Genomic DNA, 57,671 nt, shown 5'->3' with positions numbered 1-57,671 from the left:
GATCGGCCCATAACTTATGCTGGAGCATGCCATGACGTTGCGTATCAATCAGACCGCCCCCGACTTCACCGCAGATACCACTCAAGGGTCGATCAGCTTCCACGAGTGGATTGGGNATAGCTGGGCCGTTCTGTTTTCACACCCCAAGAATTTTACGCCGGTCTGCACCACGGAACTTGGCGCAATGGCGGGCCTCGACGGCGAGTTTAAAAAGCGCAATGTGAAGGTCATCGGCATTTCGGTAGACCCGGTGGAAAGTCACCCCAAATGGAAGCAGGACATTCAGACGGCCACCGGCTTCGAGGTTGCCTACCCGCTGATCGGCGACAGGGACCTCAAGGTCGCAAAGCTCTATGACATGCTGCCCGATGATGCCGGTGAAAGCTCCGAAGGACGTACGCCAGCAGACAACGCCACCGTGCGCTCGGTCTATGTCATCGGCCCCGACAAAANGATCAAGCTGATCCTGACCTACCCGATGACGACGGGCCGCAACTTCGATGAAATCCTGCGCACCATCGACTCGATCCAGCTGACGGCCAAGCACCAGGTGGCCACGCCTGCCAACTGGAAGCAGGAGGATGATGTGATCATCACGGCTGCGGTTTCCAATGAGGATGCGATCACGCGGTTTGGTTCGTTCGATACTGTCTTACCGTATTTGCGCAAGACAAAACAGCCACAGGGTTAAGGGTCGCGGCTGACACATTTGTTTGGTGGATGGGCGTCCTCAAGCGCTCGTCTGCCGGTTAGCAACTTTGCGTATTTTATCCATCCTTNCAAAAATCCCTACCTTGCCTCATAGACGGGCTTCGCCGTTCACGCGGCAGCATCTGCCCGTGGCTTGATCTCTTCTCAGTGCCCATCGCCGGTTTCGGCCATGGTATTCGGACGGGGCGCTGCAAGCTGCCTCGTTGGGTAGTGTAAGAATGGCACCTTTCAGCGCCCCGTTCGGCGGTTGTTACCCACCAGCGATCCCTTTGCCACGGCTGGCATGGTCCCGGATGGCGAAGGGCGAGCCTTGCCGGAAANCCGGTCGGACGTGTTCAAGGTCCGACCCTTCCCATCCGGGCGGCAACATTGCGTTTCCGCACCATTGCCTGCCAGTTCGGCCACATCCGTCCGCGTCGTCTCCGACGCGGACGGATGCAACGTGTTCCTGTGTACCGCCTGACTTTCGCTTCAATCCCTTATGGTCGCGTTCGACCAGAGGACGATGAGCTGTCGGTACACCCGGGGCTGGCGAAACGGAGCGGCAGCACCTTAAGTCTCGAAACCGGTTAAGGTATTCGAGGCAGGCACGCCGATCCGGTCCGAACATCGGGAGAGCAAGACCAGCCGGTCCGAAACCGATGCTGCTCCCCACCCGTTGCCCCGGGGGGATTCGCTGCCGGACCCCGGCGATGAAGGTTTGCGTATCCCTTCACCACCAGCGCCGGTCCCGCCTCGCCGCAACGCCTTGCGGTGTATCCGAGGGCGGAACGGGGTGATTGTGCGGGTGATTCGCGAGGTGTGGAGAAAACTGCGGGAGGATTTTTTGATGTTTTTGCGGGTTTTCGTTAAGGTATTGATTTGATTGGGGAGTATTTTNGTGGAGAGGTCAGAATATGCCGCTCACCCCCCTCTGTCCTGCCGGACATCTCCCCNTCAGGTGGGNAGATCTGCAAGACGCGCTGCCGCCACTTTATTCTCGACCGCTAAGAATGCCAAAAGGTCGCCACGAGTCGATCTCCCCCCTTGAGGGGGAGATGCCTGGCAAGGCAGAGGGGGGGNAGCCGCTTGCCCAACACTTACCCATTATCCCGCTTGAATATCCAGTCGTGATCCGGGTGGTTCTGGAAGCGCCATTTGCGCATCGGGCCAGCCATGACGTTCAGATAATACATCTCGTAGCCGTATGGCGCACCGCAGGGGTGATGGCCCTTGGGCACCAGAACCACGTCGCCATCAGAAACCGCCATGGTTTCATCCAGCGAGCCATCCTCGGTGAAAACGCGCTGGAAGCCGAAGCCTTGGGCCGGGTTGAGGCGGTGGTAGTAGGTTTCTTCCAGATAGGTCATGTCGGGGAAATTGTCCTCGTCATGCCGGTGCGGCGGATAGGACGACCAGTGGCCAGATGGGGTAAAGACCTCCGTGACCAAAAGGCTATCGGCCACATCCCGATCTTCCATGGCAATGGGGAAAATGTAGCGGGTGTTGGCACCCTTGCCGCGCTCGCTGAGCGAAATGCCTGACGGGCCGATGACCTGCGCATCCCTGCCCGGCTTGGCCGGTGCCGTGCAGACGCCGATGGTGCAATCGCTCGTGGCTTTGACCGACCATGAGGAACCGGCGGGAATATAGACGCAATGCGGTGGCTTGCGCTCGAACACATTCATGCGGTCGCCGAGTTCGCCGAAGTTCTTGGCTTCGGATGAAACTTCCGCCTTGCCCTCCACCAGCACCAGAATGACTTCCGTGTCCCCGGTTTCCTCGCTCGCGGTTTCACCCGGTTTCAGCCGATATAGACCGAAACCGACATAGCCCCAGTCCGCACTTTCGGGCGTGATATCGTGGACCTTGCCGGTTTTCCCGGTGGGCTTGCGCAGCAGATTGGCCATCGTCGTCTCCTTTAATCAGGCTTTATCAAGCCCGGCTTGCCTGGCGAAATCCCGCAGGGACTTCAGGCCGAGGCTTTGATATTCGAAGGGATTGCGCACATCAGGGTCTTGCTCGGCCTCGATGACCAGCCAGCCGCTGTAGCCATGTCCGGCCGCGACTTTCAGCACGGATGGAAAATCGACGCCGCCGTCCATATCGCCGGGAACGGTGAACACACCGCGACGCACGCCTTCGAGAAAGGAAAGATTTTCGTTGCGCACCTGGCTGGCAATATCGGGTCGAACGTTCTTCGCATGAATATGTCCGACGCGGGCCATGTGCTTGCGGGCAAGACGTGCGGGATCCCCACCGCCAAACAGCGTATGGCCGGTGTCTAGTAGCAGCTTGGTGTGCGGCCCGGTGTTTTCCATCAGGCGGTCGATTTCGTCTTCGCTTTCGATGATGGTGCCCATGTGGTGATGGTAGACGAGTGCCACGCCTTGATCGGCAGCGAATTTCGCGAGCGCTTCCACGCCTGCACCGAATGATGTCCAGTCGGCATCGGCAAGCTTAGGGCGGTCGTTGACCGGTTTTGCGTCATCGCCGTGAATGGCGTTTGATGTTTCGCAAACGATAATGACCTTTGAACCCATGGCTTTCAGAAGATCGAGGGAGGGCTGCATGGCGGCCTTCTCGTCTTCGATGGAGTTGGTCAGCAGGTTGAGCGAGTGCCAGCCGGACACGTAACGAAGATTGCGGGGGGCAAGCACCGCTTTCAGGGCATCCGGTTCCTGCGGGAACTTGTGGCCCTTTTCGATGCCGTCGAAACCGATTTTCGAGGTTTCATCCAAGCACTGGTCGAGGCTGATATGGGCGCCCAGCGTGCGGTCGTCATCATTGCTCCAGGCAATGGGGTTGGTGCCGTAAAGGATCATCTTACTGTCTTTCCTTCAACGCGGCTTCGTAAGCGGCGCGTGCATTGTTGACTTCTGTGCGCTGCGACACTTCCGGCACGGCGACATCCCACCAGTAACCACCGGCATCCGGTGTTGGGTACGGGTCGGTGTCGATGACGATAACGGTCGTGACCGTTGCTTCACGCGCGGCATTCAGCGCCATCTCGAGCTCCGCAATCGAGGATACCTTGTGAGCATCCGCGCCCATGCTGGCCGCGTGGGCGGTAAAATCGATGGCGATGGGGTTTGTGTGATTGGTGTGGGCGTAGAGGTTGTTGAACTCTGCGCNGCCGGTGCCCATTTGCAGCCGGTTGATGCAGCCGTAACCCCTGTTATCGGTGATGACGAGGGTGATCTTGACGCCCATGGCGACCGCGGTGGCAAGCTCCGAATTCATCATCATGTAGGAGCCATCGCCGACCATGACGATAACGTCACGGTCAGGCTGCGCCATTTTTATGCCGAGGCCACCGGCGATTTCGTAACCCATGCAGGAGAAGCCGTATTCCATGTGGTAGGAAAGCGGCAGCTTGGCTTTCCACAGCTGATGCAACTCACCCGGCATGGTGCCAGCCGCGCACATAACGACGGTGTTGTCGCGCGAGGCCCGCTGTACCGCACCGATGACCTGCATGTCGGTGGGCAGGCTGTTGGCTTCCGTTGGTGCTGCGGTTACGGCATCGGCTTTCGCAAACCATTGCTGCTTTAACGCACCTTCGGGTGTCGCAAAACGGTGGCTGCCCAAAGCGGCAGACAGCTTTTCCAAACCGACCTTGGCATCCGCCGTCAGGCTGATGGCATTGTGCTTGGCACTGTCATAGGGCTGGACGTTGAGGGCCAGAAGCTTGCGATCAGGGTTCTTGAACAGCGCCCATGAGCCGGTGGTGAAATCCTGAAAGCGGGTGCCGATGCCGAAGACGAGATCGGCCTTTTCGGCGATGGCATTGGCGCTGTCTGCACCTGTTACGCCGACCGGGCCGAAGTTCAGATCATGATCCCAGGCGAGCGCGGACTTGCCCGCCTGCGTTTCGATGACCGGAATTGAGTGCGTCTCGGCAAAGTTTTTGAGCGTTTCCGTCGCGCCGGAGAAGTGCACACCACCACCGGCGACGATGACGGGATTTTTGGCCACCTTGAGGGCCGCAACGGCTTCTTCGAACTCTGCGATATCGGGTTCCGGACGGCGCTGGCGCCAGACTTTTTTCTCGAAGAAACTGGCCGGATAATCGTAGGCTTCCGCCTGCACATCTTGGCAGAAGGCGAGCGTGACCGGGCCGCAATCTGCAGGGTCCGTCATGGTGCGCATGGCGCGCGGCAAAGCGGTCAGAAGCTGTTCGGGGCGCATGATGCGGTCGAAATAGCGGCTGACGGGTTTGAAGCAATCATTGGCGGAAACGGTGCCATCACCGAAATCCTCGATCTGCTGCAACACCGGATCGGGGCCGCGATTGGCGAAGACATCGCCGGGAATGAGCAGAACGGGTAAGCGGTTGACATGAGCGAGTGCCGCTGCCGTGACCATATTCGTCGCACCGGGNCCGATGGAGGACGTGACCGCCATGGCACGTCGGCGGCCGAGTTGTTTGGCATAGGCAATGGCCGCATGTGCCATGGATTGTTCGTTCTGGCCGCGATAGGTCTTCAGCTCATCACGGATGCCGTAGAGCGCTTCACCGATACCGGCGACATTGCCGTGGCCGAAAATGGCCCAGACACCGGCGATATAGGTTTCGCCATCCTCGTTCATCTGCGCGGCCAGATAGCGCATCATCGCCTGCGCTGCCGTCAAACGTATTGTCGTCACGCTGCTTCTCCCTTGTTTCCTGCGGCGCGCGCCTCATCCCAGATGCGGCAAAGCGCGCTGTAGCGCTCCGCCATCTGGCCGACGGCCTCCTCGTCGCTCATCTTGCCGGACAGCCATGCCCGGCCAGCATCCGCAAAANTCGTACGACCCACGGCAAAACCTTTGACCAGATCGAAGCCCGCCGCAAGACGGAAGCTTTCTTCCAGTTCCGCCTGCGGGGCATCCAGACCCAGCACGACGATACCGCGCACATATGGGTCGTTGCGCTTCACCGCATCGGTCGCGTTTTNCCACGCAGCCTCGCTTTTCATCGGCTCCAGCTTCCACCAGTCGGGGTATACGCCGATTTCATAGAAACGGTCGATGATCTTGGCCGTTGTCGTGTCATCCACCGGACCGACTTTGGAGGGAATGACTTCCAGCAGCAGTTCCAGCCGGTTGCGCCGTGCGGCCTGAAACAGCCGTAGCACCGTGTCTTCCTGCTCCTTGCGCAGCTCGGCCGCATCATCGGGGTGATAGAAGCACAGAACCTTGACGACATTGTTTGCGGGCCACTCATTGAGTCCGCCGAAATCGAGGCCGAGTTCCGGCTCCAGCGTCAGCGGGCGAGAGCCCGGCCATTCCACGGGCCTGCCGATCCAAAGATTGGTGCCGCTGGCTTCGTAAAGCGCGTCGCGGCCCAAGCGGCTGTCGCAGAGAATGCCGTAACCGGCTTGCCCGCCGGACACCTGAAGGGCTGCTTTCAGGCAAAGCTTCTTGAAGTCGCCAATCTTGCCGTGATCGACACCGGCCTCATCCGCCATGGCTTCCAACTGCATGCGGTGATCGAAGGCGAAGACGCGCATGGTGTTCCAGTCACCCTTGCGGTTGGTGGCCCAGTGCACCTGTTCCAGCGCTTCATCCTTGCGCAAAGCCTTGTTCTTGATGCCGGTGCGGAAGAAATATTGCAGCTCTTCCCAGCTGGGGTAAGCGGGGGTGCAGCCGTGGCGCGACACTGCAAAGGCACCGCAGGCATTGGCGTATTTCAGCGTCGTCGGCCAATCCTCACCCCGCAGCCAGCCGCGGAACAGGCCCGCCATGAAGCCGTCGCCTGCGCCCAGCACGTTGAAGACCTCGATGGGGAAACCCTCGCCGGATTCACCATCATCGAGATTTGCCGGAATGTCGCCGGGGAAGACGGAAGCGCCCATGGGGCCACGCTTGCACACCAATGTCGCCTTGGAAACCTTGCGGACGGCTTTCAGCGCTTCCAGCGTATCGGTGGACCCGCCAGCAATGTGGAATTCCTCTTCCGTTCCGACGATGAGGTCGAAGAAATGCAGCGTGGATTGCAGCTTTGCCGTCACCTTTTCAGATTCCACGAAGCGGCTTTCGCCATCGCCATGGCCTGCGACACCCCAGAGGTTTGGACGGTAGTCGATATCGAGTGCTGTCTTTGCGCCGTTTTCCCGCGCCAGCCGCAGCGCCTTCAGGACGGCGGCTTCGGTCTTGGGGTTGGACAGATGCGTGCCGGTGGCGCAGACGCAGCCAGCGTCGGCGATGAAGGCGGGATCGATATCGTCTTCGCACAGCGCCATGTCGGCGCAGTTTTCGCGGTAGAAGATCAGAGGAAATTGCGACTGGTCGCGAATGCCGAGCAGCACCAGCGCTGTCAGGCGTTCCGGGTCGGTCTTCACGCCTCTGATATCAACGCCTTCGCGCACCAGCTGTTCACGAATGAAGCGACCCATATGCTCGTCACCCACACGGGTAATGACGGCGGTCTTCAGGCCTAACCGCACGCCACCGGCGGCGATATTGGTCGGAGAGCCGCCGATATATTTGTTGAAGGAGGACATATCCTCCAGCCGCCCGCCAACCTGCGCGCCGTAAAGATCGACCGACGAGCGGCCAATGGTAATGAGATCGAGCTTTTTCACGACCGTCCTCCCTCGCTGTGACGAGAATCCTGCATCTGGAATGACACTCCACCATCATTCCATTTCAGGCTATTTTTGGACTATAAATTCCATTTTTTCTATTTNCAACATAAATATTCAATTTTGACGGTGCGTGCCGACCCCAACAGCGAGCGTGATTGCAACACACAACGTGGCTGAAAGCGAGCGAAAGGCGCCGAAGTCGACCTCAGAAACGGCCAGAATCGTCGCCCCCAGTTTGCGCATCGGGCTGACCGCCGTATCCGTTATCGCGACAACAGGAACGCGCCGCGCAAGGCTTGAGGATACGAGGTCCATCGTTTCTGCCGAGTAGGGCGAAAACGTGATGGCAAGCACCACATCGCCGGAGCGTATGGCGCTTTCATTGTGCAATTGGCCGACCGATGCGTGCAGCATGGCTGGAACGCCCATTTTTNCGAAGGCATAGGCCAGATAGCTGGCGACGGCAAAGGAACGGCGAAGACCGATGATATGAATGGTACTGGCTTGCGACAGCACACGAATAGCCGTCTCGAATTCCTGAGGATCGACGGTTTTCAGCACGTTTTCAAGCGAGGCGCGGCCTGCATCCACGAATTCGGCCAGAAGCAGCGCGCCGCCGTCTTCGCCACTGTCGCGCAGATTGCTGAGCCGCGTCGTATAATCCGGCCAGCCGCCGGTATAATGTTCGCGAAACAGGCGCTGCATTTCGGAAAANCCGGAAANGCCCATGATCTGGCTGAAACGCATCATGGCCGATGGTTGGACGCCAGCACTTTCCGCCAGTTCGGCAACGGTGGAAACCGCGATGCGATCCGCGTGGGCAGCGACGTAGTCGGCGCATTGGCGCAGGCGCTTCGGCAGACTGTCGGTCACCTCCAGCAATCGCTCCCGAAAAGCTTCGACCGTGGCCGGTACCGCATTTGTCATCATGACCTCTCCCCTCATTTTCTATCCCGCTCGTAATATGGAATATCCATTCCAAATTATTTCACAAGGTTTCCACGACGATTCATCGGGTGACAGGCCCGGTCCGACATGGCATAGGGACGCCAAACCTCCAGCTTATCGGTTACGTCTCATGATCCGCATCGAAAACATCAGCAAATCCGCCAGCCACCGCATCCTCTTCATCGAGGCGTCCGCCGCGCTCAACCGCGGAGAAAAGGTCGGGCTGGTCGGTCCAAACGGTGCGGGCAAGACGACGCTGTTTCGGATGATTACCGGTCAGGAGCAGCCGGATGAAGGCCAGGTTGCCGCCGACAAGCACGTCTCCATCGGCTACTTCAATCAGGATGTCGGCGAAATGGCAGGGCGCAGCGCAGTTGCCGAAGCCATGGAAGGCGCAGGGCCGGTCAGCGCGGTTGCGACCGAACTTCGCGAACTGGAAGCGCGCATGGTCGATCCTGACCAGCTCGACCAGATGGACGAAATCATCGAGCGCTACGGCGAAGTGCAGGCACGTTACGAGGAGCTTGACGGTTATTCTCTCGAAGGCCGCGCCCGCGAGGTCTTGGCGGGCCTCAGCTTCAGCCAGGACATGATGGACGGCGATGTCGGCAAGCTCTCGGGCGGCTGGAAGATGCGCGTGGCGCTGGCCCGCATTCTTCTGATGCGGCCCGATGTGATGCTGCTGGACGAACCAAGCAACCATCTGGATATCGAAAGCCTCATCTGGCTCGAAACCTTCCTGAAANCCTATGACGGCGCGCTTTTGATGACATCGCATGACCGCGAATTCATGAACCGCATTGTCAACAAGATCATTGAAATCGATGCGGGCTCGTTGACGAGCTATACTGGCGACTACGGATTTTACGAACAGCAGCGCGCCCAGAACGAAAAGCAGCAGCAGGCGCAGTTCGAGCGACAGCAGGCGATGCTTGCCAAGGAAATCAAGTTCATCGAGCGCTTCAAGGCTCGTGCTTCCCACGCCTCGCAGGTGCAGAGCCGCGTCAAGAAGCTGGAAAAGATTGACCGCGTCGAGCCGCCGAAGCGCAGGCAGACGGTGGCCTTCGATTTTCAGGCGCCACCACGTTCCGGCGAAGATGTCGTATCCTTGAAGCAGGTGCATAAGGCTTACGGCCAGCGCACCATCTATGAAGGTCTCGACTTCATGATCCGCCGCAAGGAGCGTTGGTGCATCATGGGCGTCAACGGCGCTGGCAAATCCACCCTTCTCAAGCTGATCGCAGGAACAGCCAAACCGGATGTCGGCAGCGTGAATGTCGGTGCCAGCGTCAAGCTTGGTTATTTCGCGCAGCACTCCATGGACCTGCTGGATGGCGATGCGACCATTCTGCAATGGCTGGAGCAGCGTTTTCCGAAGGCAGGACAAGCGCCATTGCGAGCCCTTTCCGGCTGCTTCGGCTTTTCCGGCGATGATGTCGAGAAGAAATGCCGGGTTCTATCGGGTGGTGAAAAAGCGCGTCTCGTGATGGCGGCGATGCTGTTCGACCCGCCAAACTTCCTCGTTCTGGACGAGCCGACCAACCACCTGGACCTTGACACCAAGGAAATGCTGATCAAGGCGCTCGGCGAATATGAAGGCACCATGCTGTTCGTTTCGCACGATCGCCATTTTCTCGCGGCCCTGTCCAATCGCGTTCTGGAATTGACGCCTGAGGGCATCCACCAATATGGCGGCGGCTATGTCGAATATGTCGAACGCACGGGTGCAGAGGCTCCGGGACTGATGAAGGCATAAAAANTGCGGCCTCCAGGGCCGCATTTTGAGTTTGGTAAAGCGCTGGCACTCTAGTTGAGTGTTTCCCAGTTGCTCCGCACATCTGATGCCGATCTGCTGAGATGCACATGGGCATCTACATGGTCGACCCATTCCAACGGGATCAAATGGTGTTTGCCATCGTCGGAATCGGTTCTGGTCAACTTGATCCTGCTTTGGCCTTCCATATGATCGACAGTGCCTACATGGCTACCATCGGCGGAACGCACTTCCATGTGCTCGCGAATTTTGTCTTCAGAAATCATTTCTGTTTCCTCCGTTGTTTCTTCGATATGCAAGGAGGAAATGAGAATGAGCCGATTTCGTTCCCGTTTTTGACGAGAACGCAGCTTGAGGCTTTTCTGCTTCCTAAAAANGGGCATCCGCGAAAAGATCATCGTCCTCAGACGCAGCTGGTTGGCTCATCACATTTGTGACGTTACCCGACGTGGAGGTGCTGGAGGGCAGAAACCGAACGTGAATGTCTCGCTCCTGGAACATGGTGTAAAGTTTGTAGACCTGCGCACTGAAAGGGCTGATCTTGTCGACAAACCCTGACACATCGGCCTGGAAACCCTGTGGCAACTGAGCGGCAATCTGGCAGCATTCGTTGAATGTGTTGCCAAGCTCGCTCTGGAAATCAAGCGTCACCACAGCCGAACTGATGCGGCTGAACACGGCCTGACCTTCCTCCGCAAGCGCATCGATACCGGAAGACATCTGCATTTTTGTGTTTCGAACGGTTTCCAGCGCTTCATTCAAGGGTGCCGCGAGATCAGCGGAAAGCCCGCTTCCGTGTTGCGCCAGCTGCTGGGTGGTTGTCTCGACCCGGTGCAGCTCCTCAACGATAGCGTCGGCAGGCGTTTCCAACTTGCCTGCGAATAAGCGCATTTCACCGCTGACGACGTTGACGGATCTTCCGGCGTCGCCAAGTTTCGAGCACCGAAGATTGGAGTTCAAAGCCATGTAATGGATGTCGATTTTGATGGACCGCAAANTTTCGATACCGCGCGACAGTTCCTGCGCGCTGGTCGTGACGGAAGACACGACGTCGTCGGCTTCAGCACTGCTTTCCTGAACGCGAGTGACGAGATCGCAGGCCTCGACAATGCCCTGCTCCATCAGCGCCAATACGTTGCGCTCTCCATTCGACGTTCTGTCGACCAATTCATCGCGCAGCGAAAGAATACGAGCTGCATCATCTGCAAAGCTGGAAATGCTGGTGAATATCTTGCCGCAGTCGCGGTGGAAATCCGCAGCTGTTTCATCCATCTGGGCGCTCGCCAATTGCAGCACAGCTTCCTTCAGCACGTCATATTCGGAATTGCTGAGCGCCTTGCCTTCAGGAGACGACCCAAAGTCGTCCATCAACTGAAGCATGCTTTGAATGTGTTCGATACGCTGGCGCGTGATATCACCGATCTGGAGCGACGACAGGACGGACCCGATCTTACCCTGAATGGTCTGGGCAATCTTCTTCACCTGTGCAGCGATATCCTTCATCTCCTGGTGCTGCTGGGAGATGCGGGCCGAGTTTTCGTTCAGCCCCGTGATGATCTGCGGAATGGTGCAATCGAAATCCGCCTTCGTGGCAGAAGAAAACGAAAGGGCTGTAATCAGTTGCTTGCGCATGACGTCGAGGTTCTTCGCAAACCGCCCGACCTCGTCGGCACCGGACTGGATGCGTTCTCGTATTTCGTCGGCAAAGCCTGCAAATTCGGCAAGGCCAGCACCGGTTATCTTGACCGTGATTGCGAAGGTCTTGAGATAACGAATGGTCTCATGGATATCGTCAATATGCTCGCCAGTGGATGCGCACATGTCCGCAAGCGATTTGAAGCCGGCCTGACGGCGCTCCTCTGTCTTTGGTAACTGGGCGAGATCATCGATTGTCTTGCGCAAGCCGTCGATGTTGTTTTTCGCGGTTTTACCATCCAGCGTACCGGTCATCCCATCAAGAATGCCCGTCAGATTGCCGAGAATGTCCATAACCGATACGAGAACGGCACCGCCTTCGAGAAATTTCTTCTCGATCTTTGCATGAGCAGCCATCAACTTGGCACTGAATTCAGCCTGCTGATCAAGTTTGTAGGTCACATTGGACTTATGCAAAGGATTCATCGTCGTTTTCCGATCTTGCGTTATGGGTGAACGCTAAGCGGATTTAGAAAACGATAGGTGAATCAAAGCGGTCGCCGGTCACCAAATGCCAATTACAGTTAATAGTTGGCTACACCGACGGTTGACGAAACCGGGCATGATACGGCAAGGCCGAAGACGCGCATGAGGCGGCAGGTTTCGGGCACTCTATAGCGCCGCATGTCTGAATGTCAGATTGAACCGTGCGCGCCNTGCGGCATCATGCGTTCCCTCCTTCAAGGGCATGATGCCATGATAGAACAGGCGCGACGGGCCACCCCAAACGACGACGTCCCCGTGGCTGAGTGGATATTTGCGCACCGGATCACCGCGATTGATGCCTCCGAACTGGAATGTCGCAGGCAGTCCCAGTGACACAGACACGATGGGATTGGTGAAATCCCTCTCATCCTTATCCTGATGGAGCGACATTTTCGCGCCAGGCTCATAACGATTGATCAGGCAGGCATTCGGCACGAAATCCGCGTATCCGGCATCCTTCGCGGCATCGATGGCAAGAGACAGGAAGGTCTCCGGCATGGCTGGCCAGGGCTGACCGCTTTCGGGATCGGTCTTCTGGTACCGGTAGCCCTTTCGATCCGTCACCCAGCCGAAGGGTCCGCAATTCGTCATGCCCACGGACATGGAAANCCCGCCGGGTGTAACCATGTGCCGGAAAGGTGCTGTCGCGGAGATACCTTCTATCTGCGCCAGCAGATCACCGGCATTGTCGAAAGCATACCGACGCAGCAACCATGCGCCTTCGGCCATTTCCTCTTCGGCTTTATCAAGGCCCGAGAACAGATCATCCATCATGCCGGGACACTTTCAGTCATCGCTGTTATGGACGGGTGAAGCAACGGGCGATATCCCGCTTTCAGCGTGCGCAACGTCGAAGGTGGCGTCAGCAAGCCATCCACGAAGGGCAAGGTGTGGGCGCGCTCGTAACCTTGCGCACTCCAGCGATACTGCTTTCCTTTCATGGTCAGATAGGCGTTGCCACCTGCGGCAATCATCGCACCATCCGGCAGTTCGTCCAGAGGTGAAAGCAGCATGTTGACGCGCTTGCGCCGTGACTGAAGTCTCTCCTTGTGGAGGATGATATCGATATCTCCAGCACTCGGCAGGGGTTTGGCGTTCCCTTCGGCCCATGAAGCCCTGAACATATCCGCATCCTGCCTGCGGCACTGGAAGCAGGGACGATGACCTGCGGCAAGGGCCGTTGCCTCATCGAAAAAGAAAAGCTCGGTCCAGCTCCGCGTCGCCATGACATCCCGGCGCGTGTTCTTATAATCGCAACTGCAGACGAGCCACGCCTTGGATGTCCAGCGCTTCGTCGTCAATGTTCTGGTTTCGGGATCATGAATGATACCGCGATTGCCGGTGAAGAGACCGCGCATGGGCAGATCGACGATATCACCAAACGGATCGACGCGATTTTGTAGCGGCATGTTCTTCCCCTGACGACCCTCAGCACCTGATACAAATCACATGGAAAANGAGACCATTTNAGGGAGATAGCGAGCGATGATCGCGGCGTAAATGCGGCGTTAAGCACAATGGTCCATACCGTGTCAGAGATTTCGTGGCCATGCCGTCACCGCTTGAGAAGGTTTGCCCCCAATGCCCGCTCCCGAGATGCGCCGGAAGTTATTCTCCCATGAAAGACCCGACATCATATACGCCATCGGCGATGTTCATGGCTGCTTTGACCTGTTGCAATCCCTGCAGGAGAAAATCCTGACCGATGCAGCGCAGCAGCACGGTTCCAAATGGATCGTGATGCTGGGCGACTACATCGACCGGGGTCCGAAGTCCTCCTACGTCATCCATGAATTGATGCAGCCGATGTCTGATGACATCGAGCGCTTTTGCCTTGCTGGAAACCACGAGGCGACCATGCTGGATTTTCTGCAAGACCCGCGCAAAGATCATCTCTGGCTGCAATTCGGTGGCGTGGAGACGCTGCGCTCCTACGGCATCAATGACCTGCCGCAGGATAAGACGAGCTTCAAAACGCTGTTGCAGGACAACATTCCCCAGAGCCACATCGACTTCATGTCGTCTCTGCCATCGCTGCTTGCGGTGCCGGGACTTTGCTTCGTGCATGCGGGTATCGTCAACGGTGTGCCTCTGCAACGGCAAGAGGACAAACATCTGTTGTGGATTCGCCCCAAGGATCAGACCGTCCCGGGCGCCGACAACCTCTTCATGACCGTGCATGGTCATACGCCGGTGCGCAATGTCTCGCTTTCCGACAACCGGTTGAATGTCGATACCGGTGCCTTCATGACCGGACGTCTCTCCGCCGTGAAAATCCTTCGGGATGGCACAGTGACTGCGATGCACGCCGAGTAGGATTGCCGAGGGATAGAAACGAAAAACACCGGCTTAACACAGCCGGTGTTTTTTATTTTAGAGCGACCTTAGTGGTTGTCGCGCGGCACGCCCTTTGTCTGGGCGATGCGCTGATACTTGACGGCATTTTCCAGAACCGCGCCGGTTTCCATCTGGCCGACGAGGCCGCGCTGGATTTCCTGCCATGGAGTCTGGTGGTCTGGGAACTTGTAACCGCCTTCAGCAGCCAGAGCTTCATAACGCTTGGCCAGTTCTTCGGCAGAAAGCAGGATATCGGCCTTGCCCTTGCCGACATCGACGCGAACCCGGTCGCCGGTCTGAAGGATCGCAAGACCGCCGCCTGCGGCAGCTTCCGGCGATGCGTTCAGAATGGACGGGCTACCGGATGTACCGGACTGACGGCCATCACCGATGCAGGGAAGCGAGGTGATGCCCTGCTTGAGCAGGTAGTCCGGCGCACGCATGTTGACGACTTCGGCCGCACCCGGATAACCGATAGGACCGGCACCACGCATGAAGAGAACCGTGTTGGCATCGATGCCGAGCGACGGATCATCGATTCGGTGGTGGTAGTCTTCCGGACCATCGAACACAACCGCCTTGCCTTCGAACGCTTCGGGATCGTCGGGGTTGGACAGGTAACGTTCGCGGAATTCTGGTGAAATCACGCTGGTCTTCATGATGGCGGACGAGAACAGGTTGCCGCGCAGGACGCGGAAACCGGCGCGCTCCTTCAGCGGCTGATCGAATGGACGAATGACCTTTTCGTCTTCGATGATGGCGCCACGGCAGTTGTCGCCAATGGTCTTGCCATTGACCGTCATCGCGTCTTCCTTGATGAGACCCTGTGTCATCAACTGGTTGACGACAGCGGGAACGCCGCCCGCGTGGTAATAGTCTTCGCCGAGATATTCACCGGCAGGCTGAAGGTTGACCAGCAACGGCACTTCTTCACCATAGGTCTGCCAGTCGTCGACGGTCAGCTCGACGTCGAGGTGACGGGCCAGGCCGTTCAAGTGGATCGGTGCGTTGGTGGAGCCGCCGATGGCCGAGTTGACGCGGATGGCGTTGATGAAGGCGTCCTTCGTCATGATATCGGAAGGCTTCAGGTCTTCGCGGACCATTTCAACGATGCGCAGACCGGTGAGGTAGGAAATTTCCTGACGGTCGCGGTATGGTGCCGGAATTGCGGCGGAGCCAGGCAGTTGCATGCCGAGGGCTTCAGCGAGCGAATTCATGGTCGTGGCCGTACCCATGGTATTGCAATAGCCGGTGGACGGCGCCGAGGAAGCAACGAGCTTGACGAAACCGGCATAGTCGATCTCGCCCTTCGCCAGAAGTTCGCGGGCCTTCCAGACGATTGTGCCGGAACCGGTGCGTTCACCCCGGAACCAGCCGTTCAGCATGGGGCCGACGGACAGAGCGATGGCAGGAATGTTGACGGTGGCCGCCGCCATAAGACAGGCAGGCGTGGTCTTGTCGCAGCCGATGGTCAGCACGACGCCGTCAAGCGGATAGCCATAAAGCACTTCCACGAGGCCGAGATAGGCAAGGTTGCGGTCGAGGCCAGCTGTTGGGCGCTTGCCGGTTTCCTGAATAGGGTGAACCGGGAATTCGATGGCGATGCCGCCTGCTTCGCGAATACCTTCGCGCAGACGGTTCGCGAGCTCAAGATGGTGGCGATTGCACGGCGACAGATCAGAACCCGTCTGCGCGATACCGATGATCGGACGATCGGACTGCAATTCCGCCTGGCTGAGGCCGAAGTTCATGTAGCGCTCAAGATACAGCGCCGTCATGTCGGCGTTATCAGGATTATCGAACCATGCGCGAGAACGCAGCTTACCGCCCTTTGCCTGCGTTGCGGGTAGGTTGGTCAGGTCTTTCATAACTTTGATCTCCAGCCGGAAATGGCAAATGGGTACGACAACAGGATTGCGACGACCTTATGATGAGGAAAAGAGAAAAAGACCTCGGCAATATCTAGCGCGAGGCAGGTCCAGCTGAGGACAGCACCGGATTTTTTCGACCTTTTGAAGACAGTCGATGACGATCGTCACGAAATTTCCGCCCTGAATTCTTCTTTTGCCTGCTCTCATCTGCGACAATTGACTTGCTCCGTCAATCACCGCGATCAGCATTCGGTATTCGTATTACTAATTTGCGAGAGCGTTTGTTGTCAAGGCGACTTCCAGCGTCGCCTGACAGCATCCAGAAANTTATTTTTGACCGATTTTCTATTGTAAAANCAGGAAAAATTCTCGTGTTCTCAGTTTCATAGACGGTCTTAACATCAGAAAACGCTCAGAAGCCACTTTTCAAAGGTAATACTATATGCTCATATCGGCCTGTCTTAGGCGAATTCATCTCTGGGAGGATTACAGATGAAAAANGCACTCGCGGCGGTTACCGTCGCCATTTCCGCATGTCTGGCATCAGGCGTATCAGCACAATCTCTCACCGTCGGCTTTTCGCAGATCGGCTCCGAATCCGGTTGGCGTGCCGCTGAAACGACAGTGACCAAGCAGCAGGCCGAAAAGCGTGGCGTGACGCTGAAATTCGCTGACGCACAGCAAAAGCAGGAAAACCAGATCAAGGCCGTTCGTGGCTTTATCGCGCAGGGCGTCGATGCGATCTTCATCGCACCTGTCGTCGCAACCGGCTGGGATGCCGTGTTGAAGGAAGCCAAGGAAGAGAATATCCCCGTGATCCTTCTCGACCGCCAGATCGAGGCTCCAGATAGCCTTTACCTGACAGCCGTAACATCCGATCAGGTCCACGAGGGCAAGGTCGCCGGCGAATGGTTGGCCAAGGACGTCGGCTCCAAGGACTGCAAAGTCGTAGAGTTGCAGGGCACCACCGGTTCTTCTCCTGCCATCAACCGCAAGAAGGGCTTTGAAGAAGGCATTGCATCGCATGCCAACATCAAGATCGTTCGTTCGCAGACCGGTGACTTTACCCGCACCAAGGGCAAGGAAGTCATGGAAAGCTTCATCAAGGCTGAAGGCGGCGGCAAGGATATCTGCGCAGTCTACGCCCACAATGACGACATGGCCGTCGGCGCAATCCAGGCCATCAAGGAAGCTGGCCTGAAGCCAGGCACGGATATCAAGGTCGTGTCCATCGATGCTGTCCCCGATATCTTCAAGGCAATGGCTGCCGGTGAAGCCAATGCGACGGTGGAACTGACACCAAACATGGCTGGTCCTGCTTTCGATGCGCTCGAAGCGTATCTGAAGGACAAGAAAGAGCCAGCAAAGTGGATCCAGACGGAATCCAAACTCTACACGGCGTCTGATGACCCGATGAAGGTATACGAGGAGAAGAAGGGACTGGGCTACTAAACCAGTTTCAACTTCGGGAGCGGCGCGCCAAGCGCCGTTCCCACCCACATTCCGTGCAGGACTTGACCATGCCCGATACCAGCCCTCTTCTGGAAGCGCGCGCCATAGGGAAATCTTTCCTCGGCATCGCGGCTCTCGATAATGTCGACATATCGCTCAACCGCGGCGAAGTTCATGCTTTGCTGGGTGAGAACGGTGCGGGTAAATCGACACTCATCAAAATTCTGACCGGCGTCTACCACCGCGACCGGGGCACCATCCGTCTTGATGGCGCTGAGATTTCGCCGACCACTGTAGCGGAAGCGCAAAATCTCGGCATCGGCACCGTCTATCAGGAAGTTAACCTTCTCGAAAATCTTACCGTTGCCGAAAACCTGTTTCTGGGCAGGCAGCCCCGACGTTTCGGCCTGATCGACCGGCGCGAAATGCGCGCAAGGGCCGAAAAACTTCTGACCCGCTACGGGCTTTCGATCAATGTCGATGCCCTGCTGTCCAGCTATTCTGTAGCGATCCGCCAGATCATCGCCATCGCGCGCGCCGTTGATCTCTCCGGCAAGGTGCTGGTGCTGGACGAGCCGACCGCCAGCCTCGACAGCCATGAAGTCGAGATGCTGTTTACCGTGCTGCGCCAGTTGCGCGCCGAAGGGCTTGGCATTGTCATCATTACCCATTTTCTCAATCAGGTTTACGACATCGCCGACCGCGTGACGGTGCTGCGCAACGGCAAGCTTGTCGGCACCCGCCAGATTTCCGAATTGCCACGCGGTGATCTCATCTCGATGATGCTAGGACGTGAGTTGCTGAGCGTCACTCATGACCGGCAGGCACCCGAAGATACCGTGGTTGAAGGCGAAGCTCCGATCCGTTTTGAGGGCTATGGCAAACGCGGCAGCGTCGAACCTTTCGATCTCGATGTCCGCCCCGGCGAAGTCGTTGGCATTGCTGGCCTTCTTGGGTCCGGCCGCACCGAAACGGCGTTTCTCCTGTTCGGCATCGACAAGCCGGATGGTGGCCAGGCCAGCATCGATGGCAAGGCGGTTGCGATCACGTCGCCAGAAGTGGCAATCGACAACGGTTTCGGTTTTTGCCCGGAAGAGCGCAAGACGGACGGTATTATCGGCGATTTTTCAGTGGCTGATAATATCGCTCTCGCTCTGCAAGCGCGGCAGGGATGGATGCGGCCACTGTCTCATAAACAGAAGGCCGCATTGGCCGATGGCTTCATTAAGTCGCTCGATATCCGCCCGGCGGATCGGGAGCGACCAATCAAGTTTCTATCCGGCGGCAACCAGCAAAAAGCGATTCTGGCGCGATGGTTGGCGACCGAGCCTCGCCTTCTCATTCTCGATGAACCCACACGCGGCATCGACATCGGCGCGCATGCGGAAATTCTCAAAATGATCGAGCGTCTCTGTTCGCAGGGCATGTCGCTCGTCGTCATATCCTCGGAACTGGAAGAACTGACCGCTGTCGCGCACCGCGTGATCGTGCTGTCGGACCGTCGACATGTTGCTGAACTCAAGGGAGGCGACGTGACCGCCGACAACATCATGCAAGCCATTGCCAGTGCCGCCAGAACGGAGGCCGCATGATGAAGAGCATCACTGCCCGCCTGAAGCGGTTGGCTCCCCAGCTTGCCGCACTCATCATCATCCTCGGCGCTATCGCTGTGATTTCGCCTGGCTTCCTCAATGTCTCGTTCCAGAATGGCCGCCTCTATGGCAGCGTCATCGACATTCTCGTTCGCGCAGCACCGGTTGCGCTGCTGACGATTGGCATGACACTGGTCATCGCCACAAAGGGCATCGACCTCTCCATCGGCGCCGTCATCGCAATCTGTGGCGCGGTTGCGGCAATGCTGATCACTAACGGTCACTCCATTCCGGTCGTCATTGTCGTATCCTTGGCCGTTGGTATCGCCTGCGGCATCTGGAATGGTATTCTCGTTGCCATTCTGGACATTCAGCCCATCATCGCAACGCTGATCCTGATGGTAGCAGGACGTGGCATCGCGCAGCTCATCACCGAAGGCGTCATTCTGACGTTCAACGATGACAGCTTTTCCGCCATTGGCACCGGTGTGTTTGCCGGCATCCCCATGCCTGTCATCATCTGGGTGCTGACAGCTTTGCTGGTGGGCATTCTCGTGCGCAAAACGGCACTCGGTTTCCTCATCGAAGCAACCGGCATCAACCGCCGAGCTGCCGCCCTTGCCGGTGTGCGCGCCCGTTTTCTGCTGTTCTTCGTCTATGCCGTATCGGGTCTGTGCGCAGCCGTCGCAGGCATGATCGTCACTGCCGACATCAGAGGTGCAGATGCGAACAATGCCGGTCTGTGGCTGGAGCTTGACGCCATTCTGGCCGTCGTGATCGGTGGCACGTCTTTGAACGGTGGGCGCTTTTCCATAACGGCATCATTGATCGGCGCCTTGATTATCCAGACCATCAACACCGGCATTCTTGTCTCTGGCTTCCCGCCGGAATTCAACCTCATCATCAAGGCCGGCATCATCATCGTTGTCCTGACGCTGCAGTCCCCAGCCATCGGAACGCTGATCGGCTTTGCCAAATCACGCAAGGCACCGGATCCAGCCACGCCGCCCCACACTGTCAACCATGAGGGAGCGGCGCGATGATCCACACCCGCAATCTTCCGTTTCTGACGACGCTGGCGGTTTTCATCGTCGCCTATGTCCTGTGCGTCATTCAGTATCCTGCGATGTTCTCGACACGGGTGGTTGGCAATCTGTTGACGGATAATGCGTTTCTCGGCATTGCCGCAGTCGGCATGACCTTCGTCATCCTCTCGGGCGGCATTGACCTGTCGATCGGCTCGGTCATTGCTTTCGCCAGCGTGTTCGTGGCCGTGCTGGTTGGAACATATAACGTCCATCCGCTGGTGGCTTTCGCAGCTGTGCTCGTCATCTCCACTATTTNCGGCTGCCTGATGGGGGCGATGATCCGCTTCCTGTCGATCCCGCCCTTTGTGGTAACGCTGGCCGGTATGTTTCTGGCGCGTGGTGCAGCCTATCTCATCTCGACGCAATCCGTGCCGATCTCGCATCCTGTTATCGACGCTATCCAGGGCTTCTACTTCCGTGTGCCCGGCGGCGGACGTTTGACGGCGCTCGCCATCGTGATGCTGATCGTCTTTGTCGTGGGCGGCATCGTTGCCAGCCGGACGCGGTTTGGCGCCAACATCTACGCGCTGGGCGGCAATCAGCAATCGGCAGAATTGATGGGTGTTCCCATCGGCAAGACGATCATCGGTATTTATGCGCTGTCGGGCTTTCTTTCCGGCCTCGCCGGTATCGTCTACACGCTCTATACATCGTCCGGTTATTCGCTGGCGACGGTTGGCATGGAGCTTGATGCAATCGCAGCCGTTGTCATCGGCGGCACCTTGCTGACGGGCGGCACCGGCCTTGTGGCTGGAACCTTCGTCGGTCTTTTGATACAGGGGCTGATCCAGACCTACATCGTTTTNGATGGTACCTTGTCATCCTGGTGGACGAAAATCGTCATCGGCATACTGCTGTTCATATTCATCGTGTTGCAACGCACAATCATCTGGTATTCAGACAGAAGGCTGGCTGGAGCGCACCCGGCATAACGATAACGACGGAGCAATTTATTGGGGCTGCTGGAAACGACGATTACCGGACGAAAGCGGCGCAGCAGCCACGCGCATGTCGTGGCTGAACTCGGCAGCGCCATCGTATCGGGACGCATCCCTGAAAATTCTCTTCTGCCGAATGATGCCGAGCTTTCCTTGCGTTTCGGTGTCTCGCGCACTGTGCTGCGTGAGACCATGAAANCGCTGGCAGCCAAACGCCTGGTGGAGCCCAAAGCCAAGGTCGGCACCCGCGTTCTGGAAAAATCCAGCTGGAATTTCTTCGATCCTGACGTTCTGGGCTGGCGGTGCGATGCTGGTTTGGACCCCGAATTCATCAACCATCTTGCCGACATCCGGCTGGCGCTGGAACCGGCGGCGGCAGCAGCAGCGGCACGGCACGCCTCCAGCGAAGACATCGTCTCCCTTTACGCCATCGCCGCCCGGTTCGACAATGTGAACCACACGCCCGAGACCATCGCCAAGGTCGATCTGGAATTCCACCTGGCCGTCGCCCGCATTTCCGGCAACCCTTTCATGCGTTCCGCCAGTGGACTGATCGAAGCGGCACTGGCTATTTCCTTCCAGCTCTCCTCGCCCGCATCGTCGCCTGAGACGATTTCGGAAATTGCATCCAATCATCTGCGCATTGTCCACGCCATTGCCGCACGCGATGAAAATGCTGCCATAAAGGCGATGCGACAGGTCATCCTGGTGGGCAAGGACCGGATCAAGAACGCAATCGCCGAGTGATATCGACAAGCCTCAATGAAAATTGCGGCCTTTGACGGTTATATGGTCACCTCCATCTTCCAGCACGTCCGACCTTTTGGGCAGGCGGCGGCGGTCTTCGGGCGGAATACCGTGGTGAAACTCATCGCCCCGACCATGCGGCAACGGAAACGGCCCTTCTCTCTCGCCTACGCTTTTCAGCACATCCGAGAGATCGGTGACACGATGGGCCACCAGATGCACGACCTCGCCTTCACGCTGGATTTNCCCGTAAATCCCGACCATTCCCGCCGATAGAATGACGCGGCGATATTTTNCGAAGGTTTTGACCCAGACGACGGCATTGGCAATACCCGTCTCGTCTTCCAGTGTCATGAAGATGACGCCCTTGGCAGAACCCGGCCGCTGTCGGATCAACACCAACCCTGCCACCTCCAGCCAGCGTCCATCCCTCGCAGCCACGGCCTGAGCACAAGTGGTGATGCGCCGCCGGGAAAGATCGTCACGCAGAAACGCCATGGGGTGCTGGCGCAAGGTCAAGCCGACATGGCCGTAATCCTGCACCACCTCGCCGCCTGCCGTCATGGGCCGCAGGGCAACGTCGGGCTCGTCCAACTCAGCGATGACGCTGTTCTGGCGCGTGGCAGCCGAGGCAAACAAGGGAAGCGGCTCATCACGCAGCGCCTTGATGTCCCAGAGCGCCTGACGGCGGGAAAGCCCGAGCGACTGCAAAAAGGCATCCGCTTCCGCAAGGGCGACCAGCGCCGCCGATGGGATCCCAGCTCTTCGCCAAAGGTCATCGATGGAAACGAAAGGCCGATCTTCGCGGCACGCTATGATCCGGCCCGCATGCTTGTTGGACAGCCCCTTGACCAGGCACATGCCGAGGCGAACGGCATTTCGCTCCGGCCCGACTTCCTCTTCCAGCGTACAGTCCCAACGACTGGTGTTGATGCAGACCGGGCGCACGACAACGCCATGATTTNGCGCATCGCGGACCAGTTGGGCCGGGGCATAGAAACCCATGGGTTGGGAATTGAGAAGGGCGGCACAGAAAATATCGGGGTGATGGCACTTAACCCATGCGGAAGCATAAGCAATCAACGCGAAGGAGGCGGCATGGCTTTCGGGGAAGCCATAACTGCCGAAACCTTTGATTTGTGCGAAAAGCCGTTCGGCGAATTCCGGTGCAAAACCGTTGGCGATCAGTCCACCAATCAGTTTATTTNCGAAATTGGCAATCGTTCCGACATTCTTGAATGTCGCCATTGCCCGCCTCAACTGGTCGGCTTCATTAGCCGAAAAGCCTGCACAATCAATGGCGAGCCGCATGGCATGTTCCTGAAAAAGCGGGACGCCGAGTGTCTTGTGAAGGACTTTCTTGAGCATTGGATGCTCGTACTCGATCGTCTTTCCTTGCGCCTTTTCCGCGCGTCGCTTGAGATAGGGGTGGACCATATTGCCTTGAATGGGACCGGGCCGCACAATGGCCACTTGAATGACCAGATCATACAGTTCCTGGGGCCTCAGCCTCGGCAGCATGGACATCTGGGCGCGACTTTCGATCTGGAACGTACCGATGGTATCGGCCTTGCAGATCATGGCATAGGTCGGCTTGTCATCATTCTTTATGCTCGTCAGTTCGAATTTTTCGCCTTTGCGAACCGTCAGCATGTCGAAAGCCCGCCGCATGCACGACAACATGCCAAGAGCCAAGCAATCCATCTTCATGAAGTCCACAACCTCGATATCGTCCTTGTCCCACTCGATGATGCGCCGGTCATCCATGGCAGCGGGCAGGATGGGGACGAGTTCGTCCAGACGGTCATGCGTCAGCACGAAACCACCGGGATGCTGGCTGTGATGGCGCGGCGTACCGATGAGCTGGCGCGCAAGGTCAAAGGCCAGCTTCACGCGGCGGTCATTCAGGTTGATGTTGAGGTCCTTAGCTTCCTTTNCGCCCGCATCCTCCGTCCACCACCAGATTTGCGAAGACATGAGCTTGGTTAAATCCTCGGGTAGCCCCAGCACCTTGCCGACATCGCGAATGGCACCCTTTCCGCGATAACAACTGATCACGGAACACAGCGCCGCCTTGTCATGCCCGTAATGGCTGTAAATCCACTGGATGATCTCTTCCCGTCTTTGGTGTTCGAAATCAACGTCGATGTCCGGCGGTTCATCCCGGTCTTCGGAGACGAAACGTTCGAACAGAAGGTCGCTTTCCTCGGGATCGATGGCGGTAATACCAAGTACGAAACAGACGGCGGAATTGGCTGCGGAGCCGCGCCCCTGACAAAGAATGTCCATTTTCCGCGCCTGACGGACGATGGCGTTGACGGTGAGAAAATAGGGCGCATATTTCTTCCTGCCGATGATGGCCAGCTCATGTTTGAGGGTCTTCTCAACCTTTTCGGGCAGACCATCAGGATATTTNACCGGCACTTCGTCCCATACGCATTTCTCAAGTGCTTGCTGCGCACTCAATCCCGGCACGGTGTTTTCTTCGGGATATTGGTACTTGAGCTCCTTGAGCGAAANTTTGCATCGCCGCACGATCTCCAGCGTTCGCCTCAAAGCGCCCGGATAGGCCGAAAACAGCCTATGCATTTCCTGTGGCGGTTTCAGGTAGCGGTCGNCATGCCGCTCCCGACGGAAACCAGCATCGTCGATGGTGCAATTGTGCCGGATGCAGGTGACAACATCCTGCAACATGCGCCGTTCCGGTTCATGAAACAGCACGTCATTGGTGACCACGGTGGCAACGCCTGCACGCTCTGCCATGTTCGATAGTTCATACAGCCGAACATGATCGTTCGGACGACGGCGGAGGCTCATGGCCACATAGGCTCGATCACCAAANTCCGCTTTCAGCCGTCGCAGCCGAATGGAGAGGGCATCATCAGCAAGGTCCGGTAACAGGATGACCAAAAACCCCTCACCATAGGCAACCAGATCGCTCCATTTCAGATGGCATTTNCCCTTGCTCGCCGCTTTCTTGCCATGGGTGAGCAGACGACAGAGACGGCCATAGGCGGCCCGATCTGTGGGATAGACCAGCACGGAGATGTCGTCTTCCAGATCAAGCCTGCACCCGATGACGAGCCGGATTCCTGTTTTTNCCGCAGCCTGAAAGGCGCGCGGGATGCCGGTAAGGCTGTTGCGATCCACGATGCCCAGCGCTTCTATCCCGAGCGCTTTCGCCTGGGCAAACAAGTCATCGCAAGAGCTTACGCCCCGCAAAAAAGAAAAATGCGAGGTGACCTGAAGCTCGGCATAGCTGATATCATCGCTCATCCGAATATACCGTGCAGAAACCAGCCTTGGGAACCGGTATTGGCGTGTTCGCCATCACCGGAGCGGAAANTCCAGAACCTCTCACCTGCCTCATCCTCCACCATGAANTAATCGCGAACGGCGGCCTGCTCGCGGTCGCGTTTCCACCATTCGCCGAACACGCGTTCCGGCCCATCGGCTCGTTTCACCAGGCGCCTTGTGCCGCGCCATGTGAAGCTTTTGGGCGGATGATCGGGCAGCAGTGCCATTGTCTGGATCGGCTCTGGCCGGGCAAGCAGGCGAACAGGGCGTGGCCAGTGATCAGGCCAGCCGAGAGTATCATCGGCGGACTGTGCGGCAACCACTTGGACCGAACGTTCGGGCACGTCGCTGGCGACAGCCGCGTAACGATAGACCTTATGGCCCCGGTTGATGATGACATCCACCGTTTCGCCAATATCGGCTTTCGCATCATCCAGCAAAGTCGAGCGGGCTTGCCCCAGCACCAGCGCTTCCGCGTGGGTGGCCGTCAGGGTCATTTTCTCGATGCCAAAACCGGGATTTATCGTGTCGATGCGGTCCGTCAAAAGACGTGTCAGTTGCTTGACATCGCGCACCGGTCTGGAGGTTCCGGCGCGGATGGCTTGTATACCGCTATCGACCCGGTGCATTAGCAGATCAACCCGGCGCGCACCTAGACCGCGCTTTTCCAAGCCAAGACAGAGCTGACGGACAAGCTTGTCGGTATATCGCGCGATAGTCTCGGCAGCCGAAATCGGCTCGGCAAAGAACCTGCTGGCTTCAACCATTTCCGGCACGCGGATGGGCGCGATAGGTTCGGACAGCAGACCATGGGCCTGATCCAGCCTGCGCCCGATCTCCGGGCCGAACCGCAGGGTGAGCGGTGCCCGCGCCGTTGCCATCAACTCTCCGATGCTACGGAAGCCCAGGACTTTCAAATCAGCCACGACCCGAGGCTCAAGGCGAAGGGCTGCCAAGGGCAGAGATGTGAGCGCACCCAATGCACCATTCGGCGGCACGATGGTTGCTTCATCCCGGCCGAAACGGGCAAGCGCGTGCGCGGCACCCCAGCTATCGGCAATGGCTGCACGGGCCGTAAAACCAAGTCCATGCAGGCGGTTGATCATGCCTGTCAGCATCAAGTGTTCATTGCCATGCAGATGGTCCGCACCTGTCGTATCCAGCACCAGACCGTCAGGCGGATCGGGCGCGACGACGGGCGCGTAAATGCGAAGGAACCAGAAGGCAAGGTCTCGCAGCGCTTTGGCATCCTCGGCCACCTGCAATTCTTCAACAATCAGACCAGGAATGATGGCTTGCGCCTTGCTGACGGGCATGCCAAGCCGCAAGCCTACTGCTGCTGCAGCCACATCCTGCGCCGCGATGACACGGCGACTTCCCTGTCTGGTGATCATCACCACCGGGCGGTCAAGCGGTGGCGCTTGTTTGCCAAGCGCTCTGCGGTATCGGTCTGTCGACCATGTCGGCAGGTAGAGCGAGACGACCCTTTGCATCACAGGCTTCCACTTCAAAATCGGCACACTCACCGCCACGACAGCGCAAAAGCTCCAGAAACCAACGTGCCCTGCCCACACCCTGCACAGGCAAAGGTGTGGAGGGCCGCACCGAAATTCGCCACCGCGTTACGGCAGCCGTTGGCTGACCGAATTCCACTGCACCGGATGGATGACGCCAGCGACGAATTGCAAGGCCCACGACACCGGACCCTTCCGCCGCCAGTTGCAGACGCCGCGACGTGGTCATCGGCAGTTTCGAAACCTCTCCCACCACAGCACCAAAGCCATTGCAGCGCAGGCCCTCTTCGAAACAGTCCAACACGCCCTTTTCATCGCGACACTCTACGATGATCAGCCGGTTCTGAGACAGGCCTGCCTGAGTCAATGCTGGCATGAAANGATCAGGCCGGGTCACGCACCATAAAATCTTGCCTTTTACCCGTGCGGCGATGCCGGCGGAAAACAAGGCGGATGCGGCACCATCAACCGCGCCGTTACCGCCGCCCGTGACTTCATGCAGGCTGCCCAGCTTCAGGCCACCCGCAGGCAAATGGTCATCGATTGAAGAAATACCGAAAGGCAGGCTTTCATGATGCCGGATCGGACCTTGCGTGATCCGCTCCAGCCGCTCCCGCAATTCTTCGACAACCAACTGTTCGGCGCGTTTATGCATGACACAACACTTTTAGAGGCATTCACGCTTTGAAAGACTAATTGTTCACTTTTTGTTCCTATTTCAGCAAAGAGTCAACAAGCTTTCCTGTGTCCTGTGGATAAGACGAAGGACGCCTGTTGAGAGGTCAGCGCCCTGCCACGGGGCGCATGGCCACGCCAGAGAAGGCACCTGCAGCCACGCGCTGTGGTAGCGTCAGTTTTCCGGCTGCGTAATACAGCAGGAAAGAACCAATCTGATAGGCAAAGATAATGTCGATTTCCACGAAAGAGCGAACGACGAACAGTGCGCAAAGAGCAAAGAGGATAAGCCCCTGCGGATCACGGTTGCGGACCAGCACCGAACGCAGGTGCCCTAAGAGCGTGCCGTAAAGAACGATAGCCAGCAGCGCCAGGCCAACGAAGCCATTTTCCACGACGGTTTCAATATAGGTGTTGTGGAAGTGAAANCCGCTGCGCGTGGTGATGAAGAAATCGTCCCATAAACGCTCGGCATCATAAAAGCCCACAACCCAAAAGCCCTGGTAGCCGACGCCCAAAATGGGAGATGCTTTCGCTGCCTCGATGCCCTGCTGCCATAGATAGGTGCGCCCTGTTAGCGTCGAGTCCTTGCCGAAAATGCCCAGCACCGCATCCAGCAAGCCAAATTGCAAGGCCACCACGACGAGAAGGCCACCGACGCCCACCAGGGCAAGAAAGATCATCTTGCGATTGCCGGGAGACAACATACCCATGGGCATGAAGCCGATGATGAGCGCAACTACGGCAGCCGTTGTAATCACCGACGTAGCCGATTGCGATGCAAGCAGGCAATAAGCGGAAAGCAGGCCTGCCATTCCGGCGATGCCAAGCCAGATCATGTCGCGCTGGCGCAACACCAGCACCGATGACGCGGCAAAGATGACTCCGAGAGAAGCGTAAAAACCAAGCTGGTTTTTGGAAGAAAAAGCACCGACGAAACTGAACGTGCCATCCAGCGCATCAAAAAGATAAATGCCGAACAGCATGGAATACAAGAGAACCACGATAATGCCGATGAGAGCACCGCGGGTCAGTGTCGTGATCGAGATGACGCGCATGGCGATGAGTGCGCAGACGATATGCGTCATATATTGAATGGAGGCGCGCATGGTGGTGGACATGGCATCCGACCAGAAGCTGGACAGAACGGCCAGAATGCCAAAACCGAAAATCCAGAGATAACGCGTATAATTGCCCAGTACCCGGCGGTAATCCACAACGATGAGCGGAAACCACACGGCGTAATAAGCAAGAATGGAAACCATGCCAAACTTGGATGAATAGGCGAAGACGAAGAATGACAGCGCCACCCCTGCCATTCCATAAAGGCCGTTTCTATCCGGGTCGATCAGGGCTGATTTGGCAATCCGCATGCGNACCTCACTGCATCAGAACGTCTGATGACACCTTTATCACATCCCCGGGCTGAACGGGTGTGGTTTCGTCCGCCTTGATTTCTTTCGACTGGCCGCCTTCTTCACGGACGATGACATAGGTAATCGATGCAGATTTGCCCGTTGGATCGAAGCGGATGGCTTCTGCCGACTGCGCCAGCGCCTCGGACATCAACTCGCGGCTTGTGCCAAGCTGCAGGTTGAGCTTCTGCAATTCGGCCTCGGTGTCCTGCAATTCCTTGGAGCGCTGGGCCACCCAGTCGTTGCGAAGATTGATCTCGTCCTGCATCGCCTTGTTGATATCCTGCTTGGCGCGCAACGACGACGTATCGATATCGAGGAGCGTGGACTCCACTTCGGCAGCCCGCTCTTCGGCGGAAATACGCCTCTGGGCAAGGGCAAGCCCCTGCTCGTTCAACCGGTTTACTTTTTCCTTGTCCTCATTGGCCAGTTGCAGCTGACGGTTCTGAGTCTCGGATTTCTTTTGCAGGGATTCGACTTCCGTTTCCAGAAGCTGCCTGAGATCGGTCAGCGCCTTCAACTGAAGCGTATAACGTTCGCTACGCGACTTCATGAGAGCATTTTCGCTCTCCAGGAGAGCATCGATGTTCAGGATTTTTNCAAGTGCTGGCGTCTTTGCTATTTCCGTATCACCGCGCACCTCTGCCTGAAGACGTGCTTGCCTTGCCAGAAGGCGGCCTCGCTGGTCATCATAGACGGCGGCATCGCCACGCGCATTGATAAAATCGCGTGCAAAGCGCTGGCCGGCATCGGAACGGCGCAGTCCGCCAGCAAGGCTGACGGCCTTGAGGACCGTAACGTTGGGCGCATAAGGATACTCGCCGGGTGTCTGCACGTCGCCTGTCAGGAAGACAGGGCGGAATTGAGCAATCTCGACAGAGGCGGATGGAAGATTGCGAAGCGCGAACTTGCTTTGCAGCTGCGCGCCAATTTCTTCGCCCACCTGACCCGTTGTTTTACCGGCCACGTCCAGCTGGCCGATGAACGGAAGGGAGAGAGAGCCTGATACGCCAACCGAATAATCACCGTTGATGACGTCCCAGTTACGGATCGTACCATCGGCAGGCTGCCATTCGGCAACGCGGATGCGAAGCTTATCGGCAGTGCCCAGAAGATATTGCTTTTCCTGCGCGGATGCATGGAGGGGACCGAGGAGAACCAGCGATGCTGTAACAGCAAGCGCAAAAAACTTGCGTGACGCGACATTCTTAGAAAAACCGGTGGCAGTGCCAACCATCTTGAACTCCATATTTACGACCGCAAAACCGCGACCGGATCACGACCAGCCTGGGGGCCGGTCGCAAATGCCACGCAGTGTGGCCGCAATATCATTTNGTCAAAAACGCCGAGCCAGGCAATTGGTTCAGTAGCTGCCGCGGGACATGCAAACTGCGGGAATGGTTTTNACGATTATAGAAACATCCTGCATCATGGACCAGTTGCGCACATATTGCGTGTCGAAATCAACGCGCTCCTTGTAGGACACGTCGTTGCGACCGCTGATCTGCCAGAGGCCGGTCAGACCTGGGCGCGTGCTAAGATAATAGGAAGCAGCGCTTTCATAGTAGTTCAGCTCTTCGTCCACGACCGGGCGCGGGCCGACGACGCTCATTTCACCACGGATGATGTTGATGAGCTGCGGCAGTTCATCAAGGCTGAGCTTTCGCAGAACGGTACCAATAGCAGTGACGCGTGGATCGTTCTTGAGTTTGCGTGTGGCTTTCCATTCCTCGGCAGCTTCTGGATTAGCTGCAAGGTACTGACGCAGGACTTCATCGCCGTTCATCACCATGGTGCGGAACTTGAGGCAATGGAACATGCGTCCATTATGGCCAACACGGCGGTGCCCGTAAAATGCGGGACCACGGTCAGAGAATTTNACCATAGCCATGATCATCAAAAAGATCGGGCTAAGAATGAGGATTGCTAGCAGGGCTGACGAAACGTCAAAGCTGCGTTTAGCGATTCCTCCGATTGGAAAGCTCAGGTCGGTATCGTCTGAGCTACTAAGCGGCGAAACAGCCGATCGAGTCGCGGACTTCATAGAGGAAACTCCATTTATGTTTNGCGATGGTCGGTACCCGTTGGGCGCATCAATGAGACTAGATGAGACAGCAAGGCTGTGACCAGAATTTGATGGTTTNGAATTTTTNGTGAGGCAGGGCGCCTTAGTCTCGGCTGGGCTGGACCTCAGAAATACTCACAAAAGAACTGTCGACAATATTAATCGATTGAACAACAACAACGAGGCCACCTGCCGTTTGCTTCACGCTTGGAAAGCTTGTGTCTACTCATGTATTGGCAGGAGCATTACATTGGATGTAGTCTTATAGCGTTCTCCGCCAAGGCATGATTCCAAGTTCATGTCGGCAAAAACCAAAGCTTAAAAGCCCGAAAAACCTATTGTGCACCGCAATAAAATTGCGGCAACGCACACTCAAAAAGACAAGCAATGTCTGTATTTTTATGAAGAAAAATTAATCTTGTCTGCGCAATAGCCGGTTTCCGTGGCAAAACTAGACGCAATCGTGACCCAAATATGGCTAAATAATGGCATATTGAATTTGCATAGCTCTTAATAATACACGGCGAGTTCTCATATGCGCTGAACAGCCTTTACGCCAATGAAATAAGCGTGATTCCTTTCCCTCTTTNCCCAATTTCGAAAATCAAAGCTATGCATGAAANCAGACGAGTGCATTTAAGGTGCACTATATGAGGCAAAAAANGAGCCGCCATTTGCATGGCGGCTCTTTGCGATGATGATATTGGCTTGAAACTATGCCGCACGTCGGTCGTGGCGGCCCTCTTCGACCTCCTCGACGATCTTTGCAACGAAGGCGTCGAGGTCATCTGGCGAACGGGATGTTACGATACCCTTGTCACAAACGACTTCCTCATCTTTCCAGATGCCACCCGCATTTTTGACGTCCGTCTTGATGGAGCCATAGGACGTCATCTGTCGGCCCTTTACAGCGTCCGCCTCCACCAGCAGCCAAGGTGCGTGACAAATCGCGGCGACGACTTTGCCGGACGCAACAAAGTCACGAACCACACGCATCGCGCTGTCGTCGGCTCTCAAAACGTCGGGATTGATCTGACCGCCTGGGAGAACGAGCGCATCGAAGTCTTCAACACGAACGTCTTTCGCGAGAAGATCGACGCTGACGGCATCGCCCCAGTTCTTTTCATCCCAGCTTTTGATTTCGCCGTTTTCGATCGACGCGATTTTCACGTCGGCACCTTTGGCTTTCAACTGGTCATAGGGGACGCGCAGTTCTGAACGCTCATACCCATCAGTCGCAAGAATAACGATCTTAGCAGCATTAATTGCTGTCATGTCTTTTCTCCTGTTATTGGATTTATTAAAGTCGGAGGCTCAAGTGGCCTCGTCGGAATTCACGGAGGGCAAGAAAAACTCGACATCTTCTATCCGAGCTTTTTCCAGCACCGCGATTTTCTCCTGCCAGAAGCGTTCCGCCTCCTCAGGTTCACCGTCGTACTGACGAACAAATGTTTNATTGTCGTCGATCATCACCTGACGGGTACCGCCAAGCAGCATGTATTCTTCCGCAAGCTTACGCGTTTCGGTCTTTTCCATGTCTTGTCTCCATTGACGGAACCTAGCGAGGTTGGAGAGCACCGGATGGGTGAGAAGCTCGTCTGCCATTTCGTTGGCCATCAAGAGAAAACGGAAAAATCCTGATGTTCTTCGGCACCATCGCGTCCGTTTGACACGGTGCGTCTCCTGCCAAATGAACTCTCCCCTTGGACAATGGTTCCTAAAAANTAGATTTCTAATGTCAGGGAACGATCAGGAACCTATGGTTTCAATCTGACCTATAAGGCGCCGAGCAGACAAGAGCGAGCTTCCGGTTGCCGCCACCATTTGCGGCAAAACCAGCCACTCCAGCATCCATGCCGCACCCGAACGCTCCTGCTCATGCACCATGGATTGATGCAGTGCCGACACCTGCACGGCGTTGAAGCGCGCGAGCGCCACCAGCGTTTCTGCCAGCACAGGGTTCTGCTTATGCGGCATGGCAGACGAGCCACCGCCGCCTGAGAGACGGATTTCTTCGCCAAGCTGTGCCAGCAGAGCGACGTCTTGTCCGAATTTNCCGAGAGACCCCGTGATGAGGGACAGGATATGGCCGAAATCAGCGATGACATCACGCTGGCTCTGCCATTGCCTGACATCGGACAGATCGAGCCTTTTGGCGAGTTCAGCGCGAACCGCGTCTCCCTTGTCCCCAAACTTTTCCAGAGTACCGGCGGCCCCGCCAAACTGAAGCGCAAAGCCATGATGCGTGAACGTTACAAGGCGCTCTCGGTGCCGCTTCAAGGGTTCAAGCCATGTCAGTACCTTATCGGCAACCGTCATGGGGATGGCGGCCTGCATGCGGGTGTAGCCCATAAGAGGCCGGGCACCGTCTCGCTCTAAAAGGCTTTCCAACCCTGCAATGCTTGCGGACAAGCGCACTGCGACAATTTCAGTGGCTGTTTTCAAACGCAACATCAGGCTGGTGTCGATGACATCCTGGCTGGTCGCACCGAAATGTACCTTTGCCGCAGCCTCCCCTTTCACGACAAGCCGCAACTGCCGTACCAGTTCAGGGATAACCACACCGTCTTTCGCGACACCTTTGCGCAAGGCGTCTCCATCGATCAATACGCTTGCAATGCCCGCAACGATTTGCGCGGCATCCTCTTTCGAGATCACACCCGTTGCGGCTTGCGCCTGCGCCAACGCACATTCAAACCGCAACATCGCGGCGACATCAGCTTCTGCCGAAAATAGCGCGCCGATTTCAGTATCACCAAAAAGGCCGGCCAAAAACGGATGCTCGAAAGGGGAAAAGCTCATTTTACATCTCAAATGTCGAAGAAGACCGTTTCGCTGTCGCCTTGAAGATGAATGTCAAAGCGATATGCGCCCTCTCCTTCCTTCCTGGCGATCAACGTTGCGAGCCGTGGCTTGTGTTCGACGCGGGCCAGAATGGGGTCGGTCGCATTGGCATCGATTTCTTCCGGAAANTACATGCGCGTGTGCAGGCCAATATTGATGCCGCGTGCCACGATCCAGAAGGTGATATGCGGCGCCATCCAGCGTCCATCTTTAAATGGCACCTTGCCCGGCTTGATCGTTTCAAACACGAACTCGCCCGTGTCCATATCGCCGGGCGACCGGCCCCAGCCGGAGAAGTTCGGATCGGCCGTGCCGCGTGTTTCGCTTGGGCTGTTATAAAGCCCATCCGCATCCGCCTGCCAGATTTCGATAAGCGCATCCTTCAGCGCGTTACCGCCACCATCGTATACTGTGCCGCGAATGGTGATGCGCTCGCCGTTGGCACTCTCATTATATAATGCGCCCGAGCCCAGATCTTCGGCGAAGATGCCGTTGATACCGACGAAGTTGGGCGTACAGCCAATGTGGACATAAGGACCGGCGGTCTGTGAAGCGCTTTCCTTGAAGTAATGAAGTGGCTGAACCATTCAATTACCCTCCATGCGGTTTNCAAAAAGGGTGGACCGACGACCGCGCAGCACGATGTCAAATTTATAGGCGCGCATATCCATGGGAATGGCATTGGTCATGTCCAGTGCTGCGACCAACCGCTCGATGGCCTGCTTATCCGGGATCGTTTTGACAATCGGACATTGCCAGATCATCGGGTCCCCTTCGAAATACATCTGGGTGATCAGGCGTTGTGCAAAACCATGACCGAAGACGGAAAANTGGATATGCGCCGGACGCCAGTCATTCACACCGTTGGGCCATGGGTAGGCTCCGGGCTGGATAGTCTTGAACCAGTAATAGCCATCCGCATCGGTGACGGTGCGGCCAACGCCACCGAAATTCGGATCGACCGCTGCCAGATAGCTCTCCTTCTTGTGGAGATACCGCCCGCCGGCATTGGCTTGCCAGAATTCCACCAGCGCACCATCCACACCCTTGCCGCGCTCATCGAGAATTCGACCATGGACCAGAATACGCGGGCCAATCGGCATTTCGCCGGGGCGGGCGTAATTGAGGATGAGATCATTATCCAGCGGGTTGAGCATGCTATGGCCGAAGACAGGGCCGGTGATTTCGCTTTTGGTCGATTCCAGTGAAATGAGGGCACGTTGCGGCGAGCGAAGAACGGAGGTCTTGTATCCCGGCGCGAAAGCGGGCGGGTGAATGCTGCGGTCTCGGGCAAAAAAAGGTCCAGTTTCCGGCGGTGTGTTGGTCATTTCTTTTCCTCCTGCAACGCGGCGGCCCGCATCTCCGCAAGCGTATTCTTGGCAATTTTGAAAGCATGGTTGGCGGCGGGAACACCGGCATAAATCGCAACATGCATCAACGCTTCGCGGATATCCTCTTCCGTTGCACCGGTATTGGCCGTGGCACGCACATGCATGGCCACCTCCTCATCCTGACCCAACGCTGCCAGCAGAGCAATCGTCACCATGGACCGCTCCCGCTTCGTCCACTGCGTGCCCGACCAGACGTTGCCCCACGCGGATTCGGTGATCAGTTGCTGAAAGGGTTGATCGAATGGTGTCGCTGCCGCCTGTGCGCGGTCAACATGGGCATTCCCCAATACCTCGCGACGGGTTTNCATTCCGGCATCGAACCTGCCGTTCTTATCGGTATCGGCCATGCGTCAAAACTCCGGCAAGGATTTGAGAAAAGCCTCGGCAGCAGCCGCATAGGCAACAGGCTGCTCCAGACAGGGTATATGCCCACAATCTTCTATGACGGCGATGCGACTATCGGGGATCAGAGCCGCAAGCTCACCGACCAGTTCCGGCGGTGTCGATCCGTCGCCATCGCCAGCGATGCAAAGCGTCGGCACCGCAATCTGTCGAGCCAATTCGGTAAAATCCGCGTCGCGAATGGCAGCACAGGCGGCGGCATAGCCCGACGCATCCTGACGGGCAAGCATGGTGCGCGCACNGAGATAGGCGGCATTGTCTAAGCTGCGAAATGCGGGGGTAAACCAGCGCTCCATCACACCATCCACCAGCGGCGCGATGCCATCACGTTCAATCTTGCCGATGCGATCGCTCCACATCTCGGCGGTGCCAATCTTGTGAGCGGTGTTGCTGAGGATGAGAGCGCGCGTAAGATCAGGGCGACGTGCGTAAAGTCCCTGAGCAATCAAACCGCCAACGGAAAGGCCCCAGACAATGGCTTGTTTTACGGAGAGGTGATCCAGAAGTGCAGCGAGGTCATCGACGTGATCGTCTATGGAATAAGGTGTGTTCCCCGTGTCTGACAGACCATGGCCGCGCTTGTCGTGCAAGACGTAAGCGTAACCATCTCCAAGGGCATCCATGACCGCATTCCAGATACGAAAATCAGTCCCCAGCGAGTTGATAAAAACGATGACCGGCCTAGCCCCATCCAGACCGATTGCGCGGTAGTGTATCGCCCGCTGATCGCACAATAAAAATTGCATGCGNATTCCTCCCGCCGGCGATATTGCAAGATGAGATTGGTTAAGTAAANTGAGTTTTTCACGGCTACACATAACCAATAGATTATGAATTATGATCGACGCACGTTTGAAGTTTCGTCACATACAAACTTTTGTAGAGGTTGCACGCCACAAAAGCGTTGCGCAAGCGGCAGCAGTTTTGCGCATCAGCCAGCCCGCAGTCACGAAAACGATCCGTGAGTTAGAAGGAGTGCTCGGCGTTTCGCTGCTGGAGCGCGATAGCCGTGGCATCAAGGTCAGCCGTTACGGCGAAATATTTCTGAAACATGCCGGGGCAACGATGACCGCCCTAAGACAGGCTGTGGATTCAGTTTCGCACGACGCAACCAAGGTGGGGCCGCCAGTGCGGATCGGTGCGCTGCCGACTGTCTCCGTCAACATCATGCCAAAGGCCATGTTGAGTTTTCTGAAGGGAGAGACGGGCAGTACGGTCAAGATCGTCACCGGTGAGAATGCGGTTCTGCTGGAGCAATTGCGGGTCGGGNAACTGGATCTCGTCGTCGGGCGCCTCGCGACGCCTGAAAAAATGAACGGATTTTCCTTCGAACACCTCTATTCTGAACGAGTTCGCTTCGTGGTGCGCGCAAACCATCCGCTGCTCGCTGCAAACACATCCATCTTCGAGCGGCTGCATGAATTTCCGGTTTTGACGCCGACATCCAATTCCGTCATCGGCCCGGTGGTGGATCAGTTTCTGCTGGCCCATGGTGTGGCACCGCTGCCAACGCGGATAGAAACGGTATCGGATGCGTTCGGCAGAGCATTCTTGAGAATAAGCGATGCGATATGGATCATATCCGAGGGAGTGGTGGCGGCAGATATTGCCGATGGGACGCTTGCAATGCTGCCACTGGATACCGCCGACACGAGCGGCCCCGTCGGATTGACAATGCGTGCAGACACGCAGCCATCCCTGCCACTGGCGCTGCTCATACAGACCATCCGCGAGAGCGCAGACGCGCTCTGACGCATGTCAAACCAGCATCCCGCGCAGTTCAGCTTGCACCCCGAGCAATGGCGGAAGATATCGTTCGACCAGAACATCCATGGACGCGGCCGTTGCGGGCAATCCAACATTCAGCGCCGCGACAGTCTGGCCGCGCATGTTTAGCAGAGGCACGGCGATGGAGCGCAAGCCCACCTCGACTTCCTGATCGATCAGGGCGTAACCCCGGCTCCTGGTGATTTCCAGTTCTGCCAGCAGTGCCACCATATCGATCAGGGTGCGCTCCGTTCGCGCCTCAAGGTGGGAACGCTCCAGAATGCTTTGACGTCCGGAGATATCCAGAGCCCCGAGCAAAACACGCCCCATCGATGTACAATAGGCGGGCAGGCGCGAACCGGGCATGAGCGCAATGGACATGACCCGACGTTGTGCGGCACGCCCGACATAGACGATTTCTGTTTCATCGAGAATGGAAACCGAAGTGCTCTGGCCGATCCGTTCCGAGAGTTGATCGAGCAACGGTTGAACGATGCGTGGCAGCGGCATGGTGGCGAGACAGCCGGTTCCCAAACGAAGGACTTTCGGCGTTACGGTAAAAAACTTCCCGTCATAGGCGGCATAACCAAGCTCAGCCAAGGTCAGAAGGCAACGCCGGGTCGTTGCGCGGTCCAACATGGCGATTTCGGCGGCTTGCGAAATGGAAAGTCGAGGATGCTCGGCACTGAACGCCTCAATGACTTTGAGACCTTTGGCGAGTCCGCCCATCAAATCCCTCTCACTTGCCATCAGACACCGATTTNGTGCGATAATCGAACAAAAGTTACATACCGCACAAAAACCTTGCAGTCCAGCACCATTGGGAATTACCAATCATCTCATTGGAAGAGCATCTGCTGGAGGCACCATGGACAAGACAATCAAAAGCGCAGCGGCGGCTGTTGCCGATATCGGCGATGGCGCGACCGTCATGATTGGCGGGTTCGGCGGCTCTGGAGCGCCAATCGAATTGATCCATGCGCTGATCGACAAAGGATCGAAAAATCTCACTGTCATAAACAACAATGCCGGCAACGGGCGCATTGGAATTGCGGCGATGATCGATGCGGGCATGGTGCGCAAAATGATCTGCTCGTTCCCGCGTTCGTCCGATCCACGCGCCTTCACCGATAGATATCTGGCAGGCGAAATAGAGCTGGAGCTTGTGCCGCAAGGAACACTGGCTGAACGCATCCGCGCAGGCGGTGCAGGCATTCCGGCGTTTTATACGCCGACCGCCTACGGAACGGAGCTTGCCGATGGCAAGCCAATCGGTGAGTTCGATGGACGTCATTATGTGCAGGAGCGCTGGTTGAAAGCGGACTTCGCAATCGTCAAGGCGCATCTCGGCGACACGCAGGGCAACCTGACCTACAGCAAGGCGGGCCGGAACTTCAATCCGCTGATGTGCATGGCAGCGGCGACGACGATTGCCCAGGTTTCAAAACTCGTTCCCGCAGGCGAGATCGACCCTGAACAAGTCGTGACGCCGGGAATATTCGTCAATGGCGTGGTCGAAATCAACGATCCGCAACAGGAAGAAGTCCTGATCCGCGCAGGAGTGGCCTACGTATGACCGATACCCAAGCTCTCAACGCATTCGAAGACATCAAGCTGTCCAATGCCCAGATCGCATGGCGGGCGGCGCAGGACATTGCCGATGGTGCCTATGTCAATCTCGGCATCGGTTTNCCGGAAATGGTCGCGCGCTATCAGCCACCCGGGCGCGAGGCGATTTNCCATACGGAAANCGGCATTCTGAATTTCGGAGAAGCACCGCCGGAAGGTGAGGAGGACTGGGACCTGATCAATGCCGGCAAGAAGGCCGTTACGCTAAAGCCAGGTGCCGCGTTTTTCCACCACGCCGATAGCTTCGCCATGGTGCGTGGCGGGCATCTGGATGTCGCCATTCTCGGTGCCTATCAGGTTGCTCAGAATGGCGATCTCGCCAACTGGCGGGTCGGCTCCAAAGGCGTTCCCGCAGTGGGTGGCGCTATGGATCTCGTTCACGGCGCCAAACAGGTGTTCGTCATTACTGAGCATGTGACGAAGAAAGGTGAGCCAAAGCTAGTGGAGAAATGCGCATTTCCGCTGACAGGCGTTGGCTGCATTACCCGCATTTACACGAGCCACGCGGTGGTGGACGTCGTGGATGGCGGCTTCGTGTTACGGGAAAAACTGCCGGGCATGAGCGTTGAAGACCTGCAGGCCATGACCGGTGCCAAGCTAAACACCGACGGCCCGGTGGCCGATCTCGTCGCTCCCCAATTGTGAGGCACAAAATGACCGACGTCTTTATCTGCGACTACATACGCACACCCATCGGCCGCTTCGGTGGCGCGTTGTCTTCCATACGGGCCGATGATCTTGGGGCCGTTCCCATGAAGTCATTGATAAAGCGCAATGCAGGCGTCGATTGGGAGGCAATTGACGACGTGATTTTTGGCTGTGCAAACCAGGCCGGTGAAGACAACCGCAACGTTGCCCGCATGTCCTTACTCCTGGCCGGGTTGCCGGTTTCCGTAACGGGCACGACCATCAACCGTCTTTGCGGTTCCGGTATGGACGCCGTCATTACGGCAGCCCGCGCCGTCAAATCCGGCGAGGCGGAACTGATGATAGCGGGGGGCGTGGAAAGCATGAGCCGCGCGCCCTTCGTTATGCCGAAGGCAGACGCTGCTTTCTCACGCAATGCCGAGATTTACGACACAACCATTGGCTGGCGCTTCGTCAATCCCGCGATGAAGGCTCTCTACGGGNTCGATTCGATGCCGGAAACTGGTGACAATGTCGCTCTCGACTACGGCGTCTCCCGTGAAGATCAGGACGCATTTGCAGTGCACAGCCAGCAAAAGGCAGCAGCGGCACAAGCCAATGGTAGACTGGCGAAAGAGATAACACCGGTCAGCATTCCCCAGCGCAAGGGTGATCCTGTCATCGTCTCCAGAGATGAACATCCACGCGAAACCAGCCTTGAGGCACTAGCGAAATTGAAGCCCGTCAACCGCATGGAAGGCGCAACTGTCACCGCTGGAAACGCATCCGGCGTTAATGATGGTGCAGCAGCTTTGATCATCGCCTCGGAAGCCGCAGCGAAAAAATATGGCCTGACACCTGTTGCCCGCATTCTTGGTGGTGCCACCGCCGGGGTTCCCCCACGCATCATGGNCATCGGTCCCGAGCCCGCGTCCCAAAAGCTTCTGGACCGTCTCGGCTTGAGGCAGGAAGCTCTTGACGTCATCGAACTGAACGAGGCTTTCGCTTCTCAGGGGTTGGCCACATTACGCCAGCTTGGCATTGCCGGTGACGACCCACGTGCCAACATCAATGGTGGCGCGATTGCGCTTGGTCATCCGCTCGGCATGAGCGGCGCTCGTATCGCCGGTACTGCCGCACTGGAACTCTCGCTGACCGGCAAGAACAGGGCGCTTGCAACGATGTGCATCGGTGTCGGCCAGGGAATCGCTATTGCTCTCGAACGGGTTTAAGCCAGCCTCGTCACCGCAAGCGCTAGATGGTTTGCGGTGACGGCTTACGGAATGGGTACCGGGTTTGCCAATGCGTTTTTCAACGTCTCGCTCATGGGCATTTTAATGCTGACCCCTAATTCGGGAATCGAATCCTCGAACCAGCGCTTGTATATATCTGGCATCTCAGGGCTTTNATAGATTTCGCCAAGGGCCTCATTCGCAGCGGATGCGAATTCCGTGTCGTTCAGGCGCATCATGAAGCCAACAGGCTGGAAATCCGTAACCTTCTCCGTCGAGATGCGATATTCCGCCGGGTTCTGGCTTTGTGCGATCATCGTGCTGAGCAAGACCTCGTCCATCGCGAAGGCGGACACGCGCCCATCCGTCACCATGTCAAACGCACCTTTCAACGTGTCCGCAGGTACAACGGAAATGTTGAGTTTTCTCGCGCGGTTGATTTCGTTGATGTCATTGACGTTGACTGTGCCAAGCGCAACACCGACAGATCGGCCTTTGAGATCGGCTAAAGTTTCCAGCTGATTTTTCGCTAAGGACACATAGCGTGTCGCGCCGTAAAAATGACTTAGGGAGAAAGTCGCGCTTTTTCTTCTCTCAACGGTATTGGTGCTGGCATTGCATTCAATGTCGATACTACCGTCGTTGAGCAGTTGAACGCGATTGCTGGGCGTCCGCGGCACGAATTCGATTTGGATATCATCCATTTTGAGCCGCGTTTTCAGCTTCTCAGTGACGCGCCTGCAGAGATCGATGGAATAACCGACGACTTGTCCATCTGTTGTCGTGAAAGAGAATGGCGCGGTCACGCCGTAGCCGATCCTGATTTNCCCCGTCTCCTTGATACGTTCCAGGGTGGGTTTCGTAAAATCCGCAGCAGCGGAATCGAGAGCCAGCGCCAGCAGCGCCGTATTGAGTATCAAGAGCTTTGAGAGAAAGCGCCTCATTGCAGGTACTCCTTCGGGTCATGAAACGCCGCCCTTAGTTCCTGCGACATCGGAAGGTTGAAGTTGCGACCCTGCGGCGGTATCGGAGACATGAACCACTTGTCATAGATACGGTTGATCTCCCCACTGACGAACAACTGCCGCAGCGCATCATTCACAACCGTGTTGAACGGGCCGTCGCCCTTGCGCATCAATATTCCATAGGGTTCCGGCGGGCCGAACGTTTCTGACGAGATCATGTAGTCGTTGGGTGACTTGGAGAATGCGACATGTGCGGCGAGCAAGACGCCGTCCATAACAAAGGCCGTCGCCTTGTTGCTTTCGACAAAAGCAAAGCCATCTGAATTCTGTCTCGCCAGCATCACCGAGATATTGAGCTTGTCAGCGCGATTGATGGCCTGCAACTGATCGATATTGACCGTGCCGGTGGTGGAGGCGACAGTGCGCCCCGCCAAATCTCTGATGCTCTTCACGTCGCTCGATTTTTTCGCCACGAAACGTGTTGCCGTGATGAAGTGCGGGTAAGAAAATGAAACCTGCTCTCTGCGCTCGGCATTGTTGGTCGTCGCACTGCATTCGAGATCGATTTTACCGCTTTTAACTAGGAGAAACCGCGTGGCAGGTGTTGCATTGACATATTCTATATTGAGCTTGTCCAGTTTCAGCTGGGTGCGGACATGGTCTGCAATATAATTGCACAGTTCAACCGTGTATCCGATCGCACCACCATCGGCTGATTTGTAAGCGAAGGGGACCTCATCCTCGCGAAATCCGATGGATATCGTTTTGGTGCGGGCGATCTTGTCCAACGTGCCGCTGTCTTGAGCCTGCGCAAAGGACGTTGCGTTGCTTCCGATCTGAAACGGGGATGCAACCATGAATGCGCTACCAAGCACGACTTTCAAAAGCTTTTTATTCACACATAAAAACTGAGGATATCGCATTGTTTCACGCTCCTAGCGATGACACCTTCCGGGGATAAAAATCACGATACGTATGCTGAAGATCTTTTATTTTTGCAGGCCGCCCCAGAAAGTACCCCTGCCCGAGCGTACAGCCAGCGGACCGAACGAACTGAAGCTGAAATTCGGTTTCGATACCTTCTGCTGTCGTCTCCAGTCCGAGGCTGCTTGCAAGCTGAAGCAGACTGGCGACCACTGCCCGGCTCTCGGCCTTCTCTTCGAGATGCATGACGAAACTGCGGTCAATCTTTATCTTTGTGACCGGCAGCGAAAGAAGATAGCTGATGCCGGAATAACCCGTGCCGAAATCGTCGAGTGCGATGCCGACGCCCAACGCTCGTAGATCGGCAAGCATTTCAAGGCATTCCAGAGAGCATATCTGCACGCTTTCCGTCAGCTCCAATTCCAGCCGACTTGCGGGAAGACCGTGTGTGAAAAGTGCAGTTTTCACCTTTTTGGCAAAGTTACCCTGTTGCAACTGTACAGGAGAAACATTGACCGCCAGAAAGGTATCCGGGGGCAGGCTTGCGGCATCTGAACAGGCTCTGTTCAAAACCCACTCGCCAATTGCAACGATTTGCCCGGTCTTTNCCGCAACAGGAATAAAATCTGCGGGTGAAACCCAACCCAATTTCGGATGTTGCCAGCGCAAAAGAGCCTCGAACCCTACAGGGCCGGAATTCGATACATCGAATATCGGCTGATAATGCAACTCGAACTCACCGTTGCGCAAGGCGGTGTCGAGATCGTGCTGAAACACGTGACCGCGTTCTCCGGACATTTCCATGCCCTGCTTGAAAAANCGGAACGTGCCACGACCCTCGGATTTGGCAGCGTACAGGGCGATATCGGCCTTCTTCAGCAGTTCGGAAATTTCCGCGCCGACGGTGGTTTCGGTGCAGATGCCGATGCTGGTTCCGACGGAAACCTCTTTGCCCAAGAGGACAAAAGGTCTGGCAACCGCCCGGATGATGGCAGAGGCAAGCTTGCTGGCTTCCACCAGCGCGTCCTTGCGCACGACCTGAAGAACGGCGAACTCATCGCCTCCAAATCGTGCGGCAATATCTCCCGGACGCATCAGCGAAAGCAGCCTTTCGGAAANGGAAACGAGAAGCGCATCACCGCTGGCGTGACCAAAGCCATCATTGATCGATTTGAACCTGTCGAGATCGAGCAGCATGACGTTGAAGCGCTGGCCGCCCTGCTCCAGCTCGGCAATCATTTCCTCGAGCTTCTTGCCGAAAAATGCACGGTTTGGCAGTCCAGTCAAAGCGTCATGATGTGCAAGATGCTCCATATGTTTCGCAACATCCCGCACCTGCCGCAAATGCTCGCGCTCGACAACAGCCTCTCTCAATGTTTCGATGGCGACGGCAAAGCGACCGATTTCGTCGTGACGGTTTTGAAAAGGCGTGACAGACCGCGTGTCGTCTCGGGCAATGCGGCTGAGAGCGCCGACAAGTGCCGGAACCGGCTTGAAANCCTTCCGCATGATCAACGTCACGGCAGCACCGGTCAGGATGAGAATGGTCACGAGCAGCAGGACTGAATTGAGCAGCAGCTTGTTCTGGCTTTGCTGAAGAGCGTCCGCCTCACCAATGGTGGTAACGAGCGCGCCTTGAAGTTCGCCTTTCGGATTGACCACAGGCACATAGGCAATGAAATGACGGACATTGCCCACGCCTGCAAATCCAACGAAGAATTGGCGTGGATTGGTGTAATCGGGAAGGGAAAGGTCGATACCAGTGCCCGAACCGAATGCCTCGGCCGAACTGACAAAGGCCTGCGGCCCGGTCGATTTCTGAAACAGCCAGATATTGTTTTTCGTCTGCGAGGCAGCAAGACCGAGAACATCTGCCGGGTTGAATCCGGTGTCCAGTATCGACGCATCGTCACCAAGGGGGCGCTCGCTGATGATCTTGGTGATCTGACCATCATCAGCGCTCTCAATCGCGATAAACGTGTAGATGGAGCGGATCGCGGAGCTTGTCACTTGCGCGTTCAACTCGGCTTGACGACGCCATTGTTCAAGCGAGTCCCGCTCGACCATGACCCAACCGATCGTTGCACCCATAACGTAGGCAAGGACGACGCTGGATACGAGGAAGACATTGATTTTCCAGAAGAGCGAATGGTACCACACAAGCCGATTTTGGCCCGCGTTCAAATCGCCAACCTCCCGTTCGTCCTTGTTTACGCAATCGACCATTGTGGCCCGTAACCTCTTCCGCGAAAGCGTAAATGCTTACGGGACATGCCTTAACTCATGCTTTAAAAGGACTTCATAAATCGCTGTTAGCCACAACCATTCCGAGACATAGAAAACAAAGTCTAAAAATATGCGTACAAAACCGGGGGAAGCGTTGCGAAACTGGCGCAGTTTATATCGCTGCGCCAGCCTTTGTTACTTCAGCGCGCTTCCGGCATGGGGCCGACGTATTTCGATTGCGGGCGGATAAGCTTTCCCAGATGTTCCTGCTCCAGTATATGCGCGGTCCACCCAGCCATTCGCCCGGCGGCAAAGACGTTGGTGAAACTTTCACGCGGAAACCCTACTCCCTCCAGAACCAGTGCCGTGTAAANCTCCACATTGGTTTGCAGCGGGCGTAGAGGTTTCTTTTCGGCTAGGAGCGCCAGCGCCTCTTTTNCAACAGCTTCGGCAAAGTTTATACGCCCGCCACTGTCACGAAGCCCGGTAACAGCCTGCTTAAGCACATCGGCCCGTGGGTCACGAACGCGATATATGCGATGGCCGAAACCCATCAGCCTTTCCCCTCGCACCAGCGCGTTCACCAGCCAGGCCCGTATGTTGCTCTCATCGCCGATCGCATCGAGCATGTCGAGGACAGGGCCGGGCGCACCGCCGTGCAATGGACCTTTCAGGGCACAAAGAGCGCCGACGACGGATGAAAATACACCCGCTTTTGTCGACGCGATGACGCGGGCGGTAAAAGTGGAAGCATTCAACCCGTGGTCGGCCACAGTCACAAGATAAGTATCGAGTGCCTTCACCTTTTCAGCAGGAGCATTCTCGCCATGCAACATATGCAGAAAATCCGCCGCATGCCCCAAGGTGGTGTCAGGCGCCACCGGCGCAAGCCCCGCGCTTCTTCGAGCAATGGCTGCGGCGAAGACCGGCACGGCAGCTACGGCTAGGACGTGGTGTGCCAGTGGCTCCGCATCGGGCATTGACGACAATAACAGCCGCAACCCCTCGACTTGCGAAAGGTTGTCCGTTGCCGGTAGAAGCGTTTCAATGAGGCGAAAAGCATGGACACGCGCTTGCGCAAGCGCGACGCGGATTTCCGCCTCAGTATCCTCATGGGAGACAAGCCCTTGCCAAAGCAAGGCAAGAACAGCCTCGAAGCTCCAGTCGGACAACTGTTCGAGGTCATATCCCCGAACAATCAGCCGTCCCGCCGCACCATCGACATGGCTGAATATTGTTTCGGCAGCGATGGTGTTTTCCAAACCGGGACTGACTGGGTCTGAAACCAGAGTGAGTGCTGTCGAGGTTTNCGATTGTATGGTCATGATATCCTCATGGGTTGACTTCCCCAAGGATGATGTTTCAATCAATATAATCAATCTTGATTCATTCAATCAACATCGAGATAATGACCGGACAGGAAAAGTTCATCGATGCCGCAAGCCGCGTCGCAAGCCCTCGGCATCAGCCGCGCGACGCTCTATGCCTATGTCAGTCGTGGCCTTGTTCGCACGATCGCAGGGCCGGACGATCCACGCCGTCGGCTTTACAGCAAACACGACATAGACCAGTTGAGCAGAAACAAATCCGTAGGCAGAAAACCACGCGAGGTGGCAGCAACGACCCTCGACTGGGGTTTGCCTGTGCTGTCCTCCAGCATTACGCTGATTGAAGATGGTCGGCTTTTCTATCGCGGACACGATGCGGCAAAACTCGCCGAACACGAAACGGTTGAGGGTATAGCACGGCTGCTTTGGGCTTGCGGTGACCATGACCCGTTTGCAAAACCGGTGACCGCGACGTGGGATGCCTCGCTGCTTAATCTGACAGCGGGCTTGCCGTTGACCGAGCGTTGTCAGGCGCTGCTGGCGTTTGTCGATGTCGGCAGGATGACAGCGTGGCAACGCAACAACAGCACGCTGTGGCCAGGCGCTGCCACTCTGTTGCGATCGGTAACGGCGGCCATCAGCAACAGCCAGCCCAGCGCTTTGCCCACGCACCTTCATCTGGCCAAGGCCTGGAATCTCGATACACACAGTGCAGACATTATTCGCCGCACACTGGTACTGTTGGCGGATCACGAACTGAATGCGTCTGCCTTCGCCACACGCGTGGTGGCGTCCACCGGCGCATCACTCGGGGCATGCCTCGATGCAGGACTTTCAGCGCTAAGCGGACCGTTGCACGGCGGCATGACAAGCCTCGTTGAAATTCTTTTCGACGAAATCGAAGACGCCAAAGATGCAGCCGACGTCGTTGAAAAGCGACTTCGGCGTGGTGATGTTCTGCCGGGTTTCGAGCATCCCTTGTACCCCGGTGGCGATCCAAGAGCCGCCGCCCTGCTTCCCCTATTGCGACATAACGAAAAGCGTCAGTCGCTTATAGGGACAGTGGTTGAAACCACCGGGAAGCTGCCGACGATCGATGTTGCGCTGGTGTCGATCCGCCGTGAGTTGGGACTCCCGATAGGTGCGGCACTGGCGCTCTTCGCGAACGGTCGAACGGTTGGCTGGATTGCGCATGCGCTCGAGCAGTTTGAGGAGAAAAAGCTCATCCGTCCACGCGCACATTATGCAGGCCCACAACCGGCAGGTACATGAGTATAATTGTTATGACGAATATGTGTTGAAGATCACATATTTCGTGCGCCCGGCATGATCGCTCGACTTGCCAGCATCAGCAATGACTGCGATGAAACTGTCTTGACGTTACGGGAGGGTTTCGTATGACCACGATGACAGAGGCAAATATCAGGCTGGGCGCTATTCTCGCCGAGGCTGAAAATCAGCAGTCATCGCTCAGCGTTGCGAAGCTCGAAAGTAGCGGCCTGGTACCAGACTCGATCGAAACAGGCATGGCCGCACAGGCGATTGCAGCAGGTGCGATCGGCAAGGAAATTGGCGGCTGGAAGATCGGCGTCAACAGCGGCCGAGCCATCGCCGCCCCTCTTCTCGATGTTTATGATACAAGCATCGACACGCCATTCGAAGTGCCAAAACCCGGAACGGTGGGTGTTGAGATCGAGATTTGCTTTGTCCTTGCAAATGACATTCCTCCTCCAGCTACCGGCCAAGAGTATTCCCGTGCCGATATATTCTCGCATATCGCATCCGTGCATCTGGGAGCCGAACTTGTCAGCTATCGGCTTGTGGAAGAAAACAAAGCGCCTTTCCCGCTGTTTCTTGCGGATCGGCTTGGCAATCATTCCTTTGTCCTTGGTCCGGAAATCGACATCGCGGCTTTGGAACGCGTGGCCAATCAGGATGCGACGCTGCCCGCGTTGGTGGTCGAAGGCAACGGCGATGTGCTGTTCGCGGCGGCTCCCAAGCACCCGCAGGCCGATCCTGTCGCGCCGCTTATTGCCTATGCCAATGCACCACTCGACCATCTTGGCGGTTTGAAGCGCGGTCAGATTGTGACCACCGGTAGCCTTTGCGGCTTAATCCGACTATCCGGGCAGACAGCTATCAAAACCTCATGGGACGGCATCGCTGACATGGCGCTGAACCTTCCAGCGTGAATGCTGCAGCGCACCCCTGACTTTTCACAGGGCGCGGAAACCCCTCATCACTGCTACACTCGAACCTGAAGAAATTGTCTTTGAACAGTTTTAACAGGAGATATTTCGATGGCGCAGTCGATCATGAACGCTCTTGGCAAACCGCTTTATTACAGCGACACATCCACCGGATTTTTTNCGGCAACAGGATCAGGACCTGACCTTTACGGCACTGCCAAGAATGATTCCATGTGGGGTGACAGCGGCGTCAACGTGACAATGCATGGCGGCACGGGTGATGACATTTATTACCTGTATTCCACCATCAACCGTGCGGTCGAATCGTCTGGTCAGGGCACAGATACCATCAACACATGGATGAGCTATACGCTTCCTGGGAATATCGAAAACCTGATCGTCACGGGCGATGGCCGGAACGCTTTCGGTAATTCTCTCGATAATATCATCAGTGGCAGTTCCTCAAAGCAAACGATCGATGGTGGCGCGGGCAATGACGTTCTGACCGGCGGCGGCGGGGCAGACACCTTCGTTTTTGCCAAGGGCAACGGCACGGATCTGATAACCGATTTCGGTCGTGACGATATCATCCGACTGGATGGCTACGGCGTCACATCCTTNGATCATCTCGTCAGTACGTCGACGCAAAAGGGCGCGAACCTTTGGCTAAATTTCGACAATGGCGAGAGCGTGGTGCTTGCCAACACGACCGCCGACAGCCTCAGCGCCGATCAGTTCAGGCTGACGCTGGACCGTTCAAAGCTGACATCGACATTTTCAGATGAGTTCAACTCGCTATCCCTGAGCAACGGGCAAAGCGGCGTCTGGGAGCCAAAATTCTGGTGGGCAGGCGAAGAGGGCGGCAGCCTTCACACCAACTCCGAAAAACAGTGGTACATCAACCCCGCTTATCAGCCGACTTCATCCGTCAATCCATTTNCCGTTCAAAATGGCGTTCTGACAATTACGGCGGCAGCAACACCGGATGCGATTTCTGATGCTGTGAACGGGTATGACTATACATCGGGCATGTTGACCACTCACCCGTCTTTCTCGCAAACCTACGGCTATTTCGAAATTCGGGCCGACATGCCGAGTGATCAAGGCGCATGGCCTGCGTTCTGGCTTCTGCCGGAAGACGGGAAATGGCCGCCGGAGCTGGATGTCATCGAGATGCGCGGGCAGAACCCGAACACGTTGATCCTGTCTGCCCATTCCAACGCATCGGGCCAACAGACGTCGACCATCAACAACGTCAACGTCACGAGTACAGAGGGCTTCCACAAATACGGGCTACTCTGGGATGAAGACCACATTACGTGGTACTTCGATGACGTCGCAGTCGCCCAGGTTGATACACCGACAGATATGCATGACCCGATGTATATGATCGTCAATCTCGCCGTCGGCGGCATAGCTGGAACACCCACAAACGGCCTACCCAACGGCTCGCAGATGAAGATCGACTATATACACGCCTACTCCATCAACGATCCTGCCGTTGACGCCGTGTCTCAGCCGACTGCATCGGATCATCTGCTGGTCTGAGATGATCCGATGACCGGAAGCTTTGGATCGACTACCAGAGCTTCACATGTCTGTTGACGTCCTTGTAAAGCAGGTAGCGGAAACGGCCGGGGCCGCCAGCATAACAAGCCTGCGGACAAAAGGCGCGAAGCCACATGAAATCACCGGCTTCGACTTCCACCCAGTCATTGTTCAGCCGGTAGACAGCCTTGCCCTCCAGTACGAAAAGCCCATGCTCCATGACGTGGGTTTCCATAAATGGAATGGTCGCGCCCGGCTCGAAGGTGACGATGTTGAGGTGCATGTCATAGCGAGCGTCGGCAGGGTCGATGAAGCGCGTCGTGGCCCACTTGCCATCCGTCTCTGGCATGGCAGACAACTCGTGCTCGTCCTCATGCGTGAAGATCGCCGGAGGTAACTCGAGACCCTCAACGACATCGAACACTTTGCGTACCCAGTGGAACTTGGCAGGAACGGACCCAATACCCTTGATCGTCCACGCATGCCCGGCAGGAATATAGGCAAAGGAACCAGCCCGCATCGCATGTTGCTGGCCATCATGCTCGATGGTCATCTCGCCATCGACCACGAAGATCGCAGCCTGCGCGCGTCCGTCGGGCTCGGGCTTTTGGCTACCGCCACCGGGCAAAACTTCCATGACATATTGTGCGAACGTCTCGGAAAATCCCGTCATCGGACGGGAAATGATCCAGGCACGCGTGTCAGTCCAATGGGGAAGGACACTGGTGACGATGTCAGACATCACGCGCTTTGGAATGACGGCATAGGCCGTCGTGAAGGTGGCCTTGCTCGAAAGAAGCTCGGTCTGGCCGGGAAGCCCGCCAAAATCAGAATAATACCGCTTGTTTTCCATGATGCACTCCAAAGGCACGATACGTCGCAAATGCTGTAGAGCCTTTTTCCATCAAATGGAATCGCCCTTGCGCATCATTNAAGAATGCGAAAGGGCGCGGAGGACGTATCAGACCTTCTTGCGGATGACGCCATAAACGATGTTACGGTTCTCTCCGAAGAACACCTCTGCCTCGAATGCGGATGCATCCATGCTGGCATTGATGATATCCCACATATCGTCTTGCGTACGAAGCAACAACGCCCAATTCATGAAGCTTTCCATGTAGCCATCGACGCCGATCTCTTCGGAAAAGTTGGCAAACAGAAACATACCACCGGGTTTGAGCATCTCGAGGCAACGCTGGGTCAGCTTGATGGAAACCTTGTCCACGAGATAGTCGTAGAGACCGGCTGCATAAATAAAGTCGTATGTGCCCAGTTCCTGTCGGCGCGACAGTATCCCGCGCACGGAGCCATCGATTGCTTCGATGCAGGTGCCGTTGAAGTCCCGGACGATCGCGCCGATGCTCAATGGGTCCTGATCCAGGGCCACCCATCTTTTNATCCTGCCTTCTGCCAGCGCAACAGACTGGTTGGCTTCACGCAACTGACCGGCAGCAATGGTGAGGATTTCAGTGTCCAGGCCACGATCGGCAGCGATCTGGTCAACATATTTCGTCAGTATATCGCGACGCTCTCTGACTGCGACGGAGGACGAGGCTGCCCTGGTGTATTCATAGAGTGCAAGGCCAGTAGGAGACGCCGCATCAATTTTATCCTGCACGCTGGAATGGCCGTAGATGAAGTCCAGAAGCTGCGCATCGCCGGAATAACCACGCGGCTTTTCAAACGACCAAGCGGTGAAGGGATCTTCCAGAAAGTATTCGGCGACCGCATGATTCTGGATAATTGGTATCAACTCCCTCCACACGCCAGAGTGGTTTTTTNCTCGAATTTGATGCAACCGCGTTGCAACGTCATGTATAATTTGCTGCGGCGCACAATCTCGCTGGAATTGCTGCTGCGCGAAGCTTAAAGCAATCGCCACATCTGCTTTNGCGATCTCAAACTGCTCTTTAAAATTGTTGGAACGTGGCGCGTATATTTCCTCGGATATTGCTTCGGGCGTAATAAGACTTTCGCCATCAAACTTTTCATTAGCAAATTGGGACACAAGTACGCTCCTGATTAACGCTTTGTTAACTTTAGGACAATTCAAACGCAAATGTCTCTCAAGTCAATCGGGTACAAGCGTCGAAAAGCACGCATTTCGAGAAACTTTTTATTAAGGTAAATCTAATTTGGATTCGGTTCTTTAGGGGGCTTAAAGAAACTTAAAAGGATACAATGCATTGTGCCCAGGTCTACAACCTCGATGCGCGCGACGCACGCGGCGGTAAAGGTAGTAGAAAACGGACTTTTGCAATAAGATTTGCAAAATACAAAAANCTGAACTTGCAAGATTATTGCAACCTATGGAAANGTGCATGAAGCACACTTTGGCAAATTTCGTAGAACCTCGCCTCCAGACAGGCTCATCGCCGCAACGGTCATCTGTTTCTTTAAGAGACCTTTTCCTGCGGGAAGCAGACGTCAAAAGACGCACGGCCATCCGGCAGGGGCTGTGGATTGCAGTGCCGGTCTATTTGCTGTTCTCGCTGACCGACCTTTTGCTCATCCCTGACGTTGCACCGCACACCATGTTTGCGCGTTTCGTCGTCGGCATCGCAGCACTGCTCACTCTGGAAATGCAGATCCGCGCCAATGCCAAGACTGGCCACATGGACATTGCTTGCGCCACAGCCCTGCTCGGCGGCTACATCGGCTGGCTGATGCCAGCAATGATGACCAGCTATGTCACCAACATGTCCTACTATATGGTTTTCGGCGCCATCTTCATGATGGGCGCCAACCTGTTTTTTACCTTCAACTTCAAGCTTTCACTATGCGCGTCCAGCCTCGTACTGGTCACATACTTTGTTGCGCTGAGCTACTTCCACGAAGACATCTATTATCAGATCGCCTTCGGCACATTTTATCTGTCCTGCTTCGTCTTCACCTCATACGTGAATCTGCGACTCAACCGCGAACGCTATCAGGTTTTTCTCAACGCCATTGAAGCCAAGGTGCAACAGCGGGAGGCGGAAGATCGCGGGGAAGCATTATTGCGGCTTTCCAATACCGACCCGTTGACAGGCCTTGAAAACCGCCGGGCCATCGACAGCAGGTTGCGGCAGCTCTGGGATGGGTGGACCGGTGCCGAGCACAATTTCGCGGTATTTCTGATCGATGTCGACTTCTTCAAGAAGTACAATGACTACTACGGGCATCAGGAAGGCGACCGATGCCTGATACAGGTCGCCCAGACGCTGGAAACCAGCCTCGGTCGCTACGATGCCGTCATCGGGCGTTATGGCGGTGAGGAGTTCATCGCCCTTGCGCGGTTCAGAACGCAAAANGACATCGAAGACATAGCCGAAACGCTGCGCACCACCGTTGAGGACATGGCACTCGTCCATGAAAGACGACGCGATGGCACCTCCGTCATCACCGTCAGTGTCGGTGCGTCCTACACGCGGCCGCAGCCAGATTCGAAGCTTGAACGCCTTATCAACGAAGCCGACCGCGCTCTTTATCTTGCCAAGGCGAACGGACGAAACACCGTCAAGTTGTTCAACCCCAACGATCCACACAACAGCGACGATACGGAAAATGTCGCAGCATTGCTCAATATCGCCATCGAGAAAGACCTGGTCTCACTGGTCTATCAACCTATCAAGAACCTATCGTCCGACAGGATAGAGGGCGTTGAAGCTCTGATGCGGCTGAGGCTGCTGGATGGAACACTTGTTCCACCCAGCATATTCATTCCTATCGCGGAGCGCACTGGCGCCATCATGGACCTCGGCTTATGGGCGGTGCGAACCGCCTGCCAGCAGGTTATCCGATGCGACAGGATGGCAGTCGTCAGCGTCAATGTGTCACCAATACAGTTGAAGAGCCCCGGCTTTGCCACCTCCATCGCGGCGATTCTGGGTGATGTCGGGGTGTCCGGCGGCAGACTGGCCTTCGAAATTACCGAAGGTCTGGAGATGGACATGAATTCCGATGTCCTGCGTTGCATCAGCGATCTCAAGACGCTCGGCATCAAGATTTGGCTGGATGATTTCGGAACAGGATTTGCTGGCCTCTCTTGGTTACGCCTGATCGATTTCGACACGGTGAAAATCGACAAATCCTTCCTTCACGACGGGATGACGCCGCGCGGAAAAGCCATGTTGAGCGATATCATCGGCCTTATTCGCAACCGCGGCCACAAGATACTGGTTGAAGGCGTAGAGACCGCCGAGCAACTGGAATTGTTGAAGGAATTGCGGATCGACCAGGTCCAGGGTTATTACGTTGGACGCCCTGCCCCGGTGGACAAGCTCAGGGACTGCTCAGCGCCTTACCTTCCCCGCACAGGCCTCATGCGCCCGGCATGATACGTAAANCCCGGCGCTTGCGTGCCGGGTTTNGCGATATCGATCAACTGCTTCAGCTTTGAAGGACGTTTAGTCCACCGCACCCGGCACTTCGCACATCTCACGTTCACCGACGATAATGGAACGCTTACCGACGTGGTTGGCAGGTCCGACGATGCCTTCCTGTTCCATGCGCTCAACCAGGGATGCCGCACGATTGTAGCCGATGGACAGGCGACGCTGGATATATGACGTCGAGCATTTCTTGTCGCGCAGGACGACTTTCACAGCTTTTTCGTAAAGGTCCGCCGTGTCGTCTTCACCCATGGCCGATTTGTCGAAAACGGCGCTATCTTCTTCCACGCCCTCGTCCGCCTCGTCTGCATCCTCGGTAACGGTGCCCAGATATTCCGGACGTCCCTGTGTTTTCAGATGCGCTACAACCTTTTCGACCTCTTCATCCGACACGAATGGACCGTGCACACGAGAGATGCGCCCGCCGCCGACCATGTGCAGCATATCGCCCTGCCCCAGCAGATGCTCGGCACCCTGTTCGCCGAGAATGGTACGGCTGTCGATTTTGGACGTGACCTGGAAGGAGATGCGCGTCGGGAAATTGGCCTTGATGGTACCGGTGATGACATCGACCGAAGGCCGTTGTGTCGCCATGATGAGGTGGATACCGGCGGCACGGGCCATCTGCGCCAGACGCTGAATAGCACCTTCGATTTCCTTACCCGCCACCATCATCAGGTCGGCCATTTCATCGACGATAACGACGATGTACGGCATCGCCGTCAGGTCCATTTCCTCCTGCTCGTAGACTGCCTCACCCGTGGCGCGATCAAAACCGGTCTGAACGTTGCACATCACGGTTTCACCCTTGGCGCGAGCAGAGGCAGCACGGGCATTATAGCCATCGATATTGCGAACACCCAGACGCGACATCTTGCGATATCGATCTTCCATTTCGCGCACGGCCCACTTCAGCGCCATGACGGCCTTCTTGGGGTCTGTCACAACAGGAGTCAGCAGATGCGGAATGCCATCATAGACTGACAGCTCCAGCATTTTGGGATCGACCATGATCAGGCGGCACTCTTCCGGCTTCAACCGGTAGAGCAACGACAGGATCATCGTATTGATCGCAACAGATTTACCGGAACCGGTCGTGCCTGCCACGAGGAGATGCGGCATCTTGGCGAGTTCCGCCACGACGGGCTCTCCACCAATGGTCTTGCCAAGGCAAAGCGCCAGCTTCATCCGTGTTTCGGAATAATCGGGGGATTCGATGAGTTCGCGGAAATACACCGTCTCACGAACCGGGTTCGGCAATTCGATACCGATGACGTTGCGGCCAGGCACCACGGCGACACGAGCAGACAGCGCCGACATGGAGCGGGCGATATCGTCCGACAAGCCGATGACACGCGAAGATTTGACACCGGGGGCGGGCTCGAATTCGTAGAGCGTCACGACGGGACCGGGACGCACATCGATGATCTCGCCCTTGATGCCGAAATCTTCCAGCACGCTTTCCAGAAGGCCAGCACTCTGTTCCAGCGCTTCAGGCGTCATCGTCGTGGTTTGCAAAACCTGCGGCTTTTGCAGCAGATCAATCGGCGGAAACTCGTATTCGCCCTCGCCGAAAACCGGCGCATCCAGAAACATCGGCTGATTGGCGTTGCGAGCAACCGTGCGCATTTCACGGCGCGGCGCGGTCAGCGCGGCAGCTTCGATCACCGGCTGCTCGACAACGGCAGCCATCGGCATTGGCGCTTCAACCGTCGCGACGACCTCAACCTGTTCAACGTCCTGAGTGTCGGGCTGTTGAACGGGACGGACATCGACCTGCCGATAAAGCGCGACAGCTGAGCCTTCCGGCTTGATGAATGCTGGCTTTTCAACGGTTGGACGTGTTTGCTGGATGACCTGCGCTGGAAGAGGAGCGGGCTTGACGACAGCCCGTGCAACCGGTGCTGCGGCAACCCTCTGCGCCTTGATGCGTGCCAGTTCCGCAAGCCGCATGGGCTGGGACGGCGGCAGGATGGTCGTCCCCACATCCAGGCTCATTGCTTCCCAGAACATCTCGTCGGATAGGACTTCTGCAAAGGCAGGAACGTCGAATGACGCAGGGGTCTGCTCGGCCGGAAANCATGCAACGTCAATCTGTTCGGCACTGACTGCGTCCGGTTCGCGCGTCACGTCGGGAGCGATTTCGGTAGGCGCGGACGCTTCCTGCTCCTGACGCAAGGCAAGTTCACGGCGCAGACGATAGGTCAGAGCAAGCGCACCTGTCGCGCCGGGCGGCTGCGGCAGCACGGCTGGCTTGGCGATCCTGCGCTCGACAGGCTCTTGCTTCGGTGCGATCTTTTCGACGGCGGCGATCTCCACTGGCTCTGGCGCAGCGGCTACGGGCACGATTTCAGTCTCGGTTCTGCTTTGAGCAGAAGTCGGAGCCTGCTTTCCAGCCACAAGATTTTGCGGCGTGCGTGTAAAACGTACATTTGGCCCAAGCGTAAAGTGGTTTTGCCACAAAGGCATCTCTTCACGACCCTCGATCGCATTGGCTGCGTTCTGGTCGNCATTATGCCCTATAACGGCACGCTGGTCTGCCGTTAACGGCATCAACTCATGGCGGCTATCCTGCGAAGCGCTAGGCTCCGCAATGGACTGCTCCTGTCCTCGCTCATCTATCATGTTGAGGGAATAGTTTGAATTCGATCGAGGAAAACGCATCACAGCCTGTACACTCATCATAAACGGACATTCGGCACAACAAATGAGATAGAAAATAAAGGTTAATCACATGTTGCCAACGCGCCCTTTTGGATGCGTTTTCATCATCTTATTTATGGCTGTGTCTGCATGGACACGCGATAGCCCCGGCTACATTTTTGAGAAAATGTCAATGTTTCCGAACCTTTACAGTCGTTGACAACCGTCCCTAGCTCATTTTGCCAGCAACTATTAACATCTAACAAATATTGACTTTACATCTAACATGTTAATGTCGTATCAGATGGTAGTCAGTTCAGGAGGAGCAGGACATTGACTGGTAAATTCGGCCTTTCGGCAGCACTCACTACCCCCTTTGCGCAGGACGGAAGCATTGATTTCCCGACCATGATCACGCAGGCCAAGC

47 protein-coding genes (1 of these 47 running past the window's edge) are annotated in these 57,671 nt (G+C 56.4%); 17 read left to right on the top strand and 30 right to left on the bottom strand.

Features of this window, described 5'->3' with window-relative positions; translation table 11 throughout:
* The first annotated feature begins 31 nt into the window (after positions 1 to 31).
* Positions 32 to 691 (top strand): peroxiredoxin, encoded by a 660-nt coding sequence (locus CUC55_RS13440; protein ID WP_103088226.1) that lies wholly within the window; start codon positions 32 to 34, stop codon positions 689 to 691.
* Positions 692 to 1,790: 1,099 nt separating this feature from the next.
* Here CUC55_RS13440 and iolB read toward each other — a convergent pair.
* The 5 genes from iolB to CUC55_RS13405 all read right to left on the bottom strand — a co-directional run bounded on the left by iolB (position 1,791) and on the right by CUC55_RS13405 (position 8,192).
* Positions 1,791 to 2,600, bottom strand: coding sequence for a 5-deoxy-glucuronate isomerase (gene iolB, locus CUC55_RS13425; protein WP_067648110.1), 810 nt, complete (start codon positions 2,598 to 2,600; stop codon positions 1,791 to 1,793).
* A gap of 15 nt (positions 2,601 to 2,615) precedes the next feature.
* A complete protein-coding gene (iolE, locus tag CUC55_RS13420; RefSeq protein WP_067648108.1) occupies positions 2,616 to 3,515 on the bottom strand; it encodes a myo-inosose-2 dehydratase in 900 nt (299 codons plus the stop codon).
* A gap of 1 nt (position 3,516) precedes the next feature.
* Positions 3,517 to 5,340 carry a 3D-(3,5/4)-trihydroxycyclohexane-1,2-dione acylhydrolase (decyclizing) gene (iolD, locus tag CUC55_RS13415; RefSeq protein ID WP_103088172.1) on the bottom strand — a complete coding sequence of 608 codons (1,824 nt, stop codon included), beginning with the start codon at positions 5,338 to 5,340 and terminating at the stop codon, positions 3,517 to 3,519.
* Entirely contained in the window at positions 5,337 to 7,259 is a 1,923-nt protein-coding gene (locus CUC55_RS13410; protein ID WP_103088171.1) for a bifunctional 5-dehydro-2-deoxygluconokinase/5-dehydro-2-deoxyphosphogluconate aldolase, read from the bottom strand. Before CUC55_RS13410 ends, iolD begins: the two co-directional genes overlap by 4 nt.
* A 117-nt stretch (positions 7,260 to 7,376) precedes the next feature.
* Positions 7,377 to 8,192, bottom strand: coding sequence for a MurR/RpiR family transcriptional regulator (locus CUC55_RS13405; RefSeq protein WP_103088170.1), 816 nt, complete (start codon positions 8,190 to 8,192; stop codon positions 7,377 to 7,379).
* Between the two features lie 148 nt (positions 8,193 to 8,340).
* On the opposite strand from CUC55_RS13405, the gene CUC55_RS13400 reads away from it, so the two are divergent.
* Positions 8,341 to 9,966, top strand: a complete 1,626-nt coding sequence (locus CUC55_RS13400; protein ID WP_103088169.1) for an ABC-F family ATP-binding cassette domain-containing protein — start codon at positions 8,341 to 8,343, stop codon at positions 9,964 to 9,966.
* A 50-nt stretch (positions 9,967 to 10,016) separates the two neighbouring features.
* Here CUC55_RS13400 and CUC55_RS13395 read toward each other — a convergent pair whose 3' ends face one another.
* The 3 genes from CUC55_RS13395 to CUC55_RS13380 form a co-directional block, all read right to left on the bottom strand.
* Positions 10,017 to 10,250, bottom strand: a complete 234-nt coding sequence (locus tag CUC55_RS13395; RefSeq protein WP_067648324.1) for a DUF2171 domain-containing protein — start codon at positions 10,248 to 10,250, stop codon at positions 10,017 to 10,019.
* A gap of 2,041 nt (positions 10,251 to 12,291) precedes the next feature.
* Entirely contained in the window at positions 12,292 to 12,936 is a 645-nt protein-coding gene (gene alkB, locus CUC55_RS13385; protein WP_103088225.1) for a DNA oxidative demethylase AlkB, read from the bottom strand.
* On the bottom strand, positions 12,936 to 13,574 hold the full coding sequence (locus CUC55_RS13380; RefSeq protein ID WP_067648090.1) for a hypothetical protein: 639 nt from the start codon (positions 13,572 to 13,574) through the stop codon (positions 12,936 to 12,938). Before CUC55_RS13380 ends, alkB begins: the two co-directional genes overlap by 1 nt.
* Before the next feature lie 172 nt (positions 13,575 to 13,746).
* Here CUC55_RS13380 and CUC55_RS13375 point away from each other — a divergent pair, with 172 nt between their 5' ends.
* Positions 13,747 to 14,481 carry a metallophosphoesterase gene (locus CUC55_RS13375; protein ID WP_082760228.1) on the top strand — a complete coding sequence of 245 codons (735 nt, stop codon included), beginning with the start codon at positions 13,747 to 13,749 and terminating at the stop codon, positions 14,479 to 14,481.
* A gap of 68 nt (positions 14,482 to 14,549) precedes the next feature.
* Here CUC55_RS13375 and CUC55_RS13370 read toward each other — a convergent pair whose 3' ends face one another.
* Entirely contained in the window at positions 14,550 to 16,370 is a 1,821-nt protein-coding gene (locus tag CUC55_RS13370) for an IlvD/Edd family dehydratase (protein ID WP_067648084.1), read from the bottom strand.
* Positions 16,371 to 16,865: 495 nt separating this feature from the next.
* Here CUC55_RS13370 and ytfQ point away from each other — a divergent pair, with 495 nt between their 5' ends.
* The 5 genes from ytfQ (at position 16,866) to CUC55_RS13345 (ending at position 22,190) form a co-directional block, all read left to right on the top strand.
* A complete protein-coding gene (gene ytfQ / locus CUC55_RS13365; protein ID WP_103088167.1) occupies positions 16,866 to 17,825 on the top strand; it encodes a galactofuranose ABC transporter, galactofuranose-binding protein YtfQ in 960 nt (319 codons plus the stop codon).
* A 68-nt stretch (positions 17,826 to 17,893) separates the two neighbouring features.
* Complete coding sequence (locus tag CUC55_RS13360) at positions 17,894 to 19,417, top strand: sugar ABC transporter ATP-binding protein (protein WP_067648078.1); 1,524 nt, start codon at positions 17,894 to 17,896, stop codon at positions 19,415 to 19,417.
* A complete protein-coding gene (locus tag CUC55_RS13355; protein WP_082760236.1) occupies positions 19,417 to 20,460 on the top strand; it encodes an ABC transporter permease in 1,044 nt (347 codons plus the stop codon). The genes CUC55_RS13360 and CUC55_RS13355 overlap by 1 nt, the downstream gene beginning before the upstream one ends.
* Complete coding sequence (gene yjfF, locus CUC55_RS13350) at positions 20,457 to 21,437, top strand: galactofuranose ABC transporter, permease protein YjfF (protein ID WP_103088166.1); 981 nt, start codon at positions 20,457 to 20,459, stop codon at positions 21,435 to 21,437. The genes CUC55_RS13355 and yjfF overlap by 4 nt, the downstream gene beginning before the upstream one ends.
* A gap of 21 nt (positions 21,438 to 21,458) precedes the next feature.
* Complete coding sequence (locus CUC55_RS13345; protein ID WP_103088165.1) at positions 21,459 to 22,190, top strand: FadR/GntR family transcriptional regulator; 732 nt, start codon at positions 21,459 to 21,461, stop codon at positions 22,188 to 22,190.
* 12 nt (positions 22,191 to 22,202) lie between these two features.
* On the opposite strand, the gene CUC55_RS13340 is transcribed toward CUC55_RS13345, so the two are convergent.
* The 13 genes from CUC55_RS13340 to pcaD form a co-directional block, all read right to left on the bottom strand.
* Entirely contained in the window at positions 22,203 to 25,466 is a 3,264-nt protein-coding gene (locus CUC55_RS13340) for an error-prone DNA polymerase (protein WP_103088164.1), read from the bottom strand.
* Positions 25,463 to 26,980 carry a Y-family DNA polymerase gene (locus CUC55_RS13335; RefSeq protein ID WP_103088163.1) on the bottom strand — a complete coding sequence of 506 codons (1,518 nt, stop codon included), beginning with the start codon at positions 26,978 to 26,980 and terminating at the stop codon, positions 25,463 to 25,465. The genes CUC55_RS13340 and CUC55_RS13335 overlap by 4 nt, the downstream gene beginning before the upstream one ends.
* A complete protein-coding gene (locus CUC55_RS13330; protein WP_103088162.1) occupies positions 26,895 to 27,656 on the bottom strand; it encodes an ImuA family protein in 762 nt (253 codons plus the stop codon). Before CUC55_RS13330 ends, CUC55_RS13335 begins: the two co-directional genes overlap by 86 nt.
* 127 nt (positions 27,657 to 27,783) lie before the next feature.
* Positions 27,784 to 29,049, bottom strand: a complete 1,266-nt coding sequence (locus tag CUC55_RS13325; protein WP_067648060.1) for an O-antigen ligase family protein — start codon at positions 29,047 to 29,049, stop codon at positions 27,784 to 27,786.
* A 7-nt stretch (positions 29,050 to 29,056) separates the two neighbouring features.
* On the bottom strand, positions 29,057 to 30,328 hold the full coding sequence (locus CUC55_RS13320) for a polysaccharide biosynthesis/export family protein (RefSeq protein ID WP_103088224.1): 1,272 nt from the start codon (positions 30,326 to 30,328) through the stop codon (positions 29,057 to 29,059).
* Between the two features lie 126 nt (positions 30,329 to 30,454).
* A complete protein-coding gene (locus CUC55_RS13315; protein ID WP_067648054.1) occupies positions 30,455 to 31,135 on the bottom strand; it encodes a sugar transferase in 681 nt (226 codons plus the stop codon).
* A gap of 735 nt (positions 31,136 to 31,870) precedes the next feature.
* Entirely contained in the window at positions 31,871 to 32,431 is a 561-nt protein-coding gene (locus CUC55_RS13310; protein WP_067648051.1) for a type 1 glutamine amidotransferase domain-containing protein, read from the bottom strand.
* A 39-nt stretch (positions 32,432 to 32,470) separates the two neighbouring features.
* Positions 32,471 to 32,692, bottom strand: a complete 222-nt coding sequence (locus CUC55_RS13305; RefSeq protein ID WP_103088161.1) for a hypothetical protein — start codon at positions 32,690 to 32,692, stop codon at positions 32,471 to 32,473.
* Positions 32,693 to 32,905: 213 nt separating this feature from the next.
* Positions 32,906 to 33,958 carry a 3-carboxy-cis,cis-muconate cycloisomerase gene (locus CUC55_RS13300; RefSeq protein WP_067648045.1) on the bottom strand — a complete coding sequence of 351 codons (1,053 nt, stop codon included), beginning with the start codon at positions 33,956 to 33,958 and terminating at the stop codon, positions 32,906 to 32,908.
* A gap of 8 nt (positions 33,959 to 33,966) precedes the next feature.
* Positions 33,967 to 34,587 (bottom strand): protocatechuate 3,4-dioxygenase subunit alpha, encoded by a 621-nt coding sequence (pcaG, locus tag CUC55_RS13295; RefSeq protein ID WP_103088160.1) that lies wholly within the window; start codon positions 34,585 to 34,587, stop codon positions 33,967 to 33,969.
* A complete protein-coding gene (gene pcaH, locus CUC55_RS13290) occupies positions 34,588 to 35,328 on the bottom strand; it encodes a protocatechuate 3,4-dioxygenase subunit beta (protein WP_103088159.1) in 741 nt (246 codons plus the stop codon).
* Complete coding sequence (pcaC, locus tag CUC55_RS13285; protein WP_103088158.1) at positions 35,325 to 35,738, bottom strand: 4-carboxymuconolactone decarboxylase; 414 nt, start codon at positions 35,736 to 35,738, stop codon at positions 35,325 to 35,327. The genes pcaH and pcaC overlap by 4 nt, the downstream gene beginning before the upstream one ends.
* A gap of 3 nt (positions 35,739 to 35,741) precedes the next feature.
* Positions 35,742 to 36,539, bottom strand: a complete 798-nt coding sequence (gene pcaD / locus CUC55_RS13280; protein ID WP_103088157.1) for a 3-oxoadipate enol-lactonase — start codon at positions 36,537 to 36,539, stop codon at positions 35,742 to 35,744.
* A 91-nt stretch (positions 36,540 to 36,630) separates the two neighbouring features.
* Here pcaD and pcaQ point away from each other — a divergent pair, with 91 nt between their 5' ends.
* Positions 36,631 to 37,545 carry a pca operon transcription factor PcaQ gene (gene pcaQ / locus CUC55_RS13275; RefSeq protein ID WP_103088156.1) on the top strand — a complete coding sequence of 305 codons (915 nt, stop codon included), beginning with the start codon at positions 36,631 to 36,633 and terminating at the stop codon, positions 37,543 to 37,545.
* Positions 37,546 to 37,551: 6 nt separating this feature from the next.
* Here pcaQ and CUC55_RS13270 read toward each other — a convergent pair whose 3' ends face one another.
* Positions 37,552 to 38,313 carry an IclR family transcriptional regulator domain-containing protein gene (locus CUC55_RS13270; RefSeq protein WP_103088223.1) on the bottom strand — a complete coding sequence of 254 codons (762 nt, stop codon included), beginning with the start codon at positions 38,311 to 38,313 and terminating at the stop codon, positions 37,552 to 37,554.
* Between the two features lie 115 nt (positions 38,314 to 38,428).
* On the opposite strand from CUC55_RS13270, the gene CUC55_RS13265 reads away from it, so the two are divergent.
* The 3 genes from CUC55_RS13265 (at position 38,429) to pcaF (ending at position 41,048) form a co-directional block, all read left to right on the top strand.
* Positions 38,429 to 39,136: a 3-oxoacid CoA-transferase subunit A gene (locus tag CUC55_RS13265; protein ID WP_067648022.1), complete on the top strand. Its 708-nt coding sequence runs from the start codon at positions 38,429 to 38,431 to the stop codon at positions 39,134 to 39,136.
* Complete coding sequence (locus CUC55_RS13260; RefSeq protein WP_103088155.1) at positions 39,133 to 39,834, top strand: 3-oxoacid CoA-transferase subunit B; 702 nt, start codon at positions 39,133 to 39,135, stop codon at positions 39,832 to 39,834. Before CUC55_RS13265 ends, CUC55_RS13260 begins: the two co-directional genes overlap by 4 nt.
* An 8-nt stretch (positions 39,835 to 39,842) precedes the next feature.
* The gene (pcaF, locus tag CUC55_RS13255; protein WP_103088154.1) at positions 39,843 to 41,048 is read left to right on the top strand and encodes a 3-oxoadipyl-CoA thiolase; all 1,206 of its coding nucleotides are present in this window, start codon (positions 39,843 to 39,845) and stop codon (positions 41,046 to 41,048) included.
* 44 nt (positions 41,049 to 41,092) lie between these two features.
* On the opposite strand, the gene CUC55_RS13250 is transcribed toward pcaF, so the two are convergent.
* The 4 genes from CUC55_RS13250 to CUC55_RS13235 all read right to left on the bottom strand — a co-directional run bounded on the left by CUC55_RS13250 (position 41,093) and on the right by CUC55_RS13235 (position 46,488).
* On the bottom strand, positions 41,093 to 41,992 hold the full coding sequence (locus CUC55_RS13250; protein WP_103088153.1) for an amino acid ABC transporter substrate-binding protein: 900 nt from the start codon (positions 41,990 to 41,992) through the stop codon (positions 41,093 to 41,095).
* The gene (locus CUC55_RS13245; RefSeq protein ID WP_067648312.1) at positions 41,989 to 42,870 is read right to left on the bottom strand and encodes an amino acid ABC transporter substrate-binding protein; all 882 of its coding nucleotides are present in this window, start codon (positions 42,868 to 42,870) and stop codon (positions 41,989 to 41,991) included. The genes CUC55_RS13250 and CUC55_RS13245 overlap by 4 nt, the downstream gene beginning before the upstream one ends.
* Positions 42,871 to 42,940: 70 nt before the next feature.
* Positions 42,941 to 44,251, bottom strand: a complete 1,311-nt coding sequence (locus CUC55_RS23650; RefSeq protein ID WP_425352838.1) for a putative bifunctional diguanylate cyclase/phosphodiesterase — start codon at positions 44,249 to 44,251, stop codon at positions 42,941 to 42,943.
* Between the two features lie 1,112 nt (positions 44,252 to 45,363).
* Positions 45,364 to 46,488, bottom strand: coding sequence for a citrate synthase/methylcitrate synthase (locus tag CUC55_RS13235; RefSeq protein WP_103088151.1), 1,125 nt, complete (start codon positions 46,486 to 46,488; stop codon positions 45,364 to 45,366).
* 108 nt (positions 46,489 to 46,596) lie between these two features.
* On the opposite strand from CUC55_RS13235, the gene CUC55_RS13230 reads away from it, so the two are divergent.
* The 3 genes from CUC55_RS13230 (at position 46,597) to eglC (ending at position 50,228) form a co-directional block, all read left to right on the top strand.
* Positions 46,597 to 47,763, top strand: a complete 1,167-nt coding sequence (locus CUC55_RS13230) for a citrate/2-methylcitrate synthase (RefSeq protein WP_067648007.1) — start codon at positions 46,597 to 46,599, stop codon at positions 47,761 to 47,763.
* A gap of 125 nt (positions 47,764 to 47,888) precedes the next feature.
* On the top strand, positions 47,889 to 48,683 hold the full coding sequence (locus CUC55_RS13225; RefSeq protein WP_103088150.1) for a 2-keto-4-pentenoate hydratase: 795 nt from the start codon (positions 47,889 to 47,891) through the stop codon (positions 48,681 to 48,683).
* A gap of 108 nt (positions 48,684 to 48,791) precedes the next feature.
* Positions 48,792 to 50,228 carry an endo-1,3-1,4-beta-glycanase EglC gene (gene eglC / locus CUC55_RS13220; protein ID WP_157940957.1) on the top strand — a complete coding sequence of 479 codons (1,437 nt, stop codon included), beginning with the start codon at positions 48,792 to 48,794 and terminating at the stop codon, positions 50,226 to 50,228.
* Positions 50,229 to 50,259: 31 nt separating this feature from the next.
* On the opposite strand, the gene CUC55_RS13215 is transcribed toward eglC, so the two are convergent.
* The gene (locus CUC55_RS13215; RefSeq protein WP_067648304.1) at positions 50,260 to 51,081 is read right to left on the bottom strand and encodes a bifunctional allantoicase/(S)-ureidoglycine aminohydrolase; all 822 of its coding nucleotides are present in this window, start codon (positions 51,079 to 51,081) and stop codon (positions 50,260 to 50,262) included.
* A 108-nt stretch (positions 51,082 to 51,189) separates the two neighbouring features.
* Entirely contained in the window at positions 51,190 to 52,236 is a 1,047-nt protein-coding gene (locus CUC55_RS13210) for a class I SAM-dependent methyltransferase (protein WP_103088149.1), read from the bottom strand.
* Positions 52,237 to 52,549: 313 nt separating this feature from the next.
* Between CUC55_RS13210 and CUC55_RS13205 the strand changes: the two genes are divergently transcribed.
* Positions 52,550 to 54,547: a putative bifunctional diguanylate cyclase/phosphodiesterase gene (locus CUC55_RS13205; RefSeq protein WP_170063884.1), complete on the top strand. Its 1,998-nt coding sequence runs from the start codon at positions 52,550 to 52,552 to the stop codon at positions 54,545 to 54,547.
* Positions 54,548 to 54,616: 69 nt separating this feature from the next.
* Here CUC55_RS13205 and CUC55_RS13200 read toward each other — a convergent pair whose 3' ends face one another.
* A complete protein-coding gene (locus CUC55_RS13200; protein WP_103088147.1) occupies positions 54,617 to 57,286 on the bottom strand; it encodes a DNA translocase FtsK in 2,670 nt (889 codons plus the stop codon).
* Between the two features lie 291 nt (positions 57,287 to 57,577).
* Between CUC55_RS13200 and CUC55_RS13195 the strand changes: the two genes are divergently transcribed.
* A protein-coding gene (locus CUC55_RS13195) for a dihydrodipicolinate synthase family protein (protein WP_103088146.1) crosses the window boundary here: on the top strand, positions 57,578 to 57,671 show its 5' end (the start). The gene runs 791 nt beyond the window's last position; 94 of the gene's 885 nt are visible here — the first part of the coding sequence; the start codon lies at positions 57,578 to 57,580; its stop codon lies off the right edge, out of view.

The organism is Agrobacterium bohemicum (assembly GCF_002896715.1).
Lineage (GTDB): Bacteria > Pseudomonadota > Alphaproteobacteria > Rhizobiales > Rhizobiaceae > Agrobacterium > Agrobacterium bohemicum.
The sequence above is the reverse complement of the archived record's forward strand: the minus strand, read 5'-3'. Positions and strand labels throughout refer to the sequence as shown.

Coding starts and splice junctions, on each gene's coding strand:
- iolB (WP_067648110.1), bottom strand. CDS start 2,600: ATGGCCAATCTGCTGCGCAAGCCCACCGGGAAAACCGGCAAGGTCCAC.
- iolE (WP_067648108.1), bottom strand. CDS start 3,515: ATGATCCTTTACGGCACCAACCCCATTGCCTGGAGCAATGATGACGAC.
- CUC55_RS13395 (WP_067648324.1), bottom strand. CDS start 10,250: ATGATTTCTGAAGACAAAATTCGCGAGCACATGGAAGTGCGTTCCGCC.
- CUC55_RS13380 (WP_067648090.1), bottom strand. CDS start 13,574: ATGCCGCTACAAAATCGCGTCGATCCGTTTGGTGATATCGTCGATCTG.
- CUC55_RS13375 (WP_082760228.1), top strand. CDS start 13,747: ATGCCCGCTCCCGAGATGCGCCGGAAGTTATTCTCCCATGAAAGACCC.
- CUC55_RS13370 (WP_067648084.1), bottom strand. CDS start 16,370: ATGAAAGACCTGACCAACCTACCCGCAACGCAGGCAAAGGGCGGTAAG.
- CUC55_RS13360 (WP_067648078.1), top strand. CDS start 17,894: ATGCCCGATACCAGCCCTCTTCTGGAAGCGCGCGCCATAGGGAAATCT.
- CUC55_RS13355 (WP_082760236.1), top strand. CDS start 19,417: ATGAAGAGCATCACTGCCCGCCTGAAGCGGTTGGCTCCCCAGCTTGCC.
- CUC55_RS13310 (WP_067648051.1), bottom strand. CDS start 32,431: ATGACAGCAATTAATGCTGCTAAGATCGTTATTCTTGCGACTGATGGG.
- CUC55_RS13265 (WP_067648022.1), top strand. CDS start 38,429: ATGGACAAGACAATCAAAAGCGCAGCGGCGGCTGTTGCCGATATCGGC.
- CUC55_RS13245 (WP_067648312.1), bottom strand. CDS start 42,870: ATGGTTGCATCCCCGTTTCAGATCGGAAGCAACGCAACGTCCTTTGCG.
- CUC55_RS13230 (WP_067648007.1), top strand. CDS start 46,597: ATGCCGCAAGCCGCGTCGCAAGCCCTCGGCATCAGCCGCGCGACGCTC.
- CUC55_RS13225 (WP_103088150.1), top strand. CDS start 47,889: ATGACCACGATGACAGAGGCAAATATCAGGCTGGGCGCTATTCTCGCC.
- CUC55_RS13215 (WP_067648304.1), bottom strand. CDS start 51,081: ATGGAAAACAAGCGGTATTATTCTGATTTTGGCGGGCTTCCCGGCCAG.